The organism is Corynebacterium sp. HMSC11E11, assembly GCF_001807025.1.
In the GTDB taxonomy this organism is placed as follows: domain Bacteria; phylum Actinomycetota; class Actinomycetes; order Mycobacteriales; family Mycobacteriaceae; genus Corynebacterium; species Corynebacterium freneyi.
This window is the reverse complement of sequence record NZ_KV787106.1, coordinates 1-47,953: the sequence shown is the minus strand read 5'-3', so window position 1 is coordinate 47,953 and position 47,953 is coordinate 1. Positions and strand designations below refer to the sequence as shown.

The window sequence follows — 47,953 nt, the reverse complement described above, 5'->3', positions numbered from 1 at the left end:
GCCCCGCCCGCCTCGGCGGGGCGCGGCCGCCCGCACCGGCCGCGACCGTACGCGCGGCCCGCACCCTCCAAGGTTGAGTGCTGGCACTCGCGGGGGTAGAGTGCCAGCAAGGTTGTTTGACACACAGTTGTTCACCCGCGACGACGGCTGTGCACGGCAGACCAACCGGCACAAGAACATCAACCAGGCGCCCGCCGCCCGCACCCGACGAAAAAGGGCCGCGACGGGTGCCCCGCTCATGGAGGAATTCATCGTGGCGAACGTCAACATCAAGCCGCTCGAGGACCGCGTCCTGGTCCAGATCAACGAAGCCGAGACCACCACCGCGTCCGGCCTGGTCATCCCCGACTCCGCGAAGGAGAAGCCGCAGGAGGCCACCGTCATCGCCGTGGGCCCCGGCCGCTGGGCGGACGACGACGACCGCATCCCGATGGACGTCAAGGAGGGTGACGTCGTCATCTTCTCCAAGTACGGCGGCACCGAGCTGAAGTACCAGGGCGAGGAGTACCTGCTCCTGTCCCAGCGCGACATCCTCGCCGTCATCGAGAAGTAGGGCGGACCCACATGGCCAAGCTCATTGCATTCAACGAAGAGGCCCGCGACGGCCTCAAGCGGGGCGTGGACACGCTGGCCGACGCCGTCAAGGTGACCCTGGGCCCCAAGGGCCGCAACGTGGTGCTGGACAAGGCGTTCGGCGGTCCGCTGGTGACCAACGACGGCGTGACCATCGCCCGCGACATCGACGTCGAGGACCCGTTCGAAAACGTCGGCGCCCAGCTGGTCAAGTCGGTGGCCGTCAAGACCAACGACATCGCCGGCGACGGCACCACCACCGCGACGCTGCTCGCCCAGGCGCTCGTCCACGAGGGCCTGCGCAACGTCGCGGCCGGCGCCAACCCGGTCGCCCTCAACCGCGGCATCGCCGCCGCGGCCGACAAGACCGTCGAGCTGCTGAAGTCCAAGGCCACCCCGGTCACCGACTCCGCGTCCATCGCGCAGGTGGCCACCGTGTCCTCGCGTGACGAGGAGATCGGCGACCTGGTCGCCGGCGCCATGGACAAGGTCGGCAAGGACGGCGTGGTCTCCGTCGAGGAGTCGCAGACCATCGCCACCGACCTGCTGGTCACCGAGGGCGTGTCCTTCAACAAGGGCTTCCTGTCCCCGTACTTCATCACCGACGTCGACGCGCAGCAGGCCGTCCTCGAGGACGCGCAGATCCTGCTCGTCCGCGAGAAGATCACGTCGCTGCCGGAGTTCCTGCCGCTGCTGGAGAAGATCGCCGAGTCGGGCAAGCCGACCCTGATCATGGCCGAGGACATCGAGGGCGAGGCCCTGTCCGCGCTGGTCATCAACGCGATGCGCAAGACCCTCAAGGTCGCGGCCGTGAAGGCCCCGTACTTCGGCGACCGCCGCAAGGAGTTCATGGAGGACCTCGCCGTCGTCACCGACGGCACCGTGGTCACCGCGGACACCGGCATGCAGCTGAAGGACACCGGCCTGGAGGTCATGGGCCGCGCCCGCCGCATCACCATCACCAAGGACGAGACCGTCATCGTCGACGGCGCCGGCACCGCCGAGGCCGTCGAGGAGCGCCGCCAGCACCTGCGCAACGAAATCGAGCGCACCGATTCCACGTGGGATCGCGAAAAGCTCGAGGAGCGCCTGGCGAAGCTGTCCGGCGGCGTGGCCGTCATCCGCGTCGGCGCCGCCACCGAAACCGAGGTCAACGAGCGCAAGCTGCGCGTCGAAGACGCCATCAACGCCGCGCGTGCCGCGGTGCAGGAGGGCGTCATCGCCGGCGGTGGTTCCGTGCTGGTGCAGATCTCCCGCGAGCTGGAGGGCTACGCCGACGAGTTCACCGGCGACGAAGCCGTCGGCGTCCGCGCCCTGGCCCGCGCCCTGACCAAGCCGGCTTTCTGGATCGCCGTCAACGCAGGCGTCGACGGCTCCGTGGTGGTCCACCACATCGGCGAACTGCCGAACGGCGAGGGCTACAACGCCGCCACCGGCGAGTACGGCGACCTCATCGCCGCCGGCGTCATCGACCCCGTGAAGGTCACCCACTCCGCGGTGGTCAACGCCGCGTCGGTGGCCCGCATGCTGCTCACCACGGAGGCCTCCGTGGTGGACAAGCCCGAGGAGGAGCCGGAGGGACACGGTCACGCGCACTAGTCGCGCGTGGGCGCCCCCTTCGCCCTGCGACGCCCCATTCGGCCGATTGGCCGGGTGGGGCGTCGTTTTTCGTTTCGGTGCCGCAGCGTGATGTTTCGGTGCTGCGGTGCGGCCCGGGTGCGAGGCGTGACCCGGGTGGGATGCCCGCCCCGTGGTCGTCGCAAAGCCAACGAAGCCGGGCCGGCCCGAACCCGGGCCGAAAGAAAAACCGCCGCGACCCTGCACGGGCGGCGGCGGTGGCGTCACACCAGGACGGTCTCGCGAACCTTGTCGCGTCGGCGACGCGGGCGGTTGCGGAGGATCTCCGACCGCTCGGCCTCGCTCATGCCGCCCCAGATGCCGTACGGCTCACCGACCGACAGCGCATGGGTGCGGCACTGCTCCAGCACCGGGCACGCCTGGCAAATGGACTTGGCGCGCATCTCGCGCATTGCCCGGGCGCGGCCGCGCTCACCTTCGGGATGGAAGAACACCGAGGAATCCGCGCCACGGCAGGAACCGTGGAGCTGCCAGTCCCACAGGTCCGCATTCGGTCCGGGGAGGTGATCGATGTGAGTCATGGCCGGGAATCTCCTAGATAAAAGACACTCGTGTATCGCATCAAACGCGGATCGGTCCGCCGGGGCGGCCCGCGTGCGTCGTCCTCGGGTCGGGGACGGTCACGGCGGCCAGTGTGGGCCCGCATGGTGAACCGTTGGTTACGTCCGGGGAACCAATCGGCAGAATCGGGGCACAGTTTCGGAGAACTTCTCGGGCAGGCGGGATCTGAGGGGTTCCGGCAGTGGCGCGGCTCACGGGGCCGGCGCCGCCGCCCGCGGCTGCGAATACCTCTATTTGCGGTGTTGTACGATCAATGCACATTGGCGACGAACGTCAACGTCGGACGATTCGGTTCGCGGGCCGCGTCCCCGCGACGGCCACCGCGCCGCCGATCACCGCGATGGCCCGTCCCGGCGGCGGAAACCCCGGCCGACGGCGGATAGGGAAGGAATGGCATGGCCGACGATGACATGGTCCGCGATTGGGTGCGGCGTGCCATCGACGGCGACGGAGCCGCATTCGACTCCCTGATGCGCCACATCCACCCGCCCATCGTCCGCTACTGCCGCGCGCGCATGGGCCAGGACGGTGCGGTGTCCGCCGACGACGTCGCGCAGGAGACCATGCTCGCCGTGGCCAAGTCCCTCGACCGGTACACCGATCGCGGACGGCCGTTCATGGCGTACGTATACGGAGTCGCCTCCCACAAGGTCGCCGACGCCCACCGCGCCGGCGCCAGGGACCTGTCCCACCCCAGCGACACGCTGCCGGATACCCCCGTGACGGGGAGCGGGCCGGAAGAAGCCGTGCTCCTGGAAGATGCCGGTAACGAAGTCCGCGACCTTCTCGATTCACTGAGTGACAAGGCCCGCGACATCATCATCCTGAGGGTGTTCGAGGGGCTGCCGGCGGAGGAAGTCGCGCAGCTCGTCGGAAGCACCCCCGGCGCGGTCCGGGTCGCACAGCACCGCGCGTTGGCGAAGCTCCGCGCGGTGGTCGAGGAAAAGGCGTCGCGCGAACGAACCGGGGAAACCCGGAAGGCGCGATGACCGTGAACGGACGGAAGGACGAGGAGACGGCGATGGGCGATCACCGTGACCCCCGGGGCACCCGGCGGGGTCATGCGGTGTCTGGCGTGGAGCATATGCCCACCCAGCAGGAGTTGGCGGCGGACGATCGATTCCTCGACGCCCTTGCCGCCGGTCGACGCGACGTGTGCGGAGCCGGCGTCTACGGCACCGATTCCTACCTCGCGTCCCTGATCGCCGACGCCCGCATCGCCGCCGATGCCGAGCTGCCGCCTCTGCCGGACATCGACCCCGCCGTCGCCGTGCCCGCGCGCGACGTCGTGGACGTCGAGGTCGTGGCGACCGAAGACGACGTCGAGGCGGACGCCGCGGTCGAGGACGACGCCGCCGGGGACGGGTCCGGTACCGCCGACTATGGGGCGGGCGCCGTCGTCCCGGGTCCCGCCGCCTGGTGGCGGCCGTCGCGCATCGGCAGCGCCCTGATCGGCGCGGCCGCGTCTCTGGTGCTGGTCGCCGGGGGTCTTTCCGCCGTCCATTCCGCCACCCCGGGCAGCTCCCTGTGGCCGGCGCGGGTGTCCCTGTTCGGGGACCGCTCCGTGGAGTTGGAACTGGCGTCGACTCTGGACGAGGCCGACGCCGCGGGCAAGGCCGGCGACGCCGAACGGGCCCGTGAATTGCTGGAGCATGCCGAGCGGTTGTTGGCGGAGGTCGAGGAAAACGACCGCCCCGCGTTGGAATCGCAGATGCGCGAGACGGTCGAGCGCGTCCGCACCGTCACCCGCGCCCCGGAGACGGTGACCAACGAGCGCACCACCACCCACCGGGAAACGCGGACGCTGGAGCCGGGGGTGGTCACCCACACCGAGGTGCGTACCGAGACCGTGACGGAGACGGTGACGTCGACCGTCGGCCAGGGGTCGTCGGGCGCGCCGGCAGAGACCGTCGGCCCGCCGCTGGTCAACGAACAGCCGACGCTGCCGACGGCCGACCCCGAAACGGTGCGTTCGGCGCTGCCGCAGATGCCGGGGCAATAGCCGGGACAGGGCGCGGCCGCCGGGTTGCGGGCTGCTCTGGAACCCCGGGTGTCGTCGGGGCCCCGGGACGCGCCGCCGGATCTAGCGGTCGCGGCGCCCGTCGACGTAGCCCGCGCAGTAATCCCATGGCGCGTATCGCGACGGATCCGGGTCGTACTGCGGTTCGTGGACGGGGGACTGCTCGCCCTTGAGCAGCAGCACGTAGTGCGTTTCCAGGACGTCCCAGTTGTAGTAATGCGGCTCGTTGCAGTCCTCGCACATCATGGACACGCCCCACAGGCCCCTGGGGGCGAGGTCGGCGCGGAACGTGCGCACGGCTTCGAGGTCCTCCTCGACCTCGCGGCGCTCTTGGGCGGTCAGCGGAACGAAGGGTTCGTCCGGTTCGAGCAGGTGCGACGGGTCGTCGGGATCGCCCTCGAAAGGGTCACGCGGCATGGACGACCAAAAATCACGATTCACACCGCCCACCGTAGCCGGGGCCGGGGCCAAGTTACTACCCGCCCGAGATTGGGATTACCCTGTTGGGTAATCCGAACTTTCGGCGGCGCGACCAGGAGGACGACAATCCATGACGAACCCCACCGGAATCAGCTTGGGTGGCGATGACGCGGGCAAGATCCCGCTCGTCGGTCTCACCTTCGACGATGTCCTGCTCATCCCGGACGCCTCGGACGTGATCCCGTCCGCGGTGGACACGTCCACTCAGCTGACCCGCGAGCTGCGCCTCAACGTGCCGATCGTGTCGGCGGCGATGGACACGGTGACCGAGTCCCGCATGGCCATCGCGATGGCCCGCCAGGGCGGCATGGGCATCCTGCACCGCAATCTGTCGGTGGAGGATCAGGCGCAGCAGGTCGAGATCGTCAAGCGTTCCGAGGCCGGCATGGTGTCCAACCCGGTGACGTGCTCGCCGGACGAGACGATCGGGGAGGTCGACCAGAAGTGCGCCCGTTTCCGCATTTCGGGTCTGCCGGTCGTCGATGAAGAGGGCAAGCTGGTCGGCATCTGCACCAACCGCGACATGCGGTTCGAGACCGATCCGTCGCGCCCGGTCCGCGAGGTCATGACGCCGATGCCGCTGGTCGTGGCGGAACAGGGCGTTTCGGGCGACGCCGCCCTGAACCTGCTGCGCTCCCACAAGGTGGAGAAGCTGCCGATCGTCGACGGCGAGGGCAAGCTGACCGGTCTGATCACGGTGAAGGACTTCGTCAAGCAGGACCAGTACCCGAATTCCTCGAAGGACGGTTCGGGTCGTCTGTTGGTCGGCGCGGGCATCGGCACCGGCGAGGATTCGTGGAAGCGCGCGCATGCGCTTGCCGACGCCGGCGTGGACGCGCTCGTCGTGGACACCGCCCACGCCCACAACTCCGGCGTGCTGGAGATGGTGTCGCGCGTGAAGAAGGAGTTCGGCGACCGCGTGCAGGTCATCGGCGGCAACCTGGCCACCCGGGCCGCGGCGGAGGCCATGATCGAGGCGGGCGCCGACGCCATCAAGGTCGGCATCGGCCCGGGCTCGATCTGCACCACCCGCGTCGTCGCGGGCGTGGGCGCCCCGCAGATCACCGCGATCATGGAGGCGGCCGTGCCGGCGAAGAAGGCGGGCGTGCCGATCATCGCCGACGGCGGCATGCAGTTCTCGGGCGACATCGCCAAGGCGCTGGCCGCCGGCGCGTCGACGGTCATGCTGGGTTCGCTGCTGGCGGGCACGGCCGAGGCGCCGGGTGAGACCGTCGTGGTCAACGGCAAGCAGTACAAGATGTACCGCGGCATGGGCTCGCTGGGCGCCATGCAGGGGCGTGGCCTGACGGGCGAGAAGCGTTCGTTTTCCAAGGACCGTTACTTCCAGGCCGACGTGCTGTCGGAGGAGAAGCTGGTGCCGGAGGGCATCGAGGGTCGCGTGCCCTTCCGCGGTCACCTCGATGCGATCGTCCACCAGCTCGTCGGCGGTCTGCGCGCCGCGATGGGCTACACGGGGTCGGCGACCATCGAGCAGCTCAACGAGGCCAAGTTCGTGCAGATCACGGCGGCCGGCCTGCGCGAGTCCCACCCGCACGACATCCAGATGACGGTCGAGGCGCCGAACTACTACCAGCGCTAGTTTCCCGCTGTATCGCCGCGCCCCGGGCCCTCCCGTGGTGGGGCGGCCGCGGGCACAACGCCTAAAGAAGGAATTCCACATTGCGTGACATGGTCGAAATCGGCATGGGCCGCGAGGCCCGCCGCACCTATGAGCTCGAGGACGTCGCCATCGTGCCGTCCCGCCGCACCCGTTCGTCGAAGGACGTGGACACGCGGTGGAACATCGACGCCTACGAGTTCGGCTTCCCGCTGATGATGCACCCGACCGATTCGATCTCCGGCCCGGAGTCGGCGGCGGAGTTCGCCCGCCTGGGTGGCCTGGCGGTGCTGAACGCGGAGGGCATTTGGGCCCGCCACGAGGACGGTGCCGCGGCGATCGCGAAGGTCGTCGAGGCCGCGTCGGGTGCGGAGTGGACGCCCGAGTCCGCGAACAAGGTGCTGCAGGAGCTGCATGCGGCGCCGATCGACGAGGAACTGCTGGTCCGCCGGATCACCGAGCTGCGCGAGACCGGCGCCATCACGGCCGTGCGAGTCAGCCCGCAGCGGTGCCGTGAACTGACCCCGATCCTGGTGAAGGCGGGCATCGACCTGCTGGTCGTCCAGGGCACCCTGATTTCCGCGGAGCACGTCACCTCCGACGGCGAGCCGCTGAACCTGAAGGACTTCATCGGCTCGCTCGACGTGCCGGTCATCGTGGGCGGCGTGGTGGACTACCGCACGGCGCTGCACATGATGCGCACGGGCGCGGCCGGCGTCATCGTCGGCCCGGGCACCACGACGACGCCGTCGGCTCTGGGCATCGACGTGCCCATGGCCACGGCCATCGCCGACGCCGCCGCGGCCCGCCGCGACTACCTGGACGAGACCGGCGGCCGCTACGTCCACGTCATCGCCGACGGCGGCATCGAAACCGCGGGTTGCATCGCCAAGGCCATCGCCTGCGGCGCCGATGCGGTTGCGCTGTCGCACCTGCTGGCCGACGCCGCGGAGGCGCCGGGCAAGGGCTGGCACTGGCCGTCGGCCGCCGCGCACCCGAAGTACCCGCGCGGTTTCGTCGACAACGTCCACCTGGCCCCGGAGAGCGCCGAGCACCCGTCGATGGAGGAGTTGCTCTTCGGCCCGGCCGCCGATCCGTTCGGCACCCGCAACCTGGTCGGCGGCATCAAGCGGGCCATGGCCAAGTGCGGCTTCACGGACGTGAAGTCCTTCCAGCGCGTGGACCTGGCCATCCACTAGTTTTTCGCGCGGTCGGACACCGCGTTTCATGGAGGGCGGCGCCCGGGTTTGTCCCGGGCGCCGCTTTCGCGTCGCGGGCGCGAGTCTCCGGAAAAACGGTTCCGGCAACCGGGTTGATTGCTACCGTTGCCAAAAAGAGGCGGTGCGCCACCAGCCCGGCCGCCGCCCGGAACGTCCGCCCCGCGGGGCGGGGAGGGAAGAGTGACATGGGTGCGCGACGCGACTATGACGTGTTGGTGATCGGCTCGGGCTTCGGAGGCTCGGTGGCCGCGCTGCGGCTGACCGAGAAGGGATACCGCGTCGGCGTGATCGAGGCGGGCCGCCGGTTCGAGGACCATGAGTTCGCCAAGACCAGCTGGCGGCTGCACAAGTACCTGTGGGCCCCGCAGTTCGGCCTGTTCGGCGTGCAGCGGGTCCACCTGCTCAAGGACGTGATGATCCTCGCCGGCGCCGGCGTCGGCGGCGGGTCGCTGAACTACGCCAACACGCTGTACAAGCCGCCGTCGCCGTTCTTCCGGGATCCGCAGTGGGCGGACATCACCGACTGGGAGAAGGAGCTGACCCCGTACTACGAGCAGGCCCGCAAGATGCTCGGCGTGGTCACCAACCCGTCGGTCACCCCCGCCGACCGCGTCATGCGGGAAGTCGCCGAGGACATGGGCGTCGGCGACACGTTCGTGCCGACGCCCGTCGGCGTGTTCTTCGGCGAAAAGACCGGCGGCGAGGGCGCCCCGGGCGAACTCGTGCCCGACCCGTACTTCGGCGGCGCCGGCCCCGAGCGCCGCGCGTGCACCGAATGCGGCGAGTGCATGACCGGCTGCCGCCACAACGCCAAGAACACCCTGCTGAAGAACTACCTCCACCTGGCGGAGGCGGCCGGGGCGCACATCATCCCGCGCACCACCGTCCGCGAGCTCCACCCGCGGGCCGACGGCTCGTGGGACGTCGTCACCGAGCGCACGGGCGCCTGGGTGAACAAGCGCCGCCGCACGTACACCGCGGACCAGGTCATCGTCGCCGCCGGTTCCTGGGGCAGCCAGAACCTGCTGCACCGCCAGCGCAGCGACGGACACCTGCCCAACATGTCGTCGCGCCTGGGCTACCTGACCCGCACCAACTCCGAGGCCATCGTCGGCGCCATGCGCCCGACCCTCGACCCGAACGCCGACTACTCGGAGGGCGTGGCCATCACGTCGTCGTTCTTCCCGGAGCCCAACACCCACATCGAGCCGGTGCGCTACGGCAAGGGGTCCAACGCCATCGCCCTGCTGCAGACCCTCATGACCGACGGCGGCGCCGGCGGGCCGCGCTGGTGGAAGCTGATCAAGGAGCTCGCCGCCGACCCGAAGGTCATTTTCCAGCTGTTCAACCTGCGAAAGTGGTCGCAGCGCACCGTGATCTCGCTGGTGATGCAGAACTCCAACAACAGCCTGACCACCCACCTGAACAAGTGGGGGCCGCTGCGCCTGCTGTCGTCGCGTCAGGGCGAGGGCGAACCCAACCCGTCGTGGATCCCCGCGGGCAACGAAGCCACCCGCCGCGTCGCCGAGAAGATCGGCGGCATCGCCGGCGGCACATGGGGCGAGATCTTCAACATTCCGCTCACCGCCCACTTCATCGGCGGTGCGCCGATCTCGGCTTCCCCGGAGCGCGGCGTCGTCGACCCGTACAACCGCGTGTGGGGATACCCGACGCTGCACATCACCGACGGCACGTCCATGCCCGCCAACCCGGGCGTCAACCCGTCGCTGTCCATCACCGCCATCGCCGAGCGCGCCACCGCCCTGTGGCCGAACAAGGGCGAGGCCGACCCCCGCCCGTCGCAGGACGAGGCCTACCGCGACGTCGCGCCCGTGGCCCCGGTCGCCCCGACCGTGCCCGCCGACGCCCCGGCCGCCCTCAATTTGGGCATGCCCGTCCGCAGGTGACGGTGGACGGGCGACGCGGCGGGCGTCGTAAAGCATGAAGCCGACGCGAAGCCGGGGGCGGAGCCGAAAAGGGCCCGCCCCCGCACGTGCGCTAAAATCGCGGTGTGTCTGAACAGGTAAACCACCCCGTACTCGTCGTCGACTTCGGCGCGCAGTATGCGCAGCTCATCGCCCGCCGCGTTCGCGAGGCCAACATCTACTCCGAAGTCGTGCCGCACACCGCCACGATCGAGGAGATCCGCGCCAAGAGCCCGCGTGCGCTGGTGCTTTCCGGCGGCCCGTCCAGCGTCTACGCCGAAGATGCCCCGGCCCTGGATCCGCAGCTGCTCGAGCTGGGCATTCCGGTGTTCGGCATCTGCTACGGCTTCCAGGCCATGACCCGCGCGCTGGGCGGCACCGTCGCCGCCACCGGCGACCGCGAATACGGCCGCACCACCATGACCGTGGCGGGCGAGGACGTGCTCCACGCCGGCGCCCCGGAAACCCACGAGGTGTGGATGAGCCACGGCGACGCCGTGACCGAGGCCCCCGAGGGCTTCACCGTCACCGCGTCGACCAAGGGCGCGCCGGTGGCCGCGTTCGAGTGCCTCGAGCGGAAGATGGCCGGCGTGCAGTACCACCCGGAGGTCAACCACTCGCCGTACGGCCAGCAGGCGTTGGAGCGCTTCCTCACCGAGATCGCGGGGCTCGAGCAGAACTGGACCGCCGCGAACATCGCCGAGGAGCTCATCGACGCCGTGCGCGAGCAGGTCGGCGACGGTCGGGCGATTTGCGGCCTGTCCGGCGGCGTCGACTCCGCCGTCGCCGCCGCGCTGGTGCAGCGCGCCATCGGCGACCGCCTCACCTGCGTGTTCGTCGATCACGGTCTGCTGCGCCAGGGAGAGCGCGAGCAGGTGGAGACGGACTTCGTCGCCGCCACCGGCGCGAAGCTGATCACCGTCGACGACTCGGCGGTCTTCCTCGACGCGCTGGCCGGCATCACCGACCCGGAGACCAAGCGCAAGACCATCGGCCGCGAGTTCATCCGCTCCTTCGAACGCGCCGTCGCCCGGGCCCTGGAGGGCGCGCCGGAGGGCGAGACCGTGGACTTCCTGGTCCAGGGCACCCTGTACCCGGACGTCGTCGAATCCGGCGGCGGCTCCGGCACCGCGAACATCAAGAGCCACCACAACGTCGGCGGCCTGCCCGATGACGTCGAGTTCACGCTCGTCGAGCCGCTGCGCCTGCTGTTCAAGGACGAGGTCCGCGCCGTGGGCCGCGAGCTGGGGCTGCCGGAGGCCATCGTCGGCCGCCAGCCGTTCCCGGGCCCGGGCCTGGGCATCCGCATCATCGGTGCCGTCGACGAGGAGCGCCTGGACACCCTGCGCCGCGCCGACGCCATCGCCCGCGAGGAGATGACCGCCGCCGGCCTGGACGACGTCGTCTGGCAGTGCCCGGTGGTGCTGCTCGCCGACGTCCGTTCCGTGGGCGTGCAGGGCGATGGCCGCACCTACGGCCACCCGATCGTGCTGCGCCCGGTGACGTCTGAGGACGCGATGACCGCCGACTGGACGCGCGTGCCTTACGACGTGCTCGAGCGGATCTCCACCCGCATCACCAACGAGGTGGCGGAGGTCAACCGAGTGGTCCTGGACATCACGTCCAAGCCGCCGGGAACCATCGAGTGGGAGTAAGCCCGGTGGTCGGGTCGCCGTCGAGCATGGCTTCCTAGCCGGCGAGGGCCGTGTCCGTGAGTTGAGCGAACTCGCGGGCGCGGCCCTTTTCCGTCAGTGCGGAGGTGTTCTTCGCGATGGTGATGCGCCCATCGGCCTCCAGGGTGCGGAGAGCGGCGTGCACGGCATCGTCGTCAAGCATGGCGAAGTAGGACAGGTGGTCGGTGAAGAAGACGTAACCGTCGCGTAGACGTGCGACGAAGAGGACCGCGAGGATGCGGGCCTCTGGTGAGTCGGCGGGGTAGGGGCAGCGCTGTGCGAAGTCGTCGGGAAGTTGTGCGGCCGCCGGGAGGAATCCGAATTGCTGCGGCAGGATTGCGCAGGTAGCGGTGATGGCCGAAAGTGCGATGACCACGACAGTCGCGACGGAGCTTGAGGGGATGTGCTCGGTGACAGCAGCAATAATCCATGCGCCGGGGAACATCAGCAGCATGCTTATGCCGCCAGTCCAGGAAATGTCGTTCGGCGACTCGCGCATCGGCTCGGCGAAACGGGATGGCCTGGTTTTTTCGTCGGGTGTTTTCGCGTGGCGCGCGAAGACGCTGATGCCGATGAGCGCCAGCAAAAGCGCCGTCACGCTCCACCAGCCGATGGCGCCGATGATCCGGGCCTGGAGCAGCGCGAGCAGTGCGATGAGCGCAGTGGCGGCGCCAATCGCCGTTCCCAGCCGCACGGGGTCGTTGATGAATGCCGTCGTGCGTTCGGCGGCGTCCCGGTAAGACGCCGAAGAGTGCAGGCGTTGGTTGCGCTCGGTCATGCTTCTTCACTGTAGTAACGCGGGGACCATGGATTGCCCGGTGCCGGATGGCTAGGGTTATGCCCATGAGCATCGTCAAGATCAACGCCATTTCCGTTCCCGAAGGCGCCGGCGAGGAGCTGGAGCGTCGCTTTTCCGCCAACTCCTCGAAGATGGCCGACGTCCCGGGCTTCATCGGTTTCCAGCTGCTGCGTCCGACCGCGGGGGAGAGCCGCTACTTCGTCTTCACCGAGTGGGAGAACGAGGAGGCCTACCAGGGCTGGCGCGGTGGCCGTGCTTTCAAGGCCTCGCACGAGGGCGAGGAGCGCAAGCCGGTGTCGTCGTCGGCTGAGCTGCTGGAGTTCGACGTCGTCCTGGACGTGCCCGGCTCCGCGTAGCCGTTCTTGGGGCGGGACGACGACCCGCCCGCCCCGCCTGTGCCGCCGACCTTTTCGGTCGGCGGTTTTCGCGTTATTCGGGGCCGTCGGTCGGGTGACCGGGACTGTTGACGACGTTCCGGGCATGCGCATACACTTTCGAACGTAGTAAATGTGTTCGATCGTCGGGGAGGTCGTCATGTCCGCGTTGCGCGCCGTGCCGGACCTGTCCGGGTTGAATCGCGAGGACACCGTCGCCGCGTTGCGGAAATCCATGGCGGGGTTGGGGGCCGTCGTGCCCGAGCCTGCCAGTGGTCGCGGCGGCGACGGGGGTCGCGGTTCCCATGTCGTGGTCGGCGATGGTGGCGGTGTTGTTCCTGCAGCTGGAGATGGGTATTCCGTCGCTGATGGGCGCGTTCCCGTTCCCGCCGGACTTGCGGGGCTTCTCGACGGCGGCCTGCTCAAGGGTGCCGTCAGTTCCATTGACGCCGCCGGTGCGGTGGTGGCGGGGATTCTCGCCGAAGTCACCGCCGCCGGCGGGCATGTCGCGCTCGTCGGCCTGCCGGATTTCGCGCCGCTGAGCATCGTCGAACACGGTGGCGATCTCTCCCGGGTTCTCGACGTGCCGGAACCCGGCGAATCGCCCCTCGAGGTGGTGGCGCTCTTGGCCGATGGCGTCGACGTGGTCGTCGTCAAGCTGGAGCGCACGCCCCCGCCCTCGGCCGCGCGTCCCGTCATGGCCCGGCTGCGGGGGTCGGGGTGCGCGCTGCTGTACGTCGGCGAGGGCTGGCCGGGATCGAAGGTGTCGGTGGCGTCGCGGGTGACGGCGATCCACGGGCTCGGCGCGGGGCACGGGCGCATCCGCGGGGTCGAGTTCCACGTCACGGCGCGCGGGGCGGGGCGGCCCGAACGTGGCGTGCGCTGGACCATCGGCGACTGCCCGACGTCGGAGGCTGCGGCGACGGAGGCGACGGCGCTCGACGTGCGGGAAGGCTCCGGCGCGGCCGGCGGCGTGGTCCCGTTGCCGCTGCGGAAGGCCGAATGAGGGGGCGGGCGACGGTGACGCGGATCCTGGGCATGTGGCTGCCCGATTGGCCGATTCAGGCGGCGCGGTTTTCCGGCGCGACGGGCGGGGCCGGGCCGCAGGCGCCCATCGCGGTGCTGTCCGACGCGACCGTGGCGGCCTGCTCCGATGCGGCGCGGCGGGCGGGCGTGCGGCGTGGCCAGGGGCGTCGGCATGCGCAGGCGGCATGTCCCGACCTGATCGTCGTCGACGCTGACCCGGCGCGCGACGCCCGCGAGTTCGAGCCGGTGCTCGACCGCATCGGCGACGTCGCCGCGGGAGTGGAGGCGCTGCGGCCCGGACTGGTGGTCCTCGGCGTCGACGGCCCGGCGAAGTATCACGGCGGCGAGGCGAAGACGGTGGAGATGCTCCTCGACGCCGCCGCGCTCGCCGGGGCGGATTGCCTCGTCGGCATCGCCGATGACGTGACCACCGCGGTGCTCGCCGCGAGGCGGGGCGTGCAGCTGCCCGTCGGCGGTGGCCCGGCGTTTTTGCGCGGGGTGTCGTTGGCGGAGGTCGCGGCGGAAACGGCCCTGGATTTCCCGGCGGCGCTGGGGCGGGCCTGGGTGGATCTGGGTTTGCGGACGCTTGGCGACGTCGCCGACCTTCCCGCCCGCGACGTGGCGGGCCGGTTCGGGACGGAGGGCGCGAGATGGCGGAAGGTCGCCGCCGGGGAGCTGGAGCGGCGGGTGGCGCCCCGGACGCCGCCGCGGGACCTGGCGATCGTGCATCGCCCGGAGGAGACGCTGACGCGCGTCGACGCCGCCGCGTTCATCGCCCGCGCGCTGGCGGCGAAGCTGCATCATCGGCTGCGCGAGCACGGGTTGGCGTGTCATCGGCTCGCGGTGACCGCGGAGTTCACCGACGGCGCCGAACTGCGCCGCGTGTGGCGTTGCGCCGGTCCGCTCGACGAGGCGGCCACCGCCGACCGCGTGCGCTGGCAGCTCGACGGGTGGTTGACCGGGCGCGCCATCGCCGCAGCGGAGGCCGCGGCGGGGACCACCGCGCAGACGGCGGTGGAGGGGGAGGGCGACTCCGCCGGCCCGGTCGACGTCGTCGATGACGCCATCGACGATGATGCCCCCGACGCCCGCGGCATCGCGGCGTTGACGTTGGAGCCGCTGGAGGTCATCGTCGCCGGCGTCGAACGCGATGCGCTGTGGGGCGGGGCCGATGCGGCGTCGGAACGGGCGGGCAGGGCCGCCGCCCGAGTCCAGGGTCTGCTCGGCCCGGAGGCGGTGCGCCGACCCGTCGACGTCGGCGGCCGCGGCCCGTCCGAACGCGTGGCCATGGTCCCGGTGGGGGAGGAGGCCCCTCCCGTCACGGGGCGGTGGCCCGGGGCGCTGCCCGCGCCGAACCCGGCGGTCACGCCGGGCGGGTCGGCGTCCCCGCGGTCACCGTCGGCGCGTCACCCCGCGTCGAAGGTCGGGTTGTACGACGCCGCCGGCGACACCATCGCCGTCACCGGGCGGGGCACCCTCACCGGCGTGCCCGCCGTGTTGCGCTGGGGCGGCCGCGACCACGAGGTCACCGCATGGGCCGGGCCATGGCCCGTCGACGAACGCTGGTGGACCCCCGACGACGCCCGCCGCGCCGCCCGCATGCACGTCGCCGTGGACGCCCCCGCCGGGGCGGGTGGGCGCGGGCCGCAGGCGTTCCTGCTCATCGGCCACGCGGGAAAGTGGCGCATCGAAGGCAGATACGGCTGAGGGAAACGGTGAACTTAACGGGCCTCGATGTCGATGATCAGCCGCGTCGGATTCTGGGCCTTGAACACCTTGAACCCGGGGCGCTCGCCGTCGATGCCCACCACGTACTGCGTGGCGCCCTCGAAGGTGCCGAAACCGCGGACCTCCGTGATCGCCGACGTGCCCTCCGGCTTGACCGGGCCATTCGGGTAATCCTCCACGTTGAAGTCGAAGGGATAGCCCGTGCCGCGCACGTCGACGGACAACTTGTGGGCGCCGCTGACGCTGATCGGGTTGCCGCTGCCCTGCTGGGTCGGCATGTCCTCGTACCGCACCCAGTACCCCGGCTCGCCGTCGCCGATGAACTCGATGACGATGCGGTCGAAACCATCGTGCGAGCCGATGCGGACATCCTTGATGCCCAGGTAGGAACCGTCCGCGGGGGCCGCCTCCGCCGGGGCGTCCGAGTAGTCGACGTCGGGGGCGGGGTCGGCCTCCAACGTCGCCGGCGCCCCTCCGCCGCCGTCGGCGCCCGAGGACGTGGGCGTGCCCTCCGAGCGCATCGACACCGCCGAATCGACGTCCGGCTCCGCCCCGGACGAGCAGGCGGCGAGGCCGAGGACGAGGGAGCCCGCGGCGATCACCGCCGCCACGGAGCGGGCGGTGGCGCGGTTCGAACGGGTCGAGGTGCGGGGGCCGAGCATCATGCTTTCGACCGTAGGACGGCTTTTTTTGAATGGCAATTAGCCCGAAGCGCAAAACCCCAGGTCGCTGGGTACAGAGTGAAAAGTGTTGTCAAACGGTGACCGGACGGGGGAGGCAACCGTGACCCCGGACACCTTGTTAGGCTTAACTCATGACGGAAACCGTGTGCTCTGACCTGGGACATGAGCCGCTGCCGGGTACGGCGAAAGGCGGCGTCCTGTTCATCGCGCTCGAGCATCAGTATGGGTGGAGCCACGACATCCTCGATGGCGGGGTGTTCGGCGAGGAGCTGACCGCCCGCATCAAGGATTGGCTCGCCGAGCGCGGCGGTTCGCTGCAGTTGATCCGCAAGCCGGGGCGTCTCGGCCAGATCCCCTGTGACGGCGTGACCATGTACGTGGCGCATTGCCCGCCGCGGATCGACGCGCCGGACGGGGCCGGGGCGGGGGAGGGCGCCGCGTTTTCGGCGCCGCGCCTGGAGGTCCGCACGGTCTGCGACGTCGAGGAGATGCTGTCGCTGGACGTTCGGCTGGGGCGGCCGACGGAGGGGGCTCGCGTCGTCGACGAGCCGTTGTTGCTGGTGTGCACGCACGGCAAGCGCGACCGGTGCTGTGCGGTGAAGGGGCGGCCGATCGCCCAGGCGCTCAACAACGTCCACCCGGATGCGGTGTGGGAGACGTCGCATTCCAAGGGGCACCGGTTTGCGCCGGCGTTGGTGCTGTTGCCGTGGAATTACTCGTACGGGCGGCTGTCGGCGGTCGAGACGAAGCAGATGCTTGACGACGCCTCGTCGGGAATCCTCCACGCCGGAGGGTGCCGCGGCCGCGGGGTGTGGGATGCCCGCGGGCAGGTCGCGGAACTCGCGGCGCGCGGGGAGGTCGATGAGTGGGCGATCGACGCCGTGGCCGCGGTGGACGTCGCCGACGTGGTCGACGCGGTGTTGGACGAGGGCGCCGGGCATTCGCCGGAGACGCTCGAGCGGCTGCGCGGGGTGCTGGTGCATGCGCCGGCCGCCGATGCCGCCGCCGTCGTGGAGTTCGACGACGGCCGCACCGTCGGCGTGGCTCTCGAGCAGACGGTCACCGAGGGCGTGGTGTCCTCCTGCGGCGACGCGCCCGGCCCGAAGAAGGGCTGGCGGGCGCTGGCCGCGGCGGAGATCTAGCGGGTCATGGCGCCTAGCGGCGCATGACCTTCTTCGCCAGGAAATTGCCCAGCAGCTGGGCGGCCTGGACGATGAGGATGATCACCAGGGTGGTCACCAGCGTCACGTTCCAGTCGAAGGCGCGGTAGCCGTAGACGATGGCGAAGTCGCCCAGGCCACCGCCGCCGATGTAGCCGGCCATGGCCGACATGTCGACGACCGCGATGAACGCGAAGGTGTAGCCCAGGATCAGCGGGCCGAGGGCCTCGGGGACGATGACCGTGCGGATGATCCGCCACGGCCCCGCGCCCATCGCCCGGGCGGCCTCGATGACGCCGGGGTCGATGGCCATGAGGTTCTGCTCGACCAGGCGGGCGACGGCGAAGGACGCGGCGATGGTCATGACGAAGATCGCCGCCCCGGTGCCGATGGTCTTGCCCACCACGAGTTTGGTCAGCGGGCCGACGGCCGTGACCAGGATGATGAACGGGATCGGCCGCACGAAGTTCACGGCCAGGTTCAGCAGGGTGTGCAGCGGGCCGGACGGCAGCACGCCGGACGACCGGGAGACGTACAGCAGCACGCCCAGCACCAGTCCGACGAGGCCGCCGATGACCATGGTCACGCAGACCATCCACAGCGTTTCGCCGAAGGCGTCCCACATGCGGGGGCCCAGCAGCTCCCAGTCGGTGTCGCGGGCGAGGATCTCGGTGGCCGTCGACGTGGCCGCCGCGGCGGTCGCGGTTGCGGTGGTGACGCTCATCGGATGACCTCGCTTTCGGTGAATTCGTCGAGCCGTGCGACGACGCGCTCGGCCGCCGCGGCCACGTCATCGGGGGCCGCGTCGCCCGTCGCGCTGAGGCGCAGCGTCAGACGGCCGAACGACCGGGCCTGCACGTTGGTCACGGACCCGTGCGCCACGGTGGCGTCGAGCCCTTCGGCGCGGGCGATGTCGAGGACCCGGCCCAGGGGCACGGCGTCATCCACTCTGACGGTGACCAGCGCGGCGGCGGGGCCGTCGTCAAGCGAACCCAACGCCGAATCGAGCTCCCGGCCCTTCGGACGGTCCCGCAGCGCCGTGGAGGCGAAACGCCGGCCGACGTCGGTGGTCGGGTTGGCGAACAGATCATGGACCGTGGCGTGCTCGACGACGCGACCGTTTTCCATCACCGCGACACGGTCGGCGATGGCGCGCACCACCGACATCTCATGGGTGATCAGCACGATGGTGACGCCGAACGTGCGGTTGACCTCGCGCAGCAGCTCCAGGACATCCGCGGTGGTCTCCGGGTCGAGGGCCGAGGTGGCCTCGTCGGCCAGCAGCAGCGACGGGTTCGTGGCCAACGCGCGGGCGATGCCGACGCGCTGCTTCTGGCCGCCGGACAACTGCTCCGGGTAGGAACCGCCGCGGTCGGCCAGGCCGACGAATTCGAGGAGCTCGGCGACGCGGCGCTTGCGTTCGGCACGTTCCACGCCCGCCAACTCCAGCGGGTAGGCGACGTTGCCAGCCACCGTGCGGGAGGTGAAGAGGTTGAACTGCTGGAAGATCATGCCGATGTCCCGGCGGACCTCCCGCAGCTTCTTCTCCTTCATCCCCGCGATGTCGACTCCGTCGAGGAGCACCTCGCCCGAGGTCGGGTTCTCCAGCCCGTTGATCAGGCGGATCAGCGTCGACTTGCCGGCACCGGAGTAGCCGATGACGCCGAGCACCCCGCCCGGTTCGACGGACAGGGTGACGTCGTCGACGGCGCTGGTGGCGTTGGCGCCGGAGCCGAAGACCTTGGAAACTCCGCGCAGTTCGACGCGGGTGCCGGGCTTACTCGGCATCGGGGTTCTCGCGGGCTTCCTGTTCGGCGTCGTCGAGGATCTTCTCCAGGTCTTCGACGGGGCGCTGCACCGGGATGGAGGTGCCGCGGGAGTCGCGGGCGACGGCTTCGGTGACCTCCGGGCTGTGCCAGATCTCGGCGAGCTTCTTCAGCTGCTCATTGTCCTTGTTGGCCTGGGTGGTGGCGAAGACGTTGATGTACGGCTCGGCGGCCTTGTCGTTCGGGTCGTCCTTGAAGATCGCCGAGTTCGGGTCGATGTCGGCGCGGTCGAGGAAGGTGTTGTTGATGACGGCCGGGGTGCCCTCGCCGTAGGCGGCGGGGGTCTGGGCGGCGTCGATCGGGGTGACGGTGACGCGGGACTTCTCCGTGTCGATGTCCAGAGGGGACGGGTTGGCGGAGTCGCCCTTGAGGGCGATGAGGCCGGCCTTCTCCAGCACGCTCAGGGCGCGGCCCTGGTTGGTGGAGTCGTTGGGGATGACGACCTCGGTGCCGTCCTTGATGTCGTCGACGGAGTCGCCGTCCTTCCAGTACAGACCCAGCGGGACGATCTCGGTCGAGGCGATCGGGGTGAGGTCGGCGCCGGAGCCGACGTTGTACTGCGCCAGGTACTTGATGTGCTGGAACAGGTTGACGTCGAGGTCGCCTTCGGCGAGGGCGGTGTTGACCGGCGGGTACTCCGTGAAGGGCACGATCTCCATGTCGATGCCGGCTTCCTCGACCTGCTTTTCGAAGACCTGCCAGGCCTCCTTTTCGAAGTCGGTGGTGCCGATGCGGATGGTGTCGCCTTCGGCGAGGGGTGCCGCGGGGTCGTCGTTGCCGCAGGCGACCAGGCCGGTGGCCGCGAAGGCCAGGGCGACGGCGCCGGCTGCGAAACGTCGCAATGCCATGTGTCTCTCCTTGCAGTGGGGTCCGTCGCACTGTTCGCGAATAGACCAAGCTGTCTTGTTGTGGGATTAGCGTAGCACCCTGGGCGGATCAGCTAAAAAGCGCCGTCGGCGGTGGTGGGTGCGGGTGCGGTGGGGTGCGCGGTCGCGGGCGGTGCGTGACGACGGTCTGCGGGGGTGCGGGCAAGCCCCGGACCAGGAATGTTCGAATGCGTGTTCGCGCCAATCCGTGGTCGGGGCTAGCGTGTGGGCCATGAGCGTGTGGAGGGGTTTCGCGGGCGGCGTCGGTGATGGGGTCAATGATGGGATCGGTGGTGGAGTCGGCGACGGGGCCGGTGGTGCCGCCGGTGCCGGTGCGGGCTCTCGTGCCGGGGGGCCTTTGAGCTGGTCGAGAATCGAACGGATCTTGTCCGGGAGATCGGTGGGGACGTTGACTCCCGGGTACGGCTTCAACGGGCATCGTCGGGGCGGAGGCCGGGGAAGTGGTGTCGTCGGCGGGGGTGGCCGCGTCGATGGTCCCGCGAATGTCTGGGCGAATGTCCGATCGAATGGCGCATCGGATGGCGTCGGCGGCGATGTGTCCGTCGGCGTCGTCGGCCTAGTCGGCGGCGTCGACCTGCATTGCCGGACCAGCTACTCCTTCCTGCACGGGGCGTCCGACCCGGCCGATTTGGTGGACGAAGCGGTGCGGTTGGGGCTGCGGGCGCTGGGCATCGCCGATCGTGACGGGCTCTACGGGGTCGCCCGGTTCGCGGAGGCCGCGGCGGAGGCGGGACTGGACACGATCATCGGGGCGGAGCTGTCGCTGCCGCGGGCGCCGTTGACGGTGCTGGCGCGCGGGCCGGAGGGGTACCGGCGGCTCAGCCGCGTCATCAACGACGCCCTCATGTCCGGCGGGAAGAAGGGGGTGGCCCGTTACCCGACGCTGCCGGAGTTGGCGGAGGCCGCCGGCGGGCATTGGCAGGTGCTCGCCGACGTCGCCTGGCTGCCGCATCTCGGGGAGCTCGTCGCGGCGTTCGGCCCGGACGACGTGGCGGTGGACCATCACGTCGACCCGACCCCGGGCGCCGCCGACGACCAGCGCGATCTCGCCGCCGCCGCGGCCGAACACGGGCTGCGGCAGGTGGCCGGCGCCGCGGCGACGGCGGCGACTCCGGCGGATGCGCGGGTGGCCGGGGCGAAGCATGCGCTGGCGCAGCGCGAATCCCTCGACGATCATGAACCGAAGTTGCCGCCGACCGGGGGATCGTGGCTGCGTTCCGGCGCCGAGTTGGAGGCCATCTTCGGGCACCTGTCCGGCGTGCTGGACGCCACGGCGCAGGTGGCGGCGGAATGCGCGTTCACGCTGGACCTCATCGCGCCGAACCTGCCGGCTTGGGATGTTCCCGAGGGCCACGACGAGTCTTCGTGGTTGGCCCACATCGCCCGCGCCGGGGCGCTGCGGCGCTACGGGCCGGCCGAGGGGTTGGACGCCGACGCGACCGGAGCATCCGACGAGGGCGGGGGAGGCGCGCCGACCGTCGTCACGCAAGCCTGGAAACAGCTGGAACGCGAACTCGACGTGATCGGGGAACTGGGCTTTCCGGGGTATTTCCTCATCGTCCACGACATCTGCGAATTTTGCCGACGCGAGAACATCCTGGCGCAGGGACGCGGCTCGGCGGCGAATTCGGTGGTGTGCTTCGCACTGGGCATCACCAACGTCGACCCCATTGCGGCGGGGCTGCTGTTCGAACGGTTCCTGTCGCCCGAACGCGACGGCCCGCCCGACATCGACCTGGACATCGAATCCGGGCGGCGCGAGGAGGTCATCCAGTACGTCTACCGGCGCTACGGCCGCGACAACGCCGCGCAGGTGGCCAACGTGATCACCTACCGGCGGCGCGGGGCGCTGCGCGACGCCGCCCGGGCGCTGGGGCACGCGCCGGGCGTCGTCGACGCGTGGGTCAACGGGACCGCGCAGCCGCCCGAGCAGGTCACCGCACTCGCCGAACGGTTGCGCGGGCAACCCCGGCACCTGGGCATCCACTCCGGCGGCATGGTCATCTGCGACCGGCCCATCGCCGACGTCGTGCCCGTGGAATGGGCGCGGATGGAGAACCGGTCCGTGGTGCAGTGGGACAAGGACGACTGCGCGGCCGCCGGCCTGGTGAAGTTCGACCTGCTGGGGCTGGGCATGCTCGAGGCGATCCACCACTGCATCGACCTGGTCGCCGAACACTGCGGGCGGACCGTGCGGCTGTGGGAAATCGACGTGGCCGAAAAGGCCGTCTACGACATGCTGTCGCGTGCCGACGCCGTCGGAGTGTTCCAGGTCGAATCGCGCGCGCAGCTGGCCACGCTGCCCAGGCTGCGGCCGCGGGAATTCTTCGACCTGGTCGTCGAGGTGGCGCTGATCCGCCCCGGCCCCATCCAGGGCGGCAGCGTCCACCCGTACATCCGGCGACGCAACGGGCTCGAACCGGTGACCTACGACCACCCGGTGCTGGAAAAATCGCTGGGCAAAACCCTGGGCATCCCCCTATTCCAGGAACAGCTCATGCAGATCGCCGTCGACGCCGCCGGGTTCACCGGGGCGGAAGCAGACTCGCTGCGCCGGGCGATGGGCGCCAAACGTTCCGTGGAACGGATGGAGGCGCTGCGCACCCGGTTCCTCGACGGGCTGCGACGGACCAACGGCATCGTCGGCGACGTCGCGGACCGGCTGTGGAACAAGATCGTCGCCTTCGCCGCCTACGGGTTCCCCGAATCGCACGCCCAGTCCTTCGCGTCGCTGGTGTACTTCTCGGCGTGGTTCAAGTACCACTACCCGGCGGAGTTCTGCGTCGCCTTGCTGCGGGCGCAGCCGATGGGCTTCTACTCGCCGCAGTCGCTGGTCGCCGACGCCCGCCGCCACGGAGTCGGGTGCGACGGCCCGGACGTCAACGTCTCCGGCGTCGAGGCGGACTGCCCGGGCGGGCGGATCCGGCTGGGGCTGGGGTCGGTGGCGGGGCTTGGCGACGACGCCGCCCGACGCATCGTCGACGCCCGGGACGGCTGCGGCGTGGAGGCGGACGAGGCCGGCCTTTTCCGTGGCGGACCTTTTCGCGACGTCGCCGACCTGGCGCGACGAGCGTCGCTCGACGTCTCCCACGTGGAGGCCCTGGCCCGGGCGGGGGCGCTGGAATGCCTGGGGATGGACCGTCGTCAAGCACTGTGGGCCGCCGGCATCGCGGCGACCGAACACGAGGGCATGCTGCCCGGATTGACCGTCGCCTCCGCCCCCGCGCTGCCCGGCATGACCGAATTCGAACTGGCGGCGGCCGACCTGGCGGGCACCGGCGTCACCCCGGGGGAGTACCCGGTGGCGCGACTGCGCGGGGAACTCGACGCGATCGGAGTGACCCCCGCGGCGCAGCTGGGCGCGGTGGAGGATTCGTCGCGGGTGCTGGTGGCGGGCATCGTGACCCACCGGCAACGCCCCGGAACCGCCGGCGGCGTGATCTTCCTGGGCATGGAAGACGAAACCGGGCTGATGAACGTCCTGTGCACCCCGGGACTGTGGCAGCGGTTCCGGACCATCGCCACCGTCGAGCGGGCGCTGGTGGTGCGCGGCATCGCCCAGAACGCCTCCGGCGCGGTGACCATCGTCGCCGACAAACTCACCCCGCTGCGCGAGGTCGTCGCCGCCCCCGTCATCGCCGGGCGCAGCCGGGACTTCCGGTGATTCGGGAAAGGGGCGCAGCACGTGATCCGATGATTGAGGGAAAGCGGACGGCGTCGCTAGTCAGTCGCACCGCCGCAGTGATCCGGGGGCGCGCCGTCGTCGCGGGCCCCGCCTTTTCTATGATCGTCGGGTATGCGGCACACCTATGCATCCTCCCTCGCGCCCGACGGCAGCGCGATCGCGTACATCGTGCGCGAACGCGGCTACCCCAAGGCCGTGCAGGTGGCGCTGACCGACGACGGTCTCGGCGACGAACGCCCCGTGAAACTCCCCGTCGACGGCCCCGTGACCCGCGTGCTGCACTCACCCGACGCCCGCTGGATCGCCTGCGAAGTCTCCCCGCTGGGCACCGAACGCCTGGAAACGTGGCTCGTGTCCACCGACCCCGCCATCCCCGGGGCCAAACGACTGCAACTGTCCGGCGACGCGAAGACCATGTTGGTCGAATGGGATCGCGACAAACTCGCCATGGACGCCGTCGACGCCGACGGCATCACCGAAGGCCGCCTCGTCGACCCCGAAACCGGCGACTACGCCGTCCTCGACCGCCGCACCGACTCGCTGCTGGTCTCCGCGGAATCCGGCCACGCCCTCATGCGGGTCGGCCCCCGCGGCAGCCGCGAACTGCTGCTGGTCAAGCCCGACGGGACGTGGCTGCCGCTGCTGCGCCCCGAACCCGGCGCCATGACCGACGCCGGCACCATCCTGCGCGACGAATCCGCGACCGCCGACGGCCGCGTCACCGTCATCGCGTGTTCGGATCATTCCTCGGATCGTCGCCGCGTGCTGCGCATCGTCGTCGACGGCCGCGACGTCACCGCCGAAGAGTGGATCGGCAACCCGGATTCGGACGTCGACGAGTTCGTCATCAGCGAAGACCTCACCACCGCCGCCGTGCTGTGGAACACCTCCGGCGTCTCCCTGTTGGACCTGCTCACCCTTGGCGACGACCAGAAAGTGCTGGTCCGACGGTCGGTGGAGCTGCCGGGCATGGTCGCTTCCGGCCTGTCCATCACCGACGACGGCGAGCTGCTGTCCCTGACCGTCGAAGGTCCGAATCTGCCGCCGACGGTGGAGATCCTGCGCACGTCGACCGGCAAGATCGAGCCGATCAACGTCGACCGCACGCGCCGCATCGCCGAGCGCGCCCAGGAAAACTACATCCCGGAGCTGGTGCACTTCACCGCCCGCGACGGCCTGGAACTGTCGGGTTGGCTCTACCACGGGGAAGGCGAGGACGCCGCGGGCCCGCAGCCGGTGTACATCCACCTGCACGGTGGCCCGGAGCTGCAGTCCAGGCCGGTCAACCATGACATCCTCACCACGCTGGTGGACTCCGGCGTCACCGTTTTCACCCCGAACATCCGCGGTTCGTCGGGCGCCGGGCGATCGGTGCTCCACGCCGACGACCGCTACGGGCGGTTCGCCGCCATCGACGACGTCGCCGACACCGCCCGTTTCCTCGTCGACACCGGCATCGGCGACCCGGAGCGGTTGGCGCTGGGCGGCCGCAGCTACGGCGGGTTCCTGTCGCTGCTCGTCGCGTCGCGGTACCCGGATCTGTTCCGGTGCATCGTCGATGCGTGCGGCATGACCAGCTTCGAAAGCTACTACGGGTCCACCGAGCCGTGGCTGGCTGCGGCCGCGTACCCGAAGTACGGATACCCGTTCCAGGACGCTGAGCTGCTGCGGCAGGTGTCGCCGCTGAACCGGGCGGCGGGCATCGTCACTCCGGTGCTGTTCATCCACGGCGAATGGGACACGAACGTGCCGGAGCGCGAGTCGCTGCAGATGCGCGATGCGCTCGGCGCCCGCGGCGTTCCCACCGAGTACCTGCGGGTTCCGGGGGAGGGGCACAAGTTCGCCAAGCCGAAGAGCCGCCGCCTCATCGCCGCGGCGCTGCTGGACTTTTTGGGCGACCATGGCTTGGTGACCACTCCGAACCTGGCTCCGCTCGATTCCCGCATCGCCGAAATGAAGGCCGGCGCCCCGGGAGTCGAAGACTAGGTGTCGTGTCCCGCCGGTGCCCCGGGGGTCGAAGACTAGGTGTCGTGTCCCGCGGAAGTCGTTCGCAACCTACCGGGACACGGCAGTTAGTCGACAAATGCAGCCACGGATTTTCTCGTCCTGGTCTTTTATCGGCGTTCACTCGGTGTGAGGCTGCATTTGTCGTATTCCGGTCCTTCTCGGCGTCCCCATCGGGCCGCCATCCGCCGGGTCGGCGGCGACCCCGTGGTTTGCGGCTGGGTGGGCGTGGAGCCGGCCAGGCACGCGGCGTTCGCGTTTGGCCGGGGCATTTCGCACCTCGCCGGGGAGGTGGATACCGGCGATCCCGGTGCCGCGTACGCTGTTCCACCGTGACCGACACCCCCAGCGCAGGCGCCCCCGGCATCGGTGCGACCGAAGCCAACGCGTCAACGCCCGACGCCGATGCCCCTGCTTCGTCTCCGTATTGCCACGTTCTCTTCGCCAGCCCGCAGATTCCGCCGAACACGGGCAACGCGATCCGCATGTGCGCGGGCACGGGGGCGGCGCTCCATCTGGCGGAGCCGCTGGGATTCAACTTCGAGGAGCGCCACGTCCGCCGCGCCGGTCTCGACTACCACGATCTGGCCGAGGTTCACGTCCACCCTTCGTTGGACGCTGCGCTGACGCAGCTGGTGGGGCCGGTTTCTCTGCTTGCCGACGGTGAGGGGCCGCCCGCCGGTGGCGCTCGGAACGACGGCGACGGACTGCCTGAAGGGGACGCGCGGAACGCGGGTGACGGGCTGCCCGACGGTGCGGACCGGGAATCCGGGGCCGTTGGCGCGCGTCCGCGGGTGTTCGCGTTCACGGCGCACGCGGAGAAGTGGCACGTTGACGTGGACTACCGCCCGGGTGACGTGCTGCTGTTCGGCCCCGAGCCGACGGGTCTGTCCGACGAGGCGCTGGCCGACCCGAGGGTGACGGATCTGATTCGCATCCCGATGATCCCGGGGCGGCGCAGCATGAACCTGTCCAACGCGGCGGCGGTGGCGGCGTACGAGGCGTGGCGGCAGATGGGGTTCCCCGGCGGGCATTAGTACCCCGGCGGGCGGTAGAAGTTAGAAGCGCGGGTGACATCGGTGGGGATGTCACACATACTTTCCCCCATGAACGACAATGAAACGGAAGGCGTCCCTCCCGTCCTGCCGCGCAGGCGAGATCCCGGTTTCATGTGGGTGATCGGCTCGTCGTTCGTGTGGCTTCCCCTGCTGGCCTTCATATTCCGCGGCGCGTTGGTCGGGGTGTTGGGATGGTTCACGCTCATCCTGATCCTCTTTTGGGTTCCGGCGTTCGTGGTCCTCAATGGGGTGCTGACGGCGGTGTGGGCGGCGCGGTGGTACGGGGGCGCGGCCCGCAGCAAGGCGGCCCGGACGTGCACTGGTCTTTGGTGGTTTTTCGCCGCGCTGGTCGTGGTGACCCCGGGGGATTTCACCGACGTGGACGATCAAGGGAATCCGCTGGGCGATCTCATGGAGCGGCTGGTGCCCGTGCTCGGCGGGCAGGCGGACTCGGACTCGGCGATTGCGGCTTTCTTCTCGTTCGTCGCCGTCGTCTGGTTGGCGGTGACGGTTTGGGTCGTGGTGCAGCAGAGTTCGCGTGTGCCCGGCCCCGGCTCACCGCCGCCGGTGGTTTAGGGCTCCGCGTTCGGCCGCGGGGGCGGCTTTTGCCATACTGGGAGCCATGACGGCGACGAAGCTTGACGGCAAGATGTACCGCGACGAGATCTTCGAGGATCTGGCCGCGCGGGTGACGAAGTTGAAGGAAGCCGGCGTGATGCCGGGCTTGGCGACGGTCCTGGTCGGCGATGATCCGGGCAGCCATTCCTACGTGAAGATGAAGCACCGCGATTGCGAGCAGATCGGCATTTCCTCGATTCGCCGCGATCTGCCGGCGGAGACGACGCAGGAGGAGTTGGAGGCGGTCATCGCCGAGCTCAACGCCGACGATGCCTGCACGGGGTACATCGTGCAGTTGCCGTTGCCGAAGCACTTGGACGAGAACCGTATTTTGGGGCTCATCGATCCGGAGAAGGATGCCGATGGTCTGCATCCGGTGAATTTGGGCAAGTTGGTGCTCAATGAGCCGGCGCCGTTGCCGTGTACGCCGAATGGTTGCATTCATTTGCTGCGTCGTTTCGGCGTGGAGTTGGCGGGCGCGAAGGTGTGCGTCATCGGTCGCGGTGTGACGGTCGGTCGGCCGATTGGTTTGATGCTGACGCGCCGCAGCGAGAATTCCACGGTGACGCTGTGTCACACGGGGACGAAGGATCTGGCGGCGGAGACGCGGCAGGCGGATGTGGTCATCGCGGCGGCGGGCAAGGCGCACATGCTGACGGCGGACATGGTCAAGCCGGGTGCGGCGGTGCTTGATGTGGGGGTGTCGCGTTTGGACGGCAAGTTGGCCGGCGACGTGCATCCGGATGTGTGGGAGGTTGCGGGCGCGGTGTCTCCGAATCCGGGTGGTGTCGGTCCGCTTACGCGTGCGTTCCTGGTGCGCAATGTTGTCGAGCGCGCCGAGCGCTTGGCGGGTCTGTAGGGGTTGGCTTGACGACGCCGCCGCGCCCCCGTCGTTCGCCGCACCTTCCGGAAGGGGGCGCGGGGCGTTTCGGCGGGCGTGAAATCGCGGAGCGGGCGAGTCGTGATGATTTGCCCGATCCGATGGTGAATCCTCATTCGCCGGAGGGGCCTGCGCGGGGGGAGGCGTGGCCGGAGCGCGTCCGGTGGTTGTTGTACGGGGGCCTGTTTTTCGGCCTCGGCGCTGCGGCGGTGTTTCTCGGGCTGGAGCGGTGGCGGCGGGCGACGTTCATGCTCGGGGTGACCATGATGTATTTGGGCGTCATCCGTCAGTTTTTGCCCGATTCGCTGTTGGGTGTGTTCAGCGTCCGGTCGATGAAGTTCGACCTGTGGTTCTGTCTCCTCGTCGGTGGCGGCATGGTGTTTTTGGCCAGCTCGGTCGACGCGTTGGGGAGCTAGACCGGGGCGGCGAGGAACTTCCGGACGATGCCGTCGACGCGTTCGAATTCGGTGAGGAAGCCGTCGTGGCCGACGGCCGATTCGATGGTTTCCAGGCCCATGCAGTTGCCGAGGTTTCGGGCCAGGTGTTCCTGCTGGTGGAACGGGTACAGGATGTCGGTGTCCACGCCGGCGACCATGGTGGGCACCGTCGAGGAGGCCAGGGCGTCGTTCATGCCGCCGCGGCCCCGGCCGATGTCGTGGCGGTTGAGGGTGTCGGTGAGCACCACGTAGGAGCCGGCGTCGAAGCGTGCAGCGAGTTTGTCCGCCTGGTGGTCCAGGTAGCTTTCCACCTGGAATCGGTCGGTGGTGCGCATCGGGCCGAGGGGGTTTTCGCCGGGTTGGGCGGCGGCGCCGAAGCGGTCGTCGAGTTCCAGTTCGCCGCGGTAGGTCAGGTGGGCGACGCGGCGGGCGAAGCCGAGGCCGTGGACGGGGCGTTCGCCGGTGTCGTAGTAGTCGCCGCCGTGCCAGGCGGGATCGTTTTCGATGAACTGGATCTGCGCGGACTGGATGCCGATCTGCCAGGCGCTGGCGCGGGCGCCGACGCACAGGACCAGGGCGCGGCCGACTTCGTCGGGGTGCATCAGCGACCACTCGAGGGTACGGGCGCCGCCCAGCGAGCCGCCGATGACCGCCACGACCGATTCGATGCCGATCTTCTTCAGGGCCATGCGTTCGACGGTGACGGTGTCGCGCACCGAAATGGCCGGGAAGCGCGAACCCCATGCGCCGCCGTCCGGGTGCTCCGACGACGGTCCGGTGGTGCCGCGGCAGCCGCCGATGACGTTGGTGCAGATGATGCAGTACTCGTCGGTGTCCAATGCCCGGCCGGAACCGATCATGCCGTTCCACCAGCCCGGGGTCGGGTGGTCGTCGTCGCAGGGGCCCGAGGCGTGGGCGTCGCCCGTCAGGGCGTGCTGCAGCAGGATGACGTTCGAGGCGTCGGCGTTGAGGCGTCCCCACCGCTCGAAGGCGACGGTGACGTCCGGGATGGTGGCGCCGGCCTCCGTGGTGACGTCGCCGATCTGGACGTACCCGGGCCGACCTTCGGGCGGGAGAGTGATGTTCATCGAAATCAAGACTACTTGGTCTAGTAGTTCCCGGGAAACCGCATCGCGGTCGGGTGCGCCGGTCGACGACGCGGCCCTCGGGTCGGACGGACGCCCATCACGGGGGCGGTCACGGTAGACGAATCAACGATCTTCGGCGGAGAAGCTCCCGGCGGGCATCCGCGCGAGCTGACGATCGATGAGATCGCGGCCCCGCTGCGCCGTCATTCGCGTCGGTTCGGTGAGGCGGGCCACGGCGATGCCGTCGAGCATCGAGAGCAGCAGCGCCGCCTCCTCCCGATCGCCCACGGCGGCGGCGAGATCGTTTTCCACGAGCTGCCACGATTCCCGGTACCTGGGGGTCGCCGGGCCGTCGGTGGCGGCTAATCCGGCGAAGGCCAGCCAGGCCGCGGTCGCCGCCCGCGTGTGGTCCGAATCGTCGGCGCAGCCGGCCAGCAGGTGGCAGGCAGCGCGGAGGCGTTCGGTGGGAGAGTCGATGGTCGCGAGCGTCGCCTCGAGGGTTTTCCGGAATGATGCGGCGGTGTGTTCGTAGGCGGCGACGATGAGCTGGTCGCGTGTGGAGAAGTGGTGCTGCACCGCGCCGGGCGACAATTCCGCCGCCGAGGCGACCTTGCGTACGGTGGCATGCTCCGCGCCCCGGGTGGCGAGCAGGGCGGTCGTGGCGTCGAGGATCAGCTCTCGGGTAGTTGCGGAGTGCCTGGTCATTCTTTCACCGTAGATCGCGATCGCGAAAAAATACATTCGTATTGACGTGGCGGCGTCGTGGATGCACTATAACCCCAAGCCATACGACTGTATTGGAGAGGTGTCATGAACGAATCGTCTCGCAGGGATGTCCAGTCCGCCGATGAATCGCCGAGGTTGTCCGACGCGGATCGGTCGGCTGCGATGGAGGCTTTGGCCGATCATCTCGCCGCCGGGCGTTTGGACGTCGACGAGTTCGATGCCCGCTCGGCGCTCGTCGTCGCGGCGATCCGTGACGTCGATCTGGTGCCGGCGTTTCGGGGGCTCGGAGGGCCTCCCGCCGAAACGGCGCCCGACCCCGAAATGGCGCGCATTCGCACCCGCGGGCGTCTCGTCGAGGGGCTCGACTGGTTTGGCGTGGTCCTTGCCGTCGTTCTCGGCGTGCTGTTCATGGTCACGGGCTGGGCCCCGCCGGCGGTCGCCATGGTGTCCATCGTGGTGTGTTCCATCGGTGGACGCATCGTCCTCGACTTCGGCGAGGACTCCGAATATGAGGCTCTGAAGAAGGCCGACCGCCGCCGGCGCATCGAACGCATCGAAGGCGCCGACGATCGGCCGGCCGGCGAGTGAGACGGGGGTTCGGCGCCGACCCGAGCCCCGTCGCCGGCTACTTGCCGATGGCCGCGAACGCGCCCTCGAGGTCGGCGATGATGTCGTCGACGTTTTCGATGCCCACGGCCAGGCGGACGGTCGCCTGCGAAATGCCGGCGCGGGCGAGACCGTGCTCGTCGGACTGCGAGTGGGTGGTGGTGGCCGGGTGGACGACCAGCGAGCGGACGTCGCCGATGTTGGCCACGTTGGAGTGCAGCTTCAGGGCGTCGATGAACGTCCACGCCTCGTCCTTGCCGGCGTCGGCGAGATCGAAGGACAGCACGCCGCCGGCGCCGGCCAGGCCCAGCTTCTCCTTCGTCGCGTGCCAGGGCGACGACTTCAGTCCGGCGTAGTTGACCTTGGCCACGCCCGCGCGGCCCTCGAGGTACTCGGCGACCTTCTGGGCGTTGGAGTTGTGGCGCTCGATGCGCAGCGCCAGGGTGTCCAGGCCCTGCGCCAGCACCCACGCGTTGAACGGGGCGGGGGCGGCGCCGGTGTCGCGGAGGATGCCGGCGCGGGCGCGCAGCGCGAACGCCGGGGCGCCCAGGTCGGCGAACTTCAGGCCGTGGTAGGCCTCGTCGGCCTCGGTGAAGTTGGGGTGGACGTCGCCGCGGCCCTCGCGGGTCTGCGTCCAGTCGAACTTGCCGCCGTCGACGAGGATGCCGCCGAGGGCCGAACCGTTGCCGGTCAGGTACTTGGTGGTCGACGACACCACGATGTCGGCGCCGAGCTCCAGGGGGCGCAGCAGCGCCGGGGTGGCCACGGTGTTGTCGACGATGAGCGGCACGTTGTTGCGGTGCGCGACCTCGGCGACGGTGGCGACGTCGAGGATGTCGGCCAGGGGGTTGGCGATGGTCTCGGCGTAGAAGCCGACGGTGTTGTCCTGCACGGCGGCCTGCCACGACTCCGGGTCGTCCGGGTTTTCCACGAACGTCGCGTCGATGCCCAGGCGCGGCAGCGTCACCTTGAACAGGGTCTCCGTGCCGCCGTACAGGCGCGGCGAGGTGACGATGTGGTCGCCCGCGCGCGCCAGCGTGAGAATCGCGGCGGTCTCCGCGGCCTGGCCGGACGAGAACAGCACGCCGGCCACGCCGCCCTCGAGGCTGGCCAGGCGCTGCTCGACGGCGTCGACCGTGGGGTTGGTCAGGCGGGTGTAAATCGGACCGGGGTCGGAGAGGTTGAACCGGTTCGCGGCGTGCTCGGCGGAGTCGAACACGTAGGAGGTGGTGTTGTAAATCGGCAGGTTGCGCGAGCTGGTCTGCGCGTCGGGGGACTGGCCGACGTGGATGGCGCGGGTTTCCAGCGCCCAGTCGGCGGCACCGGAATTGTCGTAGCGGGTGGTCATGGCTTTCGTCCTTTCGTCGTCGTGCCGCACATCGCGTGCGCGGAACACTCCCGCCACCGTAATGAACAGAGCTGTCTAGTGCAAGATAATGGTGAAATCCGCCGGTCGCGGGGCAGTGAACCATGCGGTACGCCATGTTCCGGGGATCGGGCCGCTGACCGGGGGACGGGGCGTCGTCAAGCAGTGCCCCTGCTTTGCGGCGACGCCCGCGAAAAAACGCCCCGCCTCCCGGAAGGGGAAGCGGGGCGTCCGATCAGCCGGACCTACTTGCGCAGGCCGTCGATGATCTCGTTGAACTCGGCGGACGGACGCATGATGGCGGTGGTCTTCTCGTCGTCCGGCAGGAAGTAGCCGCCCAGATCGGCCGGCTCACCCTGAGCATCGAGCAGGGTCTGCGCGATGGACTCCTCCTTGGCGGCGAGCGCCTCGGCCACCGGGGCGAAAACCTCCTTCAGCTCGGCGCTGTCGTCCTGCGCCGCCAGCTCCTGCGCCCAGTACAGCGCCAGGTAGAAGTGCGAGCCGCGGTTGTCGATCTCGCCCGCCTTGCGGGACGGGGACTTGCCGTTCTCCAGCAGCGTGGAAGTCGCGCGATCCAGGGCGTCGGCCAGGACGCCGGCGCGCGGGTCATCGTCATGCGAACCGGCGTAGCGCAGCGACTCGGCCAGGGCCAGGAACTCGCCCAGCGAATCCCAGCGGAGGTGGTTCTCCTCCTGCACCTGCTGGACGTGCTTCGGGGCGGAGCCGCCGGCACCGGTCTCGAACAGGCCGCCGCCCGCCATCAGCGGGACGACCGACAGCATCTTCGCCGACGTGCCCAGCTCCATGATCGGGAACAGGTCGGTCAGGTAGTCGCGCAGCACGTTGCCCGTGACGGAAATGGTGTTCTTGCCCTCGCGGATGCGCTCCACGGACAGCTTCGTCGCGGCCACCGGGTCCATGATGCGGATGTCCAGGCCCTCGGTGTCGTGATCCTTCAGGTACTCCTTGACCTTCGTGATCAGGTTCGCATCGTGGGCGCGGGACGGGTCCAGCCAGAAGACGGCCGGGTCGCCGGTGGCGCGGGCGCGGTTGACGGCCAACTTCACCCAGTCGCGGATCGGGGCGTCCTTGGTCTGGCAGGAACGCCAGATGTCGCCGCGGGCGACGTGGTGCTCGATGAGCACGTCGCCGGCCGAGTTGAGCACCTGCAGCACGCCGTTCTCCGGCATCTGGAAGGTCTTGTCGTGCGAGCCGTACTCCTCGGCCTTCTGGGCCATCAGGCCGACGTTCGGGACCGTGCCCATCGTGGTCGGGTCGTAGGCGCCGTTGGCGCGGCAGTCGTCGATGACCGCCTGGTAGACGCCGGCGTAGGAGGAGTCCGGAATCACCGCGAGGGTGTCCTTCTCCTCTCCGTCCGGGCCCCAGCCCTTGCCGCCGTTGCGGATCAGCGCCGGCATGGAGGCGTCGATGATGACGTCCGACGGCACGTGCAGGTTGGTGATGCCCTTGTCCGAGTTGACCATGTACAGCGCCGGGCCGTCGGCCAGGTCGCGCTCGATGGCGGCCTTGACGGCGGAGGCGGTGCCGACGTCGAGCTTGTGCAGGCCGTCGAGGATGGCGCCGATGCCGTAGTCCGGGGTGAGGTTCACGGAAGCCAGCTTGGCCTCGAACTTCGGGTACACCGACGGGAAGAAGGCCTTGATGACCTCGCCGAAGATCAGCGGGTCGGAGACCTTCATCATGGTGGCCTTCAGGTGCACGGAGAACAGGACGCCCTCGCGCTTGGCCTTCTTGATCTGCGACTTCAAAAACGACGACAGGATCTGCGCATTGATGCCCGTGCCGTCGATGATCTCGCCCTTCAGGACCGGCATGTCCTTCTTCAGCACGATCTCGTGGCCGTCGTCGGTCTCCAGGACGTAGGTCAGCTTGTCGTCCTGCTCCATGATCACGGACTTCTCGTTGTGGCGGAAGTCGTTGGAGGCCATGGTGGCGACGTTGGTCTTGGAGTCCGCCGACCACTCGCCCATGCGGTGCGGGTGCTTGCGGGCGTAGTTCTTCACGGCCTCCGGGGCGCGGCGGTCGGAGTTGCCCTCGCGCAGCACCGGGTTGACGGCGGAACCCTTGACCTTGTCGAACTTGGCGCGGTCGGCGCGCTCCTCCTCGGTCTCCGGCTGCGACAGGTACTTCGGGATGTCGTAGCCCTTCTCCTGCAGCTCGGCGACGGCGCGCTTGATCTGCGGAATGGAGGCCGAAATATTCGGCAGCTTGATGATGTTGGCCCCGGGCTCCTTCACCAGCTCGCCGAGGGCGGACAGCTCATCGTCGATTCGCTGGTCCTCGGAGAGACGCTCCGGGAACTGGGCGATGATGCGACCGGCGAGGGAGATGTCGCGGGTCTCGACGTTGATGCCGGCCTGTGCGGCGAACGCCTCGACGATGGGCTTCAGCGAGTAGGTCGCGAGAAGAGGAGCCTCGTCGGTGCGGGTCCAGATGATCGTGGCCATGTGGTGAGTTCTCCTATTTGGTGCAGGATCCGTGAATGTCTGTGAACTGTTGGAGACCACGATACCCACTTCGCCGTTTTGCTTCAGATGCGTGAAATGACGCTCTACCTGCGGTGTGATCCATGTAACGCTTGATTGTGTTGCAAGTCACCGATATTTCGCGGATATTTGCGGTGCGATGGCGGATGCGTCCAATCCGTCAATTACTAATTTAAGACACAAAACTACCCCCGCGCTGGGGAGGGCGGCGGGATGCCGTCCACCCCGACGCGGGGGCTCATGCCGTCGGGCGAGTGGCCGACGAGGTGTCAGGCGCGGGAGTCGTCCGAGGCGTCCGCGCCGCCGTCTGAACCGGGGAAGGACGGGCGGTCGCCGAAGGGCTGGCCGTACTGGGACTGGCCGAACTGCGGGGACTGCTGCTGAGCACCGGCGCCGAACTGGGGCTGCCCGAACTGCGACTGGCCGTACGGGGACTGTCCGAACTGGGGCTGCTGGCTCTGCTGGGCCTGCTGATCCGAGCCGTACCGGGGCTGATCGAACTGCGGGGACTGCTGCGCCCCGTACGGGGACTGGCCGAACTGCGGGGACTGCTGCTGCGCACCGGCGCCGAACTGGGGCTGCTGGTTCGGCTGGTCCTGCTGCTGGGCGCCGTACTGGCCGTACTGGGGCCGGGGCGCCGCCGGCATGGCCGGAGCCGCGTACGTGCCGCCCAGCCACGCGCGGGTGTCGGCGAGGAAGGTCAGCACCGCCGCGGCGATCCAGGCCAGCATCAAGATGACCTGGCTGGTGGTGGAAACGACCCCGTCGACCTCCAGGGTGATGTCGAGGACGATGTAACTGAGGTACAGGGCGGCCAAGCCGATGGAGGCTCCGGCGAGCGGGATGACCGCCGTCGAGTCGTTGCCGCGCAGCACCTTCGGGATGAGGAGCACGGCCACGGCGAGCGACAGGATGTGGCCGGTCCCCGCCCCCATGGTCGGGAAACCGTCGAGCAACATGAGCAGCATCTCGACCAGGGTGATGAGCAGACAGAACGCGGCGATGCCGCCGAGCGTGAACATGAGGGCCTTGGCGGCGCCCGGCACGGCGTCCATCAGCTGTGCGACGCTGCCCTGCGGGGAGGGCGCGCCCTGCTGCCGGGGCTGCGCCGGAGCCTGGGCCATGGCGGGGGCGGGGCCGTCGGCGGCACGGCCGTACGGCTGCGCGGGCATGGCCGGCTGCCCGTGGGGTGCGGAGGAGTCGGCTTCGGCCGCGTGGGTGTCACCGGCGGCGTCCTCGTCGGAGTGGTCCTGCGGGCTCGGCTGGGCGGCGGGGATGACCGTGGTGGCCTGATCGTCGTGCGAACCCTGGCCGCGGGAACCCTGACCGGGGGAGCCCTGGGCGGGCGCGGCGGTGGGCGCCTGCTGCTCGTCGGGGAAGGAGCCGGTGGTGGCCAGCGCGCGGAGTTCGGGGATGCCCATCCGCGGGGCGGATTCGTCGGCCAGTCGGGCGTCGTACTTCGCGCGGACCCGGTCGTCGCCGAGCACGGCCAGCGCCACGGAGTTTTCCTGGGCTCGCGCGTCATGGGAGGGGACCTCGTCGCGCTTGAGGCCCTCGAGAGTCTCGAGGATGCTCGCCCTGAGGTCGGACGTGGAGGAGTTCTTGTCGAGGCCGAGGCTCTCGTAGAAGTCGTAATGCGCGTTCACGCGGGTCCTTTCCGGGGTTTTTCGTCGACCGCCGGGGCACGGTGCTCCGGAGGCATTGCACGATTTTTCACGATAACCAACCCGCAGGGCATCCGCTATGATGACCGACTTCTTCCGGGTGGACCCATAACCTGCGGCTTCGTCGCCCGGACCAGCACTTTGACCGTATCGGTCACCCACGTTCGAGCGCCCGCACCCGGGAGGATCATTGCCCAAGATCGTTCATCGACAGTCATTCTCGTCACACCGGCGGCCCGTGCCCCGCCAGGACGACGTGTCCGACGCGCGCCGCAATTGGGTCATCGCGGCCCTGTCGGTGGGCGCCTTCGGCATCGGCGTCACCGAATTCGTCGCCATGGGTTTGCTGCCGTACATCGCCGCGGACTTCGGACGCAGCGAGGCGGAGTCCGGGGCGGTCATCTCCATGTACGCCCTCGGCGTCGTCGTCGGCGCCCCGCTGATCACGGTGCTGACCGGTTCCGTGCCGCGACGCAGAATGCTCCTGCTGCTGATGGCGGCCTTCACCATCGGCAACGGCGCGACCGTGTGGGCGGGGTCGCTGGGGTCCTTCGGTGCGGTCATGGCCTCCCGCTTCATCGCCGGCATTCCCCACGGCGCGTACTTCTCGGTCGCCGCCCTCGTCGCGGCGTCGCTGGCCGCGCCGGGCAAACGCGGCCGCGCCGTCGCCCTGTCCGGGATGGGCCTGTCCGTGGCCACCGTCGCCGGCGTTCCCGCAGCGCAGGCGCTGGGCCAGCATTACGGCTGGCGGTCCGCGTTCGTGCTCGTCGCCGCCATCGGCGTCGCGGCGCTGGTGTCGCTGTGGTTCGCGGTGCCGCACATGAACCGCATGCCCGCCACCCGTCCGCTGGAGGAACTCGGCGCCCTGGCGACCCCGCAGGTGTGGTTCACCGTCGCCATCGGCACGGTGGGTTTCGGCGGCATGTTCGCCGTGTACACGTACATCACGTGGACCATGACGGAGGTCGGCGGTCTGGCAGAGACGCTCATGTGGCTGGTGCTCATGGCCTACGGCGTGGGCATGGTCGCGGGCACGTACCTCGGCGGCTGGGTCAGCGACCGGGTGGGCGACATGGGCCTGCTGTGGACGCTCATCGCGATGGCGGTCGCCCTGGTCGCGTTTTTTCTTCACGGCGCCGCTGGGCTGGCCGGCGGTGATCAACTTCGGCGTGATCGGCATGCTCGGTTCGACGCTGGTGCCCAATCTGCAGACCCGCCTGATGGACGTCGCCGGTCGCGCCCAGACTCTCGCCGCCGCGTTGAATCAGGCGGCCCTCAACATGGCCAATGCGGGTGGTGCGGCCATCGGCGGCGCCGTCATCGCCGCGGGCTTCGGCTACCGGGCCCCGGCGTTGGCGGGTGCGGCCATGGCCGTCGCCGCGATTCTGGTGTGGGCCCCGGCGGCGTGGCTGCGGGCCCGGTCCCGACGGTCCGGGGCGGACCGGGACAAGGCCGTCTTGCAGGCCTGACCCCGGACCCGCCTCCCGGCGCCGTTGGCCGCTGCGGCGGGACGCGGGCCGTCGTCACGCGGATCCGGGCGGGGAAGTAGGCTGCCGGGCATGCCGCTCACCATCGCAACCATCAACGTCAACGGCATCCGCGCAGCCGTGAAGAAGCGCCACGAGGACAACCCGGGCATGCTGCCCTGGCTGGAGGACACCTCCGCCGACGTGGTGTTGCTGCAGGAGGTCCGCGCCACCGACGATCAGGCCCGTGCGGCTCTGGCCCCGGCCCTGGAAGCGGGATGGCACTGGATCGGCGCGGAAAACGAGCTGGCCAAGGGGCGCGCGGGGGTGGGCATCCTGTCGCGGGCGGAGCTTGACGACGTCCGCGTGGGGTTCGGTTCCGACGAGTTCGACCGGATGGGCCGCTACGTGTCGGGCGTGTTGCGTGCCGGGGATTCCGGCATCGCCGAGGACGTGCTCATCGCCAGCCTCTACCTGCCGTCGGGATCGGCGAAGACGGAGAAGCAGGACGAGAAGTACCGGTTCCTCGACGCGTTTTCCGGCCACCTCGCCGAGCTGGGGGCGGCGGGCCGGGAGGGCGCGCACGCCGTCATCGGCGGCGACTGGAACATCTGCCACCGCGAGCAGGACCTGAAGAATTGGCGCACCAACCGCACCAAGTCCGGGTTCCTGCCGCAGGAGCGGGCGTGGATGGACTCCGTTTTCGGCACCTTCCCCGACGAGGCGCCGCAGGACACCCGACTCAACGCGTCGGCCCGCGAACTCGCCGCCGGCGTCTTCACCGACGGGTCGGAGTGGACTCCGCCCGCGGTCAACGCCGACCCCGACTGGTTCGACGTCACCCGCCGCCTGCACCCTGACGCCGACGGCCCGTGGTCGTGGTGGACCTACCGCGGCCAGGCGTTCGACACCGACGCGGGATGGCGCATCGACTACCAGGCCGCGACGAAGCCGATGCTCGACCGCGCCGTGTCGTCCGTCGTGGACAAGCCGTCGGCCTACGACCGGCGGTGGACCGACCACGCGCCGGTCATCGTCGAATACCGCTAGGCCCGCGCCCTGGGTCGGGTCAGGACTGCCGGAGCATCGAGGCGATGCCGTCGGCGATGCCGCGGGCGTACCGGACCCGCCACTCGCGGGTCTCCAGGGCCTTGGCCTCGGCTGGGTCGTCGATGTTGCCCGCGGAGACGATCACCTCCGGGGTCCCGAACGACGACGGCGTGCCGAACGCGGGGGACAGGCCGTCGACGACGTCGCCGGGCCGCCCCTCCTCGTCGTACCGGTTGCCCGGGGAGAACCGGTGGAACACGAGGGCGTCGCGGATGCCCGCCGCCAGGTCCGCGGTGCCGGGGTCGGCGAAACCGTCCGCTCCCTCGTACAGGCCGGTCACCCGAGTTCCGGAGAACCCCGGGCCCTCCTCGTCGACCACGACGTTGATCACCGCGTCGAATGATCCTGCGGCGTCGGCATCGGCGGCGTCCTTGCCATCGACATCGGCGTGGGCATCTGCATCGGAGAGGTCACCGTCGGGCAGCTCGACGACGGTCGCCCCGCGGCCGCGCAGTTCCGCCACCGTAGCGTCGGCCAGTGCCTCCGCGACGTCGCCGATGTCCGCGCGCACGCCGATCACCGCACCCGACAACGGAGAGACGGCTTCCCCCTCGGGGGCGACGATCGGCTGTCGGCGCGGCAGCCTGGCGGGATCCGGGTGCGCCGGCGGGTGCGGCGACGACGTCAGCACCTCCTCGAGCTCGGTGCCGGGAAACATCGCGTCGACGGCGAAAATCGTCGTCGGGCCATCCCGGTACACCGGGGTCAGCCCGTCGGTCCACCACGCCCACGATCGGCTGGCCAACGCCGCACCGCCGGCCATGCCGGCCGAAGGCGGGGACACGAACACGTACCGGATGCCGAGCTTGCGCAGCGCGACATCGACGTCGTTGACGGCATTCGGATCGCCCGGAACACCGGTGCCGGCGAGGTCGAGGTCGTCGAGCGCTTCCCTGCTCATCTCGGAATTTTCGTCCGGCCACGGGAAATGGGTGAACAGCGACGGCAGTCCGGTCAGCGCGTACATCCAACCCGACCCCTCTGCGGGATTGACCAGGACGTGACCCTCCATCGCGTGGGGCCGCCGCGCCAACCACTCCATCGCGCGCCGGTCCGCATCCGAAACGTACGTGCTCCCGCGGCTGGCCGTCATGGTAAGTCGGGCATCGTCACCGGTCGCCCACGACACCGGGACGAGCACCACCGACGCCACCGCCACCACCGTCGCCGCGGCGGTCGCACGCCGGGTGGACGATCGTTCCGCCGCCTCCAGCGCACCTTCCCATGGGGCCGACGACGCGGACGAGGGACCGTCGTCACGCCACCGCCCGCGACGCGCCGACGACCATGCCCGAAGAACCAGCTCCGCCACCCACGCGACCGCGACGCCGATGCACACCAGACGCAGCACACCCATCGGCGCCTGCAGGCGATAGGCCATGTCGTAGAAAAACGTGCCCAACACGCGCAGCCACTCGCCGAACGGATCCGCCCACCGGGCCTGCGCACTATCCGCGACCACGCCCAGGACCACGAGCCCGAACACCGGCCACGGCGTCCACGGCCGCCGGCGCAGCAGCAGAACGACCGCACCCACCAGGGTCAGGACCACCGCCGGCGGGTACCAGCCGATCGCCTGCGTGTAATTCGACTGGCCCGTCACCGTCCACCACGCCGACTGGACGTGATCGATGCCGACCTGCCCGTGATACTCGGCGACGGAATCACCCGAACCAGCCACCGACACCAGAACCGGCGCCAGCAACACCACCACGATCGCGGCCGTGACCAGCAGACGCGCCAGAGAACCCGCGCGCGGGCGGGTCAACCACCACAACAGCGCGAAGATCGCCAGGGCCACCGCAGCCGCCGGGTGCGCCAGGAACACCCCCGTCAGCGCGGGGACCGCCGCCACCGTGCGGCCCGTGATCAACAGAGCCAGCGCCGCCGGAATCGTCGCGACGGCCAACAGGTACGGCAGCGACCCGGTGATCATCAGCGCCCCGGTGATCTCCGGCAACGCGATCGACGCCACCGCGGCCGCCGGGGCGGCCACCACCGCCCACCGGGGGCCCGCCACGACCCACGTCAACAACGCGGCCCCCGCCGGCAACAACACCATCGGGGCCACCGCACCGAAAACGTTGGCCTGGAGGATCGGGTTACCCGGCAGCAGCGAGCCCAGCGCGTGCCACGCCGCGGGGTAGAACATCTCCGCGGCGGTCTCGCGGTTCATCAGCTCGCCCGCCCGCGTCGGCGAGGCGATGCCCTCGTCGGCCACCCACCGCAGGAAATTGTTGTGCCACTGCAGGTCCCACGCCTGGCGCAGGTTCGATCCGCCGCCCGGCAAGTCCCGCAGCGGCAGCAGGTACCGCACCGAACCGACCACGGTCACTGCGGCGGACGTCACCGCAGTGGCCCACTCGGCGGCCGTGGGGCGCATGGGGGAGCGGCCCAGGGGCGACCGGGGCGCAGCGTCGGCGCCCGGGACGAACCGTCGGGCCAGATACGCGAGCGCCGTCGCACCAGCCCACACGGCCAGAAACATCGGCCAACCCCAGCCGATGCCCAGCGCACCGGCCGCCCACGCCCCGAAGCCCGCGACGCCCACGGTGATCGGGCCCGCCGCAGCGAGAGCGGGCATGGGGCGCAGGCCCGCGGCCATGCCGGTGACCCCGCCCGGCGCGATCAAAAGCAGGGCGGTCACGACTGCTGCCAGGAGCACGGAACCTCACTCGGACAAGGGGAATGCGGGGCACGGGGCGGGGATGGAACGGAGCGCTGAATCGGCGTCGGAGGCCGCGCGGCATCCCCGGGTCATGCCCCGGTAATCACAGGTAGACGTACACGGTATCCAAGTCCCCGTCGGTCTTGCACTCGAAGAGGGCGTCGCCGTCTCCGTCGGTGGTTTCGTCGCACGTGAAGTCGACGTCCTTCTCGAGGAGATCGTCGTAGGCGGTGATCGAAACGGGCGCATCGTCGAGGCTATGGCCGACCAGGTCGGACGCGACCTCCTCGGCGGTCAGACAGGTGGTCAGGGAGCTGGCGGCTCCGACCCATTTGACGCCCGTGGGCGCCTCGCAGGAGTGGGAGACGTCGAGCCCGGTGCCGAAGTACCCGGGAGGAGCGGAAAACTCGCCGTCGTCGGCGGGCGTGGAGGGGGTCGTGGTCACCTCCGAGGAGGGCTCCCGCGGGGTGGAGGTCGGGGTGCTGGTGGCGGAGCTGGTCGTCGAGGTCGCGCTTTCCGACGTCGTGTCCGTCCCACTGGCGACGGGCTCCTCGTCGTCGCCGCCGAGGAAGAAAATCAGGCCGCCGACGATGGCGATCAGAGCCACCAGGGCAACGATGATGCCGACGATGAGGCCGGTATTTCCCTTGCCCCCATTCTGGTCGGGGCCTCCCGGACCGCCGGGCGCGCCGTACGCGCCGTACGCGTCCTGCTGCTGTCCCGGCCCCGACGCGTAGGGGCTGTTCTCCCATGCCAGGGTCCGGCCGTCACCCTGCTGACCGGGCTCGCCGTAGGGCTGCTGGTAGGGGTTGGGCTGACCCTGCTGGCCCTGCTGGCCGTACGGCTGCTGGTAGGGGTTGGGCTGACCCTGCGGGCCCTGCTGGCCGTAGGGCTGCTGGTAGGGGTCGGACGGGCCCTGCTGACCGTAGGGCCCGGAACCACCGGCAACGGAATACGGTCCGCCCTGACCCCAGGGTTGATCCCCGAAGCCGTCGCCTCCGCCGCCGTTCGGTTGGTTCGAGTTCATTGTCCGTCCCTCCGATGAATCTGGCCATCGGCGGCTGTCGCCGTCGTCGGCCGGCCCAAAAATTTATACCCAGACCATATATCGGGTACGCGCGGGCGGCACGGAATCGTTTCGGGCGCCCGCCCGGCGGGGACGCCCCGGCCGGGCGGCGAACTCAGTACGGATAGACGTACACGACGGCGTTGCGGCCGCCCTCGCACTTGAACACCGGGTCCCGTTCGGAATCCCGGGCGCGGCGGCAGGACATCGAGATGTTCTCCTGGGTCGCCGCACTGTATGCGGTGACCGTCAGCGGGGCGTCGGAGATGTCTGCGTAGGCGAGTTTGAGTGCGATGTTCTCGGCGAAACCGCAGGTGGTGGTCGAGTGGCCGGTGCCGACCCAGCTGGTGCCGATAACGTCGTCGCACCTCCGGTAGGTGTTCAGGCCCACGCCGTATTGTCCGGGGCCGGCGATGTACCTTTCCGAGCCGCCGCTGCCGCCGGATCCGTCGGTGCTGGAGGCCGGAGTGGTCGTCCGGGTGCGCGTTTCGGTGACGGTCGCGGTTTCGGTCCGGGTTTGCGTCAACGGAGGCGCGCCTTCGCGAGTTCGATCGGTGGTCGGGAGGGAGTCGTCGACCATCGTGGTCTCGCGGGCCTCGACGTCGGCGTCGTCGTCGCGCATGAACAGGACGACGCCGGCGCCGGCGACGATCACCAGCGCCGCAATGGCCCCGATGAGGCCGAGGATCAGGCCCCGGTTGCCGCCGCCACCTCCCTGCAGTCGCTGTGGCGGCGGGGAGGGCTGAAAGGGGTGCTCCGGCGGCTGGTGGGGCCGCCAGTCGGAGGGGCGATCGAAATCCCTCTCGTCGAACGGGTCGAATTGCGGATTCATGGTGTGGGGCTCCTAGTGTCCGATCGTGGCGGTGATTCCCCGGATCACGGCCCGCGCCATTTCCGCGCGGCCGTCCTCCGACGCCAGCAGGGCGATGTCCGCGGAGTCCCGCATGTTCCCGAACTCGACGAGCACCTTCGGCTTGGTCGACAGGTTCAGCCCGGTGAGATCGCTGCGGTGGTCGATGCCGTCGACGCCGAGGTAGTTCGACGGGGTGAACCCGCCGGCGAGGAATCCGTCCCGGATGTTGGCGGCGAGCGCCGCGGACCCCGCGGCGTCATTGCCGGGCAGGGGGTCGGCGACGGTGATGACGTGGAAACCCCGGTTTCCTTCGCCGGATCCGTCGGCATGCAAGCTGACGACGACGTCGGCGGGGGAGGCGTTCTCCTTCTCGGCGCGCAGGTCGATGCAATCGGCGACCCCGGAGTCGTCCTCGCGGGAGAGCAGGACGGTGGCGCCGAGGGCTTCGAGCCGATCCTTGATTTCCAGGGCCATCAGCCAGTTGAAGGTGTGCTCGGGCCACCCGTCGTCGGCGGTGGTGCCGGAAACCTGGCAGGGCTTGGTTCCGCCGCGACCGTCCGGGACCTGCGGGTTGTCGGCGGGCATCACCGCAGCGTGCCCCGGGTCGAGGTAGATGGTGCGGCCCGTGAGGTCGCCGTCGTCCGGGATCGGCGTCGATTCGGGCGACGGTGACGCGGTCGACGTGGAGGCGCCCGGCTTACCCGACGATCCCCGTGTGGGGTTGGGCGCGTCGCGGCCCTGCGCAGCCGATGCGCGCGTTGACGCGTGCGCGTCGGCGTCGCCGCGCACATCCCCGCCGACGTCGCCGATGGTGCATCCGGCCATCAGCATCGCGGTGGCCGCGATGACGAGGCCCTGCCCGGAACAGCGGGAAAATGTGTTCACGTCCGCCACATTAGGGGAGCCTCGCGCACGTCGGCGGCCGTGGACGGAGTTACTGCGAATACGGGGGGAGGTTTCGGAACGGCGCGGTCGTTTGTGCAAGACTCGGGTGACGTGGCAATCGGGACTCCGTACCCGTGGCGGGGCCTTTTTTCGGCCCTGCGGCAGCGGGTGCCCGGAAGTGGCCCGGGTTCGCCGGGCGCTGCGGAAAGGGGAACGGCATGGATGATCGCGACTATGGGCCCGCCGACGGGAACATGGACTTGAGCGGGCGGCACTTCGGTGACGGTCCGCCGCGCGACGACGCCCCGGGCTCCGCCGACGACTTCGATCTTGCGGCGTTCACCCGCAGTCTCGACGGTGACGCCGCCGGTTTTGGCGTGTGGAGCATCATCGCCGGTGGCGTCCTCGTCGCCCTGACGGTCCTCGCCTTCGTCTACGGCTGGCCTCTGTGGACCGTGATCCCGTGCATCCTCGGTCTCGTCGTCTTGGGCGTCGTCGGCATGCTGCGTCGCCCGCCGGTCGCCCCGCTGGAACTGACCGCCGTCGAGCGTGAGCGGGTGCGCCGCGTCCTCGACGAGCACGGCGCCCGGGCCGCCGTCGCCCTGGTCCGCGCCCTGTACCCGGACGAGTCCAGCGTCGCGGCGACCAAGACCGTCCGGCTGCTGCTCGAGCGCAGCTGACCCGGGTCGCGCGGCGCTACACCCGACGCCCCGTCCGACGCCCGACGCGAAGCGACGCGCCGAGGCGAACTAGACTGCCGGTCATGGCAACTGAGCAGGATCCGACCACCACCACCGATTCGACCGCCGCCCCGACGTCCGCCCCGGCCGCCGGCGCCCCGGAGCGCCGCCAGCGCGTGCTGTCCGGCATCCAGCCGACGGCGGACTCGTACCACCTGGGCAATTACCTGGGTGCGGTCAAGCAGTGGATCGGCCTGCAGGACGACTTCGACGCCTATTACTTCATCCCGGACCTGCACGCGATCACGGTGCAGCAGAATCCCAAGGAGCTGCGTCAGCGCACCATCGCCGGTGCGGCGCAGCTCATCGCGCTGGGCATCGATCCGGCGAAGTCGGTGCTGTTCGTGCAGTCGCACGTCCCGGAGCACGCGGAGCTGAGCTGGGTGCTCACGTGCCTGACTGGTTTCGGCGAGGCGTCGCGGATGACGCAGTTCAAGGACAAGTCCGCCAAGCAGGGTTCGGACCACACGTCGGCGGGCCTGTTCGCCTACCCGATGCTGATGGCGGCCGACATTCTGCTCTACCGCCCGCAGCTGGTGCCGGTGGGCGAGGATCAGCGTCAGCATCTGGAGTTGGCGCGCACGCTCGCGCAGCGTTTCAATTCGCGATACAAGAAGACGTTCGTCGTTCCGGAGGCGCACATTCTGGAGGGGTCGGCGAAGATCTACGATCTGCAGGATCCGACGTCGAAGATGAGCAAGTCGGGCTCGAACCCGAAGGGCATCGTCAATCTGCTCGATGATCCGAAGGTGTCGGCCAAGCGCATCCGGTCGGCGGTGACGGACAACGACGGCGAGATCCGCTTCGACCGCGAGAACAAGCCGGGCGTGTCCAATCTGCTGGTCATCCAGTCGAGCCTGACGGGCGTGCCCATCGACGACCTCGTGTCCGGGTACCAGACGTCGGGTGCGGGCTATGGCCAGCTCAAGAGCGATACGGCGGAGGCGCTGGAGGCCTTCACCACTCCGCTGCGGGCCCGGTACGACGAGCTGATGGCCGATCGCGGCGAGCTGGAGCGCATCCTCGCCGATGGTGCGGTCCGCGCGCGCGACGTCGCGTCGCGCACGTTGGAGCAGGTGTACGAGCGGGTCGGTTTCCTCCGTTCGTCCGTTCGGTAACGGCTTCGTTTCATTCCGGCTGCTTTACGACGCTCACCGCGTCGTCATCGGTGCATGCCGGTAAGCTGACCGAGACACGTTCGCCCGGGTGGCGCGGTCGGACACCGGCCACCGTCTCCCTCAACGACGAAAGCAGGTTCGACCGGTGGCAACATCGACGCGCCCAGACCCGAAGAAGACGGATCGCTACGGCATCGAGCGGGTGACGGACGACGACCCCGGTTTCGTCGACAAGATGCGCATGAAGTACGAGTGGTTCGACCACATCATGCGCATGCAGGAGCGTTACTCGCAGGAGGGCGGCAACCACTTCGCCGCCGGCGTCACGTATTTCTCCGTCCTGTCGGTCTTCCCGCTGTTGATGCTGGTGTTCGCCATCATCGGTTTCGTGCTGCGCGGCAACGACGAGATGATGCAGCAGATCGAGGACGCCATCACCGACAATCTCAGCGGTGAGATGGGCGAGACGGTGTCGGCGATCATCGACAGCGCGGTCAGCCAGGCCGGCGGCGTGTTCACCATCGGTTTCGTCACCGCCCTGTGGTCGGGCCTGAGCTGGATGGGCAACCTGCGCATGGGCGTCACCGCCCTGTGGAAGCGTCCGATCCTCGCCGAGAATTTCGTGCTGGGCAAGCTGCGCGATTTGGTTCGCCTGCTGGGCATGATGCTGATGATCGGCCTGACCTTCGCCATCACGGCGATCGGTTCCTCCGGCCTGACGGCGACGCTGGTGGAGCGCGTGGGCTTGGACGAGGTTCCGGGCATCGGCACCTTGACGACGGTCGTCGCGATCCTCATCGGCCTGGTGGCCAACTGGGTCCTGTTCTTCTGGATGCTCGCCACGCTGCCGCGAGGCAAGGTTCCCCTGCGCCCCGCCGCCCAGGGCGCGGTCATCGGCGCCATCGGCCTCGAGGTGGTCAAGCAGCTGGGTTCGTTGTTCTTCTCCAACGCGCTGTCCAACCCCGCCGGCGCGGTCTTCGGCCCGATCATCGGTTTGATGGTCGTGTTCTACCTGATCTGGCGCATCACCTTGTACGCCTCGGCGTGGACGGCCACCACCGAGGAGGCGATGGCGATGGAGACGCCGGATCTGCCGCCGCCGGCCGTGATCCACGTCCGCCCGGAGGCTTCCCGCGAGCCCCGCGGACTGGCCAGGCTCCTGCGGCTGTAACGGCCCCGCGAACGTCGACGACGCCGCCCCGAATCGGGGCGGCGTC

General features: G+C 69.7%; 39 protein-coding genes and 1 pseudogene. 24 read left to right on the top strand and 16 right to left on the bottom strand.

Features of this window, described 5'->3' with window-relative positions:
* The first annotated feature begins 253 nt into the window (after nt 1–253).
* Both groES and groL read left to right on the top strand, forming a co-directional pair.
* Nucleotides 254–553 (top strand): co-chaperone GroES, encoded by a 300-nt coding sequence (gene groES, locus HMPREF3121_RS01510; protein WP_035121403.1) that lies wholly within the window; start codon nt 254–256, stop codon nt 551–553.
* Nucleotides 554–564: 11 nt separating this feature from the next.
* Entirely contained in the window at nt 565–2,172 is a 1,608-nt protein-coding gene (gene groL / locus HMPREF3121_RS01505; RefSeq protein ID WP_070519315.1) for a chaperonin GroEL, read from the top strand.
* Nucleotides 2,173–2,414: 242 nt separating this feature from the next.
* On the opposite strand, the gene HMPREF3121_RS01500 is transcribed toward groL, so the two are convergent.
* Nucleotides 2,415–2,732, bottom strand: coding sequence for a WhiB family transcriptional regulator (locus HMPREF3121_RS01500; RefSeq protein WP_070519313.1), 318 nt, complete (start codon nt 2,730–2,732; stop codon nt 2,415–2,417).
* A gap of 435 nt (nt 2,733–3,167) precedes the next feature.
* On the opposite strand from HMPREF3121_RS01500, the gene shbA reads away from it, so the two are divergent.
* The gene (gene shbA, locus HMPREF3121_RS01495; protein WP_070519311.1) at nt 3,168–3,761 is read left to right on the top strand and encodes an RNA polymerase sigma factor ShbA; all 594 of its coding nucleotides are present in this window, start codon (nt 3,168–3,170) and stop codon (nt 3,759–3,761) included.
* Nucleotides 3,762–3,763: 2 nt separating this feature from the next.
* The gene (locus tag HMPREF3121_RS01490; protein ID WP_141742917.1) at nt 3,764–4,774 is read left to right on the top strand and encodes a hypothetical protein; all 1,011 of its coding nucleotides are present in this window, start codon (nt 3,764–3,766) and stop codon (nt 4,772–4,774) included.
* 81 nt (nt 4,775–4,855) lie between these two features.
* Here the strand turns inward: HMPREF3121_RS01490 and HMPREF3121_RS01485 are convergent, their stop codons facing one another.
* Entirely contained in the window at nt 4,856–5,209 is a 354-nt protein-coding gene (locus HMPREF3121_RS01485) for a DUF5319 domain-containing protein (protein ID WP_070519308.1), read from the bottom strand.
* Nucleotides 5,210–5,342: 133 nt separating this feature from the next.
* Between HMPREF3121_RS01485 and guaB the strand changes: the two genes are divergently transcribed.
* From guaB to guaA, 4 genes are all read left to right on the top strand, one after another.
* Nucleotides 5,343–6,872: an IMP dehydrogenase gene (gene guaB, locus HMPREF3121_RS01480; RefSeq protein WP_070519306.1), complete on the top strand. Its 1,530-nt coding sequence runs from the start codon at nt 5,343–5,345 to the stop codon at nt 6,870–6,872.
* An 80-nt stretch (nt 6,873–6,952) separates the two neighbouring features.
* Nucleotides 6,953–8,089 carry a GuaB3 family IMP dehydrogenase-related protein gene (locus HMPREF3121_RS01475; RefSeq protein ID WP_070519305.1) on the top strand — a complete coding sequence of 379 codons (1,137 nt, stop codon included), beginning with the start codon at nt 6,953–6,955 and terminating at the stop codon, nt 8,087–8,089.
* Nucleotides 8,090–8,295: 206 nt separating this feature from the next.
* Entirely contained in the window at nt 8,296–10,017 is a 1,722-nt protein-coding gene (locus HMPREF3121_RS01470; protein ID WP_070519303.1) for an FAD-dependent oxidoreductase, read from the top strand.
* A gap of 104 nt (nt 10,018–10,121) precedes the next feature.
* Entirely contained in the window at nt 10,122–11,690 is a 1,569-nt protein-coding gene (gene guaA, locus HMPREF3121_RS01465) for a glutamine-hydrolyzing GMP synthase (protein WP_070519301.1), read from the top strand.
* Between the two features lie 34 nt (nt 11,691–11,724).
* Here guaA and HMPREF3121_RS01460 read toward each other — a convergent pair whose 3' ends face one another.
* On the bottom strand, nt 11,725–12,486 hold the full coding sequence (locus tag HMPREF3121_RS01460) for a hypothetical protein (protein WP_246816029.1): 762 nt from the start codon (nt 12,484–12,486) through the stop codon (nt 11,725–11,727).
* 65 nt (nt 12,487–12,551) lie between these two features.
* Between HMPREF3121_RS01460 and HMPREF3121_RS01455 the strand changes: the two genes are divergently transcribed.
* From HMPREF3121_RS01455 to HMPREF3121_RS01445, 3 genes are all read left to right on the top strand, one after another.
* Nucleotides 12,552–12,863, top strand: a complete 312-nt coding sequence (locus HMPREF3121_RS01455; RefSeq protein WP_198028635.1) for an antibiotic biosynthesis monooxygenase family protein — start codon at nt 12,552–12,554, stop codon at nt 12,861–12,863.
* Between the two features lie 151 nt (nt 12,864–13,014).
* Nucleotides 13,015–13,887, top strand: a complete 873-nt coding sequence (locus HMPREF3121_RS01450) for a hypothetical protein (protein ID WP_070519299.1) — start codon at nt 13,015–13,017, stop codon at nt 13,885–13,887.
* Nucleotides 13,884–15,614, top strand: a complete 1,731-nt coding sequence (locus tag HMPREF3121_RS01445; RefSeq protein ID WP_070519298.1) for a Y-family DNA polymerase — start codon at nt 13,884–13,886, stop codon at nt 15,612–15,614. Before HMPREF3121_RS01450 ends, HMPREF3121_RS01445 begins: the two co-directional genes overlap by 4 nt.
* 14 nt (nt 15,615–15,628) lie before the next feature.
* On the opposite strand, the gene HMPREF3121_RS01440 is transcribed toward HMPREF3121_RS01445, so the two are convergent.
* Entirely contained in the window at nt 15,629–16,300 is a 672-nt protein-coding gene (locus HMPREF3121_RS01440) for an AMIN-like domain-containing (lipo)protein (protein WP_244979560.1), read from the bottom strand.
* 149 nt (nt 16,301–16,449) lie between these two features.
* On the opposite strand from HMPREF3121_RS01440, the gene HMPREF3121_RS01435 reads away from it, so the two are divergent.
* Entirely contained in the window at nt 16,450–17,460 is a 1,011-nt protein-coding gene (locus tag HMPREF3121_RS01435; RefSeq protein ID WP_070519297.1) for a sucrase ferredoxin, read from the top strand.
* Nucleotides 17,461–17,473: 13 nt separating this feature from the next.
* Here HMPREF3121_RS01435 and HMPREF3121_RS01430 read toward each other — a convergent pair whose 3' ends face one another.
* The 3 genes from HMPREF3121_RS01430 to HMPREF3121_RS01420 form a co-directional block, all read right to left on the bottom strand.
* On the bottom strand, nt 17,474–18,103 hold the full coding sequence (locus tag HMPREF3121_RS01430) for a methionine ABC transporter permease (RefSeq protein ID WP_070519329.1): 630 nt from the start codon (nt 18,101–18,103) through the stop codon (nt 17,474–17,476).
* Nucleotides 18,104–18,198: 95 nt separating this feature from the next.
* Nucleotides 18,199–19,266 (bottom strand): methionine ABC transporter ATP-binding protein, encoded by a 1,068-nt coding sequence (locus tag HMPREF3121_RS01425; protein WP_070519296.1) that lies wholly within the window; start codon nt 19,264–19,266, stop codon nt 18,199–18,201.
* Nucleotides 19,256–20,152 carry a MetQ/NlpA family ABC transporter substrate-binding protein gene (locus HMPREF3121_RS01420; protein WP_070519295.1) on the bottom strand — a complete coding sequence of 299 codons (897 nt, stop codon included), beginning with the start codon at nt 20,150–20,152 and terminating at the stop codon, nt 19,256–19,258. The genes HMPREF3121_RS01425 and HMPREF3121_RS01420 overlap by 11 nt, the downstream gene beginning before the upstream one ends.
* A gap of 304 nt (nt 20,153–20,456) precedes the next feature.
* On the opposite strand from HMPREF3121_RS01420, the gene HMPREF3121_RS01415 reads away from it, so the two are divergent.
* The 6 genes from HMPREF3121_RS01415 (at nt 20,457) to HMPREF3121_RS01390 (ending at nt 28,852) form a co-directional block, all read left to right on the top strand.
* Complete coding sequence (locus tag HMPREF3121_RS01415) at nt 20,457–23,855, top strand: error-prone DNA polymerase (protein ID WP_070519328.1); 3,399 nt, start codon at nt 20,457–20,459, stop codon at nt 23,853–23,855.
* 132 nt (nt 23,856–23,987) lie between these two features.
* Nucleotides 23,988–25,862 carry an alpha/beta hydrolase family protein gene (locus HMPREF3121_RS01410; protein WP_070519293.1) on the top strand — a complete coding sequence of 625 codons (1,875 nt, stop codon included), beginning with the start codon at nt 23,988–23,990 and terminating at the stop codon, nt 25,860–25,862.
* Nucleotides 25,863–26,245: 383 nt separating this feature from the next.
* Nucleotides 26,246–26,917 carry a tRNA (cytidine(34)-2'-O)-methyltransferase gene (locus tag HMPREF3121_RS01405; RefSeq protein WP_083291144.1) on the top strand — a complete coding sequence of 224 codons (672 nt, stop codon included), beginning with the start codon at nt 26,246–26,248 and terminating at the stop codon, nt 26,915–26,917.
* A 69-nt stretch (nt 26,918–26,986) separates the two neighbouring features.
* Nucleotides 26,987–27,514, top strand: coding sequence for a hypothetical protein (locus HMPREF3121_RS01400; protein ID WP_070519291.1), 528 nt, complete (start codon nt 26,987–26,989; stop codon nt 27,512–27,514).
* A 46-nt stretch (nt 27,515–27,560) separates the two neighbouring features.
* Nucleotides 27,561–28,415, top strand: coding sequence for a bifunctional methylenetetrahydrofolate dehydrogenase/methenyltetrahydrofolate cyclohydrolase (locus tag HMPREF3121_RS01395; protein WP_070519289.1), 855 nt, complete (start codon nt 27,561–27,563; stop codon nt 28,413–28,415).
* Nucleotides 28,416–28,537: 122 nt separating this feature from the next.
* Entirely contained in the window at nt 28,538–28,852 is a 315-nt protein-coding gene (locus tag HMPREF3121_RS01390; RefSeq protein ID WP_052053938.1) for a DUF3017 domain-containing protein, read from the top strand.
* Here the strand turns inward: HMPREF3121_RS01390 and HMPREF3121_RS01385 are convergent.
* Together HMPREF3121_RS01385 and HMPREF3121_RS01380 are read right to left on the bottom strand one after the other, a co-directional pair.
* On the bottom strand, nt 28,849–29,961 hold the full coding sequence (locus tag HMPREF3121_RS01385) for a homoserine O-acetyltransferase MetX (RefSeq protein WP_070519324.1): 1,113 nt from the start codon (nt 29,959–29,961) through the stop codon (nt 28,849–28,851). The two genes, HMPREF3121_RS01390 and HMPREF3121_RS01385, sit on opposite strands and share 4 nt — an antisense overlap.
* A 123-nt stretch (nt 29,962–30,084) precedes the next feature.
* A complete protein-coding gene (locus tag HMPREF3121_RS01380; RefSeq protein WP_168161342.1) occupies nt 30,085–30,666 on the bottom strand; it encodes a TetR/AcrR family transcriptional regulator in 582 nt (193 codons plus the stop codon).
* Between the two features lie 105 nt (nt 30,667–30,771).
* Between HMPREF3121_RS01380 and HMPREF3121_RS01375 the strand changes: the two genes are divergently transcribed.
* Nucleotides 30,772–31,275: a DUF1707 SHOCT-like domain-containing protein gene (locus tag HMPREF3121_RS01375; protein ID WP_083291141.1), complete on the top strand. Its 504-nt coding sequence runs from the start codon at nt 30,772–30,774 to the stop codon at nt 31,273–31,275.
* A 37-nt stretch (nt 31,276–31,312) separates the two neighbouring features.
* Here the strand turns inward: HMPREF3121_RS01375 and HMPREF3121_RS01370 are convergent, their stop codons facing one another.
* The 3 genes from HMPREF3121_RS01370 to HMPREF3121_RS01360 all read right to left on the bottom strand — a co-directional run bounded on the left by HMPREF3121_RS01370 (nt 31,313) and on the right by HMPREF3121_RS01360 (nt 36,812).
* A complete protein-coding gene (locus HMPREF3121_RS01370; protein WP_070519285.1) occupies nt 31,313–32,641 on the bottom strand; it encodes an O-acetylhomoserine/O-acetylserine sulfhydrylase in 1,329 nt (442 codons plus the stop codon).
* Between the two features lie 263 nt (nt 32,642–32,904).
* Complete coding sequence (locus HMPREF3121_RS01365) at nt 32,905–35,127, bottom strand: NADP-dependent isocitrate dehydrogenase (protein ID WP_035119872.1); 2,223 nt, start codon at nt 35,125–35,127, stop codon at nt 32,905–32,907.
* 308 nt (nt 35,128–35,435) lie between these two features.
* Nucleotides 35,436–36,812, bottom strand: a complete 1,377-nt coding sequence (locus tag HMPREF3121_RS01360) for a hypothetical protein (RefSeq protein ID WP_070519284.1) — start codon at nt 36,810–36,812, stop codon at nt 35,436–35,438.
* 208 nt (nt 36,813–37,020) lie between these two features.
* Between HMPREF3121_RS01360 and HMPREF3121_RS01355 the strand changes: the two are divergent.
* Both HMPREF3121_RS01355 and HMPREF3121_RS01350 read left to right on the top strand, forming a co-directional pair.
* A pseudogene (locus HMPREF3121_RS01355) lies at nt 37,021–38,299 on the top strand (MFS transporter).
* 90 nt (nt 38,300–38,389) lie between these two features.
* Complete coding sequence (locus tag HMPREF3121_RS01350) at nt 38,390–39,346, top strand: exodeoxyribonuclease III (protein ID WP_070519283.1); 957 nt, start codon at nt 38,390–38,392, stop codon at nt 39,344–39,346.
* Between the two features lie 19 nt (nt 39,347–39,365).
* On the opposite strand, the gene HMPREF3121_RS01345 is transcribed toward HMPREF3121_RS01350, so the two are convergent.
* The 4 genes from HMPREF3121_RS01345 to HMPREF3121_RS01330 form a co-directional block, all read right to left on the bottom strand.
* Nucleotides 39,366–42,071 carry a DUF6541 family protein gene (locus tag HMPREF3121_RS01345; RefSeq protein WP_070519281.1) on the bottom strand — a complete coding sequence of 902 codons (2,706 nt, stop codon included), beginning with the start codon at nt 42,069–42,071 and terminating at the stop codon, nt 39,366–39,368.
* A gap of 106 nt (nt 42,072–42,177) precedes the next feature.
* On the bottom strand, nt 42,178–43,101 hold the full coding sequence (locus HMPREF3121_RS12525; protein ID WP_070519279.1) for a flagellar basal body-associated FliL family protein: 924 nt from the start codon (nt 43,099–43,101) through the stop codon (nt 42,178–42,180).
* A 154-nt stretch (nt 43,102–43,255) separates the two neighbouring features.
* Nucleotides 43,256–43,972 (bottom strand): hypothetical protein, encoded by a 717-nt coding sequence (locus HMPREF3121_RS01335; RefSeq protein ID WP_070519277.1) that lies wholly within the window; start codon nt 43,970–43,972, stop codon nt 43,256–43,258.
* A 12-nt stretch (nt 43,973–43,984) separates the two neighbouring features.
* Entirely contained in the window at nt 43,985–44,878 is an 894-nt protein-coding gene (locus tag HMPREF3121_RS01330; protein WP_246816028.1) for an N-acetylmuramoyl-L-alanine amidase, read from the bottom strand.
* Between the two features lie 218 nt (nt 44,879–45,096).
* Here HMPREF3121_RS01330 and HMPREF3121_RS01325 point away from each other — a divergent pair, with 218 nt between their 5' ends.
* From HMPREF3121_RS01325 to HMPREF3121_RS01315, 3 genes are all read left to right on the top strand, one after another.
* A complete protein-coding gene (locus tag HMPREF3121_RS01325) occupies nt 45,097–45,558 on the top strand; it encodes a hypothetical protein (RefSeq protein ID WP_070519273.1) in 462 nt (153 codons plus the stop codon).
* Nucleotides 45,559–45,641: 83 nt separating this feature from the next.
* A complete protein-coding gene (trpS, locus tag HMPREF3121_RS01320) occupies nt 45,642–46,736 on the top strand; it encodes a tryptophan--tRNA ligase (protein WP_070519272.1) in 1,095 nt (364 codons plus the stop codon).
* 145 nt (nt 46,737–46,881) lie between these two features.
* Complete coding sequence (locus HMPREF3121_RS01315) at nt 46,882–47,907, top strand: YhjD/YihY/BrkB family envelope integrity protein (protein WP_070519270.1); 1,026 nt, start codon at nt 46,882–46,884, stop codon at nt 47,905–47,907.
* Nucleotides 47,908–47,953: the final 46 nt, after the last annotated feature.

Bases quoted from the DNA above. Each gene is read 5' to 3' on its own strand.
- groL (WP_070519315.1), top strand. From the start codon at position 565: ATGGCCAAGCTCATTGCATTCAACGAAGAGGCCCGCGACGGCCTCAAG.
- HMPREF3121_RS01500 (WP_070519313.1), bottom strand. From the start codon at position 2,732: ATGACTCACATCGATCACCTCCCCGGACCGAATGCGGACCTGTGGGAC.
- shbA (WP_070519311.1), top strand. From the start codon at position 3,168: ATGGCCGACGATGACATGGTCCGCGATTGGGTGCGGCGTGCCATCGAC.
- HMPREF3121_RS01485 (WP_070519308.1), bottom strand. From the start codon at position 5,209: ATGCCGCGTGACCCTTTCGAGGGCGATCCCGACGACCCGTCGCACCTG.
- guaB (WP_070519306.1), top strand. From the start codon at position 5,343: ATGACGAACCCCACCGGAATCAGCTTGGGTGGCGATGACGCGGGCAAG.
- HMPREF3121_RS01470 (WP_070519303.1), top strand. From the start codon at position 8,296: ATGGGTGCGCGACGCGACTATGACGTGTTGGTGATCGGCTCGGGCTTC.
- HMPREF3121_RS01460 (WP_246816029.1), bottom strand. From the start codon at position 12,486: ATGACCGAGCGCAACCAACGCCTGCACTCTTCGGCGTCTTACCGGGAC.
- HMPREF3121_RS01455 (WP_198028635.1), top strand. From the start codon at position 12,552: ATGAGCATCGTCAAGATCAACGCCATTTCCGTTCCCGAAGGCGCCGGC.
- HMPREF3121_RS01450 (WP_070519299.1), top strand. From the start codon at position 13,015: ATGTGTTCGATCGTCGGGGAGGTCGTCATGTCCGCGTTGCGCGCCGTG.
- HMPREF3121_RS01445 (WP_070519298.1), top strand. From the start codon at position 13,884: ATGAGGGGGCGGGCGACGGTGACGCGGATCCTGGGCATGTGGCTGCCC.
- HMPREF3121_RS01440 (WP_244979560.1), bottom strand. From the start codon at position 16,300: ATGATGCTCGGCCCCCGCACCTCGACCCGTTCGAACCGCGCCACCGCC.
- HMPREF3121_RS01435 (WP_070519297.1), top strand. From the start codon at position 16,450: ATGACGGAAACCGTGTGCTCTGACCTGGGACATGAGCCGCTGCCGGGT.
- HMPREF3121_RS01430 (WP_070519329.1), bottom strand. From the start codon at position 18,103: ATGTGGGACGCCTTCGGCGAAACGCTGTGGATGGTCTGCGTGACCATG.
- HMPREF3121_RS01425 (WP_070519296.1), bottom strand. From the start codon at position 19,266: ATGCCGAGTAAGCCCGGCACCCGCGTCGAACTGCGCGGAGTTTCCAAG.
- HMPREF3121_RS01420 (WP_070519295.1), bottom strand. From the start codon at position 20,152: ATGGCATTGCGACGTTTCGCAGCCGGCGCCGTCGCCCTGGCCTTCGCG.
- HMPREF3121_RS01410 (WP_070519293.1), top strand. From the start codon at position 23,988: ATGCGGCACACCTATGCATCCTCCCTCGCGCCCGACGGCAGCGCGATC.
- HMPREF3121_RS01400 (WP_070519291.1), top strand. From the start codon at position 26,987: ATGAACGACAATGAAACGGAAGGCGTCCCTCCCGTCCTGCCGCGCAGG.
- HMPREF3121_RS01395 (WP_070519289.1), top strand. From the start codon at position 27,561: ATGACGGCGACGAAGCTTGACGGCAAGATGTACCGCGACGAGATCTTC.
- HMPREF3121_RS01390 (WP_052053938.1), top strand. From the start codon at position 28,538: ATGGTGAATCCTCATTCGCCGGAGGGGCCTGCGCGGGGGGAGGCGTGG.
- HMPREF3121_RS01385 (WP_070519324.1), bottom strand. From the start codon at position 29,961: ATGAACATCACTCTCCCGCCCGAAGGTCGGCCCGGGTACGTCCAGATC.
- HMPREF3121_RS01380 (WP_168161342.1), bottom strand. From the start codon at position 30,666: ATGACCAGGCACTCCGCAACTACCCGAGAGCTGATCCTCGACGCCACG.
- HMPREF3121_RS01375 (WP_083291141.1), top strand. From the start codon at position 30,772: ATGAACGAATCGTCTCGCAGGGATGTCCAGTCCGCCGATGAATCGCCG.
- HMPREF3121_RS01370 (WP_070519285.1), bottom strand. From the start codon at position 32,641: ATGACCACCCGCTACGACAATTCCGGTGCCGCCGACTGGGCGCTGGAA.
- HMPREF3121_RS01365 (WP_035119872.1), bottom strand. From the start codon at position 35,127: ATGGCCACGATCATCTGGACCCGCACCGACGAGGCTCCTCTTCTCGCG.
- HMPREF3121_RS01350 (WP_070519283.1), top strand. From the start codon at position 38,390: ATGCCGCTCACCATCGCAACCATCAACGTCAACGGCATCCGCGCAGCC.
- HMPREF3121_RS12525 (WP_070519279.1), bottom strand. From the start codon at position 43,101: ATGAACTCGAACCAACCGAACGGCGGCGGAGGCGACGGCTTCGGGGAT.
- HMPREF3121_RS01335 (WP_070519277.1), bottom strand. From the start codon at position 43,972: ATGAATCCGCAATTCGACCCGTTCGACGAGAGGGATTTCGATCGCCCC.
- HMPREF3121_RS01325 (WP_070519273.1), top strand. From the start codon at position 45,097: ATGGATGATCGCGACTATGGGCCCGCCGACGGGAACATGGACTTGAGC.
- trpS (WP_070519272.1), top strand. From the start codon at position 45,642: ATGGCAACTGAGCAGGATCCGACCACCACCACCGATTCGACCGCCGCC.